Origin of the sequence: Algoriphagus jejuensis, from assembly GCF_039523455.1 — a bacterium.
GTDB classification, from domain to species: Bacteria; Bacteroidota; Bacteroidia; order Cytophagales; family Cyclobacteriaceae; genus Algoriphagus; species Algoriphagus jejuensis.
In genome coordinates this window covers 173,014-217,053 of record NZ_BAAAFI010000006.1, presented here as the reverse complement: position 1 = coordinate 217,053, position 44,040 = coordinate 173,014, and the positions used below count along the sequence as shown (strand labels likewise).

Genomic DNA, 44,040 nt, shown 5'->3' with positions numbered 1-44,040 from the left:
GAAGTCAGGGGTATGGTGAGATGGGGTTTTGGTTGGATCACCACCTTTTTTCATACCTCCCAAAGAGATAAAGAGTCCCGGCTTTTCCCGCTGGAAAAAGCTGAAATCTTCCGCTCCGGTGATAGGAGGGTTGGTGATTACATTGCCTTCGCCCGCGGCTGCGAGAACCGTTGCAGCCATCTGTGCAGTCAGGGCTGGGTCGTTGATTGTCGAGGGATAGAGTTTTTTGATGTTTACATCTGCTTTTGCGCCCGCGCTCTCTGCTATGTTAGTCGCAATTTCGGTGATTCGGCGGTGAACAAGTTCCTGTTGCTCGTCGCCAAAGGTTCGGATGGTGCCGATCATTTCGACTTTTTCAGGGATGATGTTGTGACGAATGCCGCCGTGAATGGCTCCCACAGTAACTACAGCTGGATTTTCTGTGATGTTGACATTTCTGGAAAGGATCGTTTGCAATCCGGTGATGATCTGCGAGGATGTCACGATTGGATCTACTCCAGACCAAGGTGATGCGCCATGAGCTTGTGTTCCGTGAACGGTTATCTCCAGGTTATCCACCGCAGCCATGGCAGGGCCGGAGCGATAGCCGATCTTGCCTACTTCCATCTGAGAGCCAATGTGCAGTCCGAAGACCGCGTCCACGTCTTTCATGACGCCCTCTTCTACCATCTGCTTTGCGCCCCAAGAGTTGACTCCTTCTTGATAGATGCCTTCCTCAGCGGGTTGGAAAAGGAATTTGACTGTGCCTTGCAAATCATTTTTCATGCCGGCTAGCACCTCGGCCACACCCATCAGGATCGCGACGTGCGTATCGTGTCCGCAGGCATGCATCACTCCGGTTTCCTGACCATTGTACGTGGTAGTTACCGTCGATTTGAATGGTAAATCCACGCGCTCGGTCACGGGCAGGGCATCCATGTCGGCTCTTAATGCGACGGTTGGGCCAGGCTTGCCTCCTTTGAGGATTCCGACGACGCCGGTCACGGCCACTCCTTCTTGCACTTCAATACCCAAGGCACGAAGGTGGTCGGCGATTTTCTTTGCTGTTCTGGTTTCTGCGTTGCCCAATTCTGGGTTTTGGTGAATGTCGCGTCTCCACTCGATGACCTTGGTCTCGATGGCCGCCGCTTTTTTGTCAATTTCTGGACGCAGCTTGGTTTGTCCCATGGCTACGCCGCTGAGGAGTAGGAGGGGGAGGATAAGTTTATTCATAGAAAAGGGATTGATGGTTCGGTTAGCGGTTATTCGTAGCTTGAAAGTAATCATCCGAGCCAATAATTCTTTTCTCCTCGTGTAAAATCCCAAAAAGAAGAACTTTTCCTATTGATATGGCTTTGTATTAGAAATGAAATTTTATGGAACTGAAAAATAAGATTGCCGTCGTCACTGGTGTCAGCAAAGGAATAGGGCTGGAAGTCGTCAAATTTTTACTTGAAAAAGGAACTACCGTAGCAGGCTGGGGGAGGACCAAGCCGGACTTGTCCCACGATAATTTTCACTTTTTCGCCTGCGATGTATCTGTGGAGGAACAAGTGGAAAAAGCCCACACGGAGACAGTGGGGAAGTTGGGGTCCGACATCCGTATACTAGTCAATAACGCAGGTTTTGGAGTGGCGGGCCCGATGGAGTCCATGTCGTCAGAAGACTGGAAAGCGATGTTTGATACCAATGTCCACGGGATATTCTACGTGAGCAAGCGCCTGATCCCATCTATGAAAGCTGCCGACGAAGGTCACATCGTCAATGTGGCCTCGATTGCCGGCTTGAATGGCGTGGCGAACTTTGCAGGGTATGTCGGCACCAAGCATGCGGTGAAAGGAATTTCGCACTCGATGTACATGGAGTTGCGCGACTTTGGGATCAAGGTGTCCACGATCTATCCGGGTTCGACTCAGACGAATTTCTTTGATGCGATCGAGGGAACTCAGGCGAATGAGAACATGATGCGCCCTCAGGATGTCGCCTTGACTATCGTCCAAACACTGGAGACGCATCCCAACTATTTCGTGGCGGATGTGGAATGCCGGCCGCTGAGACCGAAGGGGAAGAAGTAGGCGGACTCAGTATTCAGTTGCAGTGTGTCAATGCCTGATCACTGCGACTAAATACCGACCACTGAAAACTACATATTTTCCTTACTTTTGGTTGACTAAAAATCATCCATGTCACTCCAGGTCTCCCAACTTTCCAAACTTTACGGATCACAAAAAGCGCTCGATGACGTCAGTTTTTCGGCTGCGCCGGGGAGGATTTTGGGGTTCCTCGGACCAAATGGTGCCGGGAAATCCACCACCATGAAGATCATCACCGGGTACTTGGCGGCAGATGGTGGAGCGGTGACGATCTTGGGCGAAGATGCTCTGGCAAACCCCAAGAAAGTCAGCGCTCAAATCGGCTATCTCCCCGAGCACAATCCGCTTTACCTGGATCTGTATGTGCGGGAGTTTCTAGAATTTTCGGGAGGACTCTATGGCATGAACGCTTCGATCCTTCAGCAGCGTGTGAATGAACTGATCCGAAAGACCGGACTTTCCACCGAGCAGCACAAGAAGATTGGACAGCTTTCTAAAGGCTATCGTCAACGAGTCGGACTGGCAAGATCCTTGATTCATGACCCTCAAGTCGTAATCTTGGATGAGCCTACGACTGGACTAGATCCCAATCAGCTAGTTGAGATCCGAAACCTGATTCGGGAGATAGCCGCCGACAAAACACTGATTTTTTCTACCCACATCATGCAGGAAGTGGAGGCGATCTGCCAGGATGTGGTGATCATCAACCGGGGAAAAATCTTAGCGGCCAGCTCTCTTTCTGAACTTAAAGCAGGTTCGGGTCAAATTGAATTGATCCTGGAAACCGAAGAAGAACTAGAGCTGGGCTGGTTTGAGAAGCTTGGAAAAGTCCGGTTCGGAGCGAAAGATAAAAAGGAATTGATCATCGAAACGTCTGATCCTGCGGAGACCAGAAAGTTTCTGATGCAAGTCATCGCGGAGCGCTCGCTAAACCTCAACAGCCTCAATCAAAGCAAGAAAAATCTGGAGACGCTCTTCAGAGAAATTACCGAAGCGCCATGAAACCAACCACGACTCCGGCGTCACACGCAGGCTTGATTAAAAAACAGGCGAGATTCGTCCCGTCGGTTATTGTGATGGCCACTGATATACAACTTGCGATTAGATGAAAAGTCTCTTTTTCAAAGAAATCAACGCGTTTTTTGGGAGCCTTACCGGCTACCTGATCTTGGCTTTGTTTCTGGTGGCCTTGGGGCTGATCGTCTGGGTTTTTCCCGAGAGTTCTGTGTTGGACTATGGCTTTGCGGATCTCGAATCGCTGTTTGCTTATACTCCCTATGTGTTTACCTTTTTGGTTCCGGCGATCTCCATGCGGTCGATTTCCGAGGAGCGCAAGAGCGGCACCTGGGAGCTGCTGCGGACATCGCCGGTTTCTTTGTTTCAGATCATTTTGGCAAAATATCTGGCCTTACTAGCCTTGGTTATCCTAGCGGTGTTGCCGACCTTATTATATGCCTACAGCATCATGCAGCTTGGAGATCCTGTCGGGAATCTTGATTTGGCAGGTTTCTTTGGCAGCTGGATCGGGCTGCTCATGATCGGGGCGACCTTTGCTGCAGTGGGCCTTTTTGCTAGCTCATTGACTTCGCAGCAGGTGGTGGCTTTTGTGCTGGGCGTGTTCTTTTGCTTTGTCCTATACTTCGGGTTGACAGCTTTGGCCGAGATGCTGACTGGAGAGTTTGCCTACTGGGTGGAGGAGCTGAGCTTGAGCCAGCATTACACGAGCCTCAGTCGTGGGGTGGTGGATAGTCGGGATGTGTTCTTTCTATTCGGAATGGTTTGGGTGTTTTTGGGGGCTTCTGTTTTGGTTTTGAAAGGCAAATGAAGAAATCAGTAAACCGTACCGCAAGACCTTATTTGATTCTATTGGGAGGAGTATTGCTTCTGCTTGCGCTGGGGAATTTTCTCCGGTTTCGTTTGGATTTGACGGAGGAAAAGCGGTTTACCCTCAGTCCTGCCACGGAGGAACTGCTTGTGAATCTTGATCGGCCAATACATGTGGACATACTATTGACCGGGGAAAGCCTACCCGGCGGAATGCGACGCCTCCAAAAGTCCATTGAGGAAACGGTCCGTACTTTCAATGCCTTTTCTTCAGAGACGATAACTGTTTCCTATTTTGATCCGCTAACAGTCACCGATTCGCTGCAGGAAAACTTCATCTACACCCTGGCGGATTATGGAATCAATCCCACTAACCTCTATGTCACACAAAATACAGGTCAACAAGCCCAGCTGATCTTTCCCGGGATTTTGGTTAGTGACGACGAATACGAAACCGGCGCGCTGATCCTCAAAGGTGAGCGCGGCATGTCTCCGGATCAGATATTGAATACCTCCATCGAAAATTTGGAATACGAGATCAGCAATGCTATTCGTAAGTTGATCACTCCGGAAAAGTCTGCCATCGCCATGCTTATCGGTCACGGAGAGCTTTCGGAAGACGACGGATTTGGCATGGTTGAGGCGTTGGACGGAGCATATGAGGTGTTCAAAGTGCCTCTAGATCAAGCGAAGTCACCACAGGACTTGAGCTCTTTTGGAGTGATTTTTATCCTTGGTCCAAGGCAAACTTACACCGAGCGCGAGCTATATCTGCTGGATCAGTACGTGATGCAGGGAGGGAATCTCGTAGTAGCTGCGGAAGGAGTCGATGTGAATTTGGCCGAAGCAGGTGGGGCTGGCACCTTTTCTTTTCCTCTCGAAAATGACTTGGATCGGCTGCTCTTCCGCTATGGTATTCGCATCAACAAGGATCTGATTCAGGACCTTAACTTCAACTACATTCCGGTGATGGGAGGCAATTTTGGCAATCAACAACAGCTGGTGCCGATGCCTTGGCCCTTCTATTTTAATGCTGGAAGAGTGCAGGCGCATCCGATTACCAAGGCGTTGGATCAAGTGAATTTCCGGTTTGCGAGCAGCTTAGACACTGTCAAGGCAGATGGAGTGAGGAAGACTCCTTTGATTTTCGGATCTGAAAATGAAAAAATACTGGAGGCGCCTGCACGAGTTGCCTTTTCGGACATGGAAGGAGAGCCGGATGTCTCCGCCTTTTCTGTCAAAAATTTGCCGTTGGGCTACCTGTTAGAGGGAGAGTTTACCTCACTTTTCAAGAACCGATTTGTACCGGAAGGGTTCGCTAAAGCTGATTTCAAAGAAAGTGGATTTGGTCGTGTCGTGGTCTTCGGCGATGGTTCTATTTTTCAGAGTCAGTTGAGTTTGCAGGGAGATCAGCCCCTAGCCTTGGGAGAAGATCCCTTTGCGCAGACGACCTATGCCAACCGGCAACTCCTACAAAATCTCGTGCAATATCTCAGCGATCCCGATGGAATTATCACGTCAAGAAATCGCTCACTACAGATCAGACCGCTCAATAAAGTAAAGGTTTCGCAGCAGAAAGCGTTCTGGCAAGGCATAAATGTAGTGCTTCCGGTGCTCGTTTTGGGACTACTGGGAGGGCTGATTCTCTATTTGAGAAAGCTGCGGTACGCCAAAAAGACGAGCGGGTAAGTCTCCGGAAATTAGATCAGAAAATTTTGGCGAAAGACAATTCTGACCCGCCGAATTAGCATTTTATTTATAAATTTACCCCGCTGGAATAAAAGTTAGTACTGAGCTCCGCGATTTGAAATAGAGCAAGACGAAGAACCTCACTTGGAGAGATAATTTTCGTCGCTGCGAGATTCCACCCGTCTGACGATAGTCGGGCCTGACCTTTTGAAAATAAAATCACATTTATATGAAATTTATTGTTTCCTCTTCTGCTTTGCTGAAGCAGCTTTCGGCCATCAACGGCGTCGTGACAACAAACCCGGTGGTTCCGATCTTGGAGAACTTCCTGTTTGAGATCAAAGATTCTGTGTTGACCATTACGGCTTCTGATTTGCAGACCTCTATGATGACTCAGCTGCATGTGGAGGCAAAAGAGGACGGAAATATCGCGGTGCCGGCGCGTATTCTGATTGAGACGCTGAAAAATCTCCCGGAACAGCCAGTGACCTTCAGTATCGATCATGACACCTATGCGGTAGAGATCAGTTCTGACAATGGTCGCTACAGACTTGCCGGTGAGAATGCCACCGACTTTCCAAAGATCCCGACAGTATCAAACGCAACAACGGTGGATATGTCCACTGAGGTGCTGTCTGCCGCGATTTCCAATACCATTTTTGCGGCCAGCTCTGACGAACTCCGACCTGCTATGACTGGTGTCTACATCAATCTCAGTGAAACCAACACCACCTTTGTGGCAACAGATGGTCACCGATTGATCCGATATCGCAGAGTGGATGTAGCTTCTCCAAACGGAGCTAGTCTCATCATTCCAAGAAAAGCGCTAAATCTGCTGAAGTCTACCCTACCAAGTGATAATGTGCCGGTAACGGTAGAATTCAATCAGTCCAACGCTTATTTCAAATTCAACAGCATCAAGATGATTTGTCGTCTGATTGATGAGCGTTATCCTGACTACGAAAATGTAATCCCGGTTGACAATCCTAACCGAATGAACATCGACCGTCTGGAATTGCTCGGATCACTCCGTCGTATCGCCATCTATGCCAACAAAACTACCCATCAGGTACGCTTGAAGTTGACAGGCAGCGAGCTGATGATATCGGCAGAAGATCTGGACTTCTCCAACGAAGCAAACGAAAGACTCTCCTGCGAGCATGACGGAGAGGACATTGAGATCGGATTCAACGCGAAGTTCCTTGTTGAGATGCTAAACAACTTGGGTTGCAGAGAAGTGAGCATGCGATTCAGCGCTCCAAACCGTGCCGGATTGATCCTGCCGGCTGAGCAGAATGCAAACGAAGATATCCTCATGCTGGTGATGCCGGTGATGTTGAACAACTACGTGTAATCAATTAACCACAGACCATAGTGTGAAAGGCCTCCAAAGTGATTTGGGGGCTTTTTGTTTTTCAGACTCAGTCGTAGAGCTGATTCCATCAACGTAGAATCTCGAAGGATTGCTACAGTCAAATTCCCGAGATCGGACAGAACTAGCTCTTTTTTAGACGGTATACCCAGTAGCCAAGTCCCAAGGTGCTGAGGAAAAAAACGACCAAAGCCCATTCGATCGTTCGACGGTCCGAGAGGTTGGATTCGATCTGCTTGTCCCGCTCAGCGACTGCCCGCTTGAGCGCCTGCACGTCTTGTTCCAGCGTTAGTGTGATGGATTTGTAGTCGTCTTTGTCTTGGGTGATCGTGGTAGTTTCGATCGATCCGATCATTCTAAGCTCGTCCATGATCTGATTGTCTTTGGATATGATCCGCTCTAGCCATTCATTGGTTTCGATCATGTCCTTTTTGGTCCGGTTGCCAAAGATCCCTGATTTCTTGCTTTCGGCGTTTTTCCATTCCTCATGAAGCTGATCCCGCTCCTGGACCATTCGTTCGAGCTTTGCGCCGTCGAGTTGAGGTGCTTGAAAAAGTGAGAACAGCAGTGCGGCGATAAGGTTGAGCATGGTATTCTTTTTTTGATTTTAGCTGTAAAGACAAAATATAGGCCAGATTCAGCGAGCTGTCAAGGAGGTTGGTAGCAGTCACCTCGACGATAGGAGAGGTCTTATGTTCATTACACTTGCTATTATAAGATTTCTCCCTGCGTTCGAAGTGACAATTCACCGATAGTTTATGTCTGCGTCGAAGTAGACTGGCGCAGTCCTGTAAACTGACCTCTGATCACTGCTTAGCAGCCTTCCAGCCTCGCGTGATCTCCTTCTTTCCCGGAGGGCCCGGCACGGTTTCAACAGTTAAGCCGAGGGCGTCCAGGTCGCGCTTCAATTGCCCGGTAGCGCAATAGGTCATAAATACCCCGCTTGGACGTATCATTTCGACGACCTTTTGCAGCGAGTCTTTGCTCCACAGTTCAGGCTGTTTTTTTGGTGCAAACGCATCGAAGAACACGACATCGGAGGGGTACAGCTGTGCTTCTTCCAGGGTGGCTTTATCTTTTTTGAAATTGAAATACTCCGAAACAGGGCCTCCCTCATTCCAAGGAGCATTGTGAAGGGCTTCGAAATACTTATGAAAATGCCAGATGCCGTTATCGTGCTCGATGTAGTTGAGCTGGCTGTAGATTTCTTTTTCCAGCGGAAAGGGTTCAATGGTATGATACAGCACCGGGATCTGGTTTTGTTCGGCCCAGACCAAGGTTAGCCAAGCATTAAGTCCAGTGCCAAAACCAACTTCAAATATCCGGATAGGGTATTTGCGGGGATTTCTCGCCAGCCAAGAGTCCAGCCCATAGATCATATAGATGTGGATAGCCTCCCGGTAGGCGCCCTGAGAGTTGTGGTAGGTTTCCTGAAGCGCTTCGTGATAGAGTGAGTGGGACCCGTCTCCAGTGGTGATGATCTTTACTTTATTCATACCTTATAGATCAATGCTGTACAGTAGGCCGATATGCCCTCTTCCCTGCCGACAAATCCCAGCCATTCGGAGGTTGTTGCTTTGATGGAAATCGCGTCCTCGCCAACATTCATCACTTCAGACAGACAGGTTTTCATTTCAGGAATCAGCGGATTCAGCTTGGGCACTTGGAGGCAAACCGTCGTGTCCATATTTCCGACTTCATACCCTGCTTCCCGGATCATTTTCATGACTTCCTTCAGCAGGATTTTGCTGTCGATACCTTTGAATTTGGGATCTTTGTCAGAAAAATGATAACCTATATTCCGCATGTTGGCCGCACCGAGCAAGGCATCGCAGATGACGTGAATCAGTACGTCGGCGTCAGAATGCCCCACGGCACCTTTATCGTGATGGACTTTGATCCCACCCAGCCAAAAGTCGTAACCGGGCTGGAGCTGGTGGACATCGTATCCAAAGCCTATCCTAAATGGAGTCATTAGTTTATCGATTGATAGTAAAGCACCGAAGCCTGATCTTCACGAAGAAGTTCGTGTGTCCAGGTTTTGATCTGCGGCGCTTCGATTTTTGATTTTTCTATAAATTCCTCCCAATATAGTTCAGGATTACCCAAATGGGCAAAGTAGGCGAGGTTCATTGCTCGATTGAGCAGCTGAATGGACTCATAGGTCTTCATTGCTTCCCCTTGGTTTTTGATTTTTTGGAGGTTTCTATCTGAAATCTCTTCCGTCAAAAACTCAACCAATACTTCGTCAAGTGCTTTTTCAGCTTCTTGGGCTGAGATACCAGATTCCATTTTTCCGGAGAAAACCAGCAAGCCGGGATCCACTGAGCCGGTGATGTAGCCACCGGCGGAGGCGAATTTTTTACCCTTTTTGACGAGCCGTTGCTCAAGCAGGGAAGACTTGCCAGAGCCGAGTAGGTCGCTGATCAGATCCGCTTCGAGATACCCGGGCTCCCCTTTGGCTGGCATCTTATAGGCTTTGTATAGTGCATCGGTTGGGACTTTGGCCTGATGAACGATCGATCGTTTTGCGCTTTGGGGCGGTTCTGCGATGATGGTGGTTGTGGACATTCGACCGCTTGGAATTGCACCGAACCATTTTTCAGCTAGCCGCTCAATTTGAGGAACGGTCACATTCCCGGCGACGACCAGGATCGCGTTGGCGGGGTGATAGTGAGTTTGGTAAAAATCCCAGACATCCTCTCGCGTGTAGCCCTCGATGTCAGCTAGATTTTGGCCGATGGTCGGCCAGCGATACGGGTGCTTTTCATACGCCATATTTCTCATGTGATGCCAGACATCGCCATAAGGCTGGTTTAGGTAGCGCTGCTTGAATTCTTCCATGACCACTTTCCGCTGCGTCTCAATTGTCTTTTCGCTCAGAGTGAGCTGGAGCATCCGATCGGATTCCAGCCAAAAGGCGGTTTCGATATTTGCCGCAGGGAGGGTCATGTAATAATTGGTGATGTCGGGGCTCGTGAACGCATTGCAGGATCCGCCTACGCGCTCAAGCTCGCGGTCAAAGACTGGCACATTTGCAGAGCTTCCAAACATTAAATGCTCAAAGAAGTGCGCCAAACCGGTTTTTCCGGGCGTTTCAAACCGCGATCCTACCTTATATAATAGATTGAATACGGCAATCTTGCTGCTGTGATCTTCGTGGACGATCACTTGCAGCCCGTTGTTAAGGAAAAATCTTCGGTACGGAAACATTCAGGGTGAATAATTATTAGCTCGTAGGATTGTGGAAGTTGTTTCAAAAGGACATCATAATCCGTGGATTTTTCCATTTTTGAGGCCAAGCTCCGCCATTGATGTAAGTTGTCCTGTTTTTTACAAAAAAAACCGAACTTTGGTTCGGATCGCTAAGTTAGAGTTCCCAAACATACTTCACCCTTTCCGATGAAAAAACACTGCGTAGATCTGAATAAGACGGGACAGTTTTCGAGATTTTTTTTGGACTATATAGAAAATAAAGGGCAGTTGAGGCCATTCTACACTCACCTGCCCAAGTTGGAGAGTTTCCGGGAGGCGATAGCGACTAAAAAATTTTCGCTTGAAAACCGGGACATTCTTCATCAGACCTTGCAGCATCAATACGACGGTGTGGAGATTTCTGATAGCGTGGTGGAGAATATTGGATCTCTGCTCAGCGAAAAGACCTTCACAGTCACCACTGGGCATCAGTTAAACCTCTTCACGGGGCCGCTATACTTTATCTACAAGCTGGTTTCCACCATCAATTTGGCCAAGAAGCTGGCAGCCGCCTATCCTGAGTATCATTTTGTGCCAGTGTATTGGATGGCGACTGAAGATCATGACTTTGACGAGATCAACTATTTCAAGCTGGATGGGAAAAAACACCAATGGGCCAGCGATCAAAAAGGGGCAGTCGGGGATTTTAAGCTGGACGGAGCTTTTCAAGCACTTTTAAAAGAAGTGAATTTTGCGCCGGAGGTATTTCGGGAAGCTTACGGAAGCAGCAAAACTCTGGGAGAGGCAGTCCGAAAATATGTCAATGGCCTCTTTGGTGAGCAGGGGCTGGTCGTCGTGGACGGAAACGATAGGGCACTTAAGACGATCTTCAAGCAGGTCATCGACTCAGATTTGTTTGATCATGCACCTTTTGAGCAAGCTCAAAAAGCAAGTCAAGAATTGGAACAATTGGGATACAAGAGCCAGATTTTTCCCAGAGAGATCAACTTTTTCTATTTGGAAAATGGCCTTAGGGAACGGATAGAGCGAAGTGGCGAGGAATTTCAAGTCTTGAATTCGGACATCCGGTTTTCGGCAGAAGAGATGAAAGCGCTGATCGATTCCAATCCAGAGCGCTTCAGTCCAAATGTGGTGCTACGTCCCTTGTACCAGGAGATGATCTTACCCAACTTAGCTTACTTGGGAGGTCCGGCCGAAGTGGTATATTGGCTACAATTGAAGGGCGTGTTCGATAATTTTAGGGTTCCTTTTCCGATTGTTTTGCCCAGGAATTTTGCGCTGATTTTGGACGAGCCGGTTTTGAGAAAAATTGAAAAGCTGGAATGGAATACCGAAAACGTTTTTGGTGACTTCGAAATATGGAAAAAATCCTTCGTAGAGCAGCAGGCCACGACGGACTTTACGCTGAGCGAGGAGAAGGAGGCTATTTCTGAGCTTTTGGATAAAAGAGGAAGGGAGGCCGCGGGCTTGGAACAAAGTCTGGGGTCGGCATTTCAAGCTGGCAAAGTTCGAAGTCTGAAGATCATCGATCAGTTGGCTTCAAAATTGAGAAAGGCGGAGGAAAGAAAGCTACAGGTCGAGTTGGATCGGGCAAGGGCGGTGTTGGAGTTTGCTGCGCCCGGAGGAACACCGCAGGAGCGGGTTGTTAATATGATGCAATTTTACCTTGCTCGTCCGAGCTTGATCGATGACCTGCTGGCCTGCTTTGATCCACTGGATTTTAATATGATGGTGTTGGAATATCGATGAAAACAAAAAAAGATCTCCGCTCTGCTTACCGACAATTGCGAAAAGGCCTTCAGCCTGCTGTAATCGAAGCAAATTCTCAGGCAATCAACTTGCAATTTCTGACTTGGCTTGCAGACAAAAGTCACCTCCAGCATTTCCACCTGTTCTTTCCTATCGATCGTTTCAATGAGGTGAACACTTTTTACATCTTGGAGTCTTTGGAGCAAATGGAAAAGACGCTCTACACTTCGCAGGTGAATAAGGGTGAGACAGAACTAGAGACACTAAAACTTCCCAAAGAGGCGGCTTTTTTTCTCGATGAGTGGGGAATTCCGGTGCCCCAGGAATCTCTTAAAGTATCACCGGCCAAAATCGAAGTCGTATTTGTTCCTCTCCTGGCCTATGACCTGGCGGGAAACCGGGTTGGTTTTGGGAAGGGGTTCTATGATTCATTTTTGAGCAAATTGAATCCGGGCGTGATCAAAATCGGACTTAGCTTTTACGGACCCGAGGAGAGAATTCAACCAGATGCGCACGATGTACCCTTGGATTTTTGTTTTACTCCCGAAAAAGTTTTTACTTTTTGACAGTATCTAACCTGTCACCGTTTGAAAAAATCATTTTTATGCACCTTGGCCATTATTTGCATGGCCTTGATTCTTTATAGCTCCCCGGCTAAGGCCCAGCAAGGGTACTACAATACGATGGTTGGTGTCCGGGTCGGAACTTCCCTAGGCGGATCACTCAAGCGATTTGTCACAGATAATTCAGCAGTGGAGCTGATGGTTTTCAATCGATGGAAAGGATGGAACGTCGCACTGCTCTATGAATATCACATGGACATCCGGGAATTTCGTGGAATGGAATGGTATCTAGGAGGGGGAGCACACTACGGGAAGTGGACCAAAGACAAGGGGGAGCCGCCTTGGGTTAGCAAACCTACGCAGGATTACGGGGCCTTCGGGGTGGATTTTATAACGGGCTTGGAGCATAACTTTCACAATACGAATATCTATTTGAGTTTTGACTGGAAGCCCGCATATAATTTTGTGGATTTCACAGGTCTTTGGTGGGACGAGGCAGCCTTCACTCTTAAATATTCCTTTTAGAAATGAAAATCACGCAATAAATGGAACCAATTATTTCTATTTCTGCAAAAAATGTTGAAAAATGTTGATGAATTTGAACAGGATATTTGGGAAAAGACAAAAAGACAATTTTTCAAATTTGAAAATTCATTAGAAATGAAATTTTATTAATTTTTTAGGGCCAAAAAGCGAATATTATTCTTAAAAATTGAGAATTTAGGTGTTTTGAGACCCAAAAAATTTTTTTTTACAATTTTAAATTATTTTTCAATTTTGCTTTTTTGGGCATAGCGCGGAATATTATTCTGTCAATATTAACTTGCCGATACTTTTTGGTTAAAAATTGTTAACAAAGCGGGTTGCTACCAAATAATTCGACTTTCTCGCCGTTTGGACAAATTTTTTACCGCTTTTGAAATTATCAGATAATAAATTTTATTTACTGATATCAACTAAACTAAACACCTTATGAGAAAAGCTTTACTCTTGGTTGTTGCGCTTTTCACCATGATCCTCAGTAATGAGGTATCAGCGCAGCAACGGGTAATTACCGGAACGGTAATTTCCGAGGAAGACGGACTTGGGTTGCCAGGGGCAACAGTTCTCGTGAAAGGTACGACAGTGGGTACTACCACCGATCTGGATGGTAACTACTCCATCACCGTACCAGCGGGATCTGATGTCTTGATTTACTCTTTCGTGGGTCTCAAGACCCAGGAAGAGGCGATCGGCAATCGATCCGTAGTCAACATCACCCTGACGACTGACGCGTCGCAACTATCCGAAGTGGTAGTCACTGCGATCGGTATCGAAAGGGAAAAGAAGGCACTGGGTTACGCCGTAACATCAGTGGGCAACGAGCAGCTGGAGAATCGTCCGGAGGCTGACGTAGCACGAGTACTACAAGGAAAAGTACCAGGGGTTAACATCACCTCAACCAATGGTATGTCCGGATCCGGTACTAACATGGTAATCCGCGGCTACTCTTCAGCTACTGGATCTAACCAGCCGCTGTTTGTAGTGGATGGCGTGCCGTTCAACACGGGCACCAACTCACAAAACGGTTTCTCCACCGGCGGTGCAGCGACTTCTTCCCGATTTTTGGATATTGATCCAAACAACATCGAGAGCATGTCTGTACTGAAAGGTCTCTCTGCGACCGTACTTTATGGTGATCAAGGCCGCAACGGGGTTATCCTGATCACTACCAAGTCTGGTGCATCCAAGAGAAAAGCAGGCGAAGTGACGGTCAATCAGTCTTTCTTTACCAATGAGGCGGCATCATTGCCAACTTATGGTCAGATCTACGGTAATGGTTTCCAGCAGGGAAATGGATTCTTCTTCTCAAACTTTGGAGGTAGAATGGATCTGGGGACGACTGTACTACATCCGTATGCTACATCTTCTGTAGCCGCGGTTCGCGATGCGTTTCCTGAATTTAGAGACGATGCGCTTGTTTCTCCAACTAATCCAAGAGGCGCTATTCCTTACGAATACAAAGCGTACGCGGATCCTTCTGAGATTTTCTTCCGCACTGGATTGGTATCCAATACTTCGGTGCAAGTTGCTGGCGGATCTGACAGAACGGGCTTCAGCGCAAGTTTTGGTTACACCAAAGATGAAGGGTATGTTCCTGGAAACGAGCTGGATAAATTCAATTTTGGGTTGGGCATAAATTCTGCGATATCAGATAAGTTGTCGGTGAACTCGTCCTTTACCTTTGCAATTACCGATTTGCAGTCCCCTCCGGTCAATGCATCCTCAGGTTCTGGTAGTGCTATTCCATCTGTATTCGGACACGTGTTGTTTACACCACGGTCGGTAGATTTGGCAGGTCTTCCTTATGAAAACCCAATCGACAAAAGCTCGGTCTATTATAGAGGTGGCAATGATATCACCAATCCAAACTGGTTGGTGAAGTACTACACCAATACCTCCGATGTAAAACGATTCTTCAATTCCACGTCGGTTAACTATGATATCAACGATGACTTTTCGGTAACCTATCGGCTAGGTCTGGATACGTATTCAGAATTGCAGGAAGTGAGATACAACAAAGGTGGCGCGACTTCGGACTTGACCACTAGAAATGGCTACTACCGATCTATTAACATCAACAATACGATCTGGAATCAGGATCTGATCTTGAACTGGAAGAAGGAAATCAGCGACAAGTTTGGTATGAGTGCGTTACTGGGAGGAAACTCTCGCTATGATACCTATGATCAAAACGGTATAGCATCACAGGGACAGCTGGCCTTCGGTTTGTTTAGGCATTCCAATTTCCAGACCTCAGCGAACACCGATGCGTATTCTGGAAACGCATTGAACTATACGCAAGAAGAGAGAAGATATGGTATCTATGCCAACGTGACTTTGGATTACGATGACTACCTCTTCTTTAACCTTTCTGCCAGAAATGATTGGACTTCTACGGTAGAGAAAGAGAACCGCAGCATCATGTATCCAGGTGTATCGGTGTCCTTCATTCCTACCACGGCATTTGATTGGAGTTCTTCCACTTTGAATGATTTGAAACTGAGACTGGGTTATGGTACCTCAGCAGGTTACCCTTCACCTTATAGCACGCGTAATGTATTGGCTCAGTCTGCCAGAGCATTCGATGTAAACGGACAGGTAACTACAACGCATGCGGTATCCAACACACTGGGTAATCCAAACCTGAAGCCAGAACTTCATGGGGAGTTGGAGTTTGGTGTAGAAGGTGTCATGTTCAATAATAAATTGAGATTTGACATCTCTTTATACGAAAAGAATACCAAGGATTTGATCACCAGATCTCCTATTGACCCGGCTACTGGATTTACGACTACCGCGATTAACATCGGCAAGATCAGAACTAGAGGTGCAGAGTTACAGGCTACAGTAACACCAATCTCTACTGCATCAGGTTTTGAGTGGAATTCTACCATCAACTGGTCCAAGTATGAAAGTGAAGTGATAGAACTTGGTGGTGGTTTGGAAGAGGTAGTTGTAGCAGGCTATACTACACTTGGTAACTTCGCGATTCCAGGTCAGCCTTTCAACGTGATCAAAGGTATCGGTTTCGACCGTGATCCTGCGACAGGACAGCCGATTATCCTTTCCAATGGTATTCAAAAGCAAACTTCGGAGCTTGTCGTGTTAGGTGATCCTAACCCAGCTTGGAATGGCTCGTGGATTAACTCCTTCTCATACAAAGGTCTCACTTTCAACTTTATGTTGGAATACAGACATAAGGGTGCGGTGTACTCTAACACAGTTACTGCAACTCTCGCCCGTGGGGTGACAAAGGATCCAGATGCGGATAGAGAGATGACTTTCATCATGCCAGGTGTGAGACAGGATGGAAACAATGCCGATGGAACTCCTAAGTACATTCCAAACGACTACCAAGTTTCTGCATCTGACTACTTCTTCTCCGGCTACCAGAGTGGAAATGACGAGCCAAACGTATTCGACGGGTCTATGGTCCGCTTGAGAGAAATCTCTCTTGCCTATCAATTGCCAAATACGCTCATGGCAAAGACTCCATTCAAGAGAGCTTCTATTGCCCTAAGCGGTACAAACCTTTGGTTTCTAGCACTTAACTTCCCTCCAAACATGAACTTTGATGTGGATGTATTGGGTACTGGTGTAGGCAACGGTCTTGGATTTGACTTCGTGACTGGACCTAGCTCAAAGCGAATGGGTGGAACGTTAACCCTTACTTTCTAACCCTAAATGGATATGAAAATGAAAAGATTTATATATGGCTTGACAGCTGCGACTACTTTGTTATTTGCGACGTCTTGCGATGAGAAATTGGATGAACTGCTGGATAGCCCAAATGCAGTTACTGCAGAGACAGCATCTCCGGATTTCCTGCTCAATAGAATCCAATTGGATTACAAGGATCTGTGGTATGGAGTGTCAGATGATGGGGCTAGACTTACTCGTCAGATCAACCAAGGTTCTGCCCTCTATAGTAATGCTTATACCGCTATTGAAACTAATGGGTATTGGACAGATGGTTATTCAAATATCTTGGCAGATGTCAAGTTCCTGGAGCCATTGGCTGAAGAAGCGAACTTTCAACGTCACTTAGGTATCGCTAAAACGATCAAGGCAATGGTCTTGTTTGACTTGGTAGATTCGTATGGCGATGTCCCGTACACAGAGGCTATTGATGCCAGTAATTTTAGTCCTAAAACAGACTCGGGTAAGTCAGTTTATGACGCTGCCTTTGCCCTGTTGAACGAAGCTGCAGGTCATTTTACTGCGCCTACTGCAGGTGCGCCAAATGATTACTTCTACAGCAGGAATTATACACGTTGGATCAAATTGATCAACACCTTGAAGCTTCGTTATTTCTTGAATACTAAACTTGTGGACGCTGCTGGCGCTAAATCGGGTATCAATGCATTGATTGCAGAAAATAACATGATAGGCACAGGCGATGACTTCGTTTTCCGTTTTGGTACGACTGCGGCAGATCCAGATTCCAGACATCCAAAGTTTGCAGGACAGTATACTTCAGGGGGCGGGGACTACCAATCAACCCATTTTATGCACCATTTGACGGTCGAAAAAGGGTTTGATGATCCACGAGTGAAATATTACATGTATCGTCAGGTGCTGACCAATACCACCAATGTAGATGAGCAGGAATGTGTGTCTCAAATCGCGCCTCCGCACTATTTGGTAGGCAGTTTCCCGTATTGTAATCCTGCTGGGAACAAAGGATACTGGGGTAGAGATCACTTGGATCCGGATGGAATTCCACCAGATGGGTTGAAAAGAACCGCTTATGGAGTCTATCCAGCTGGAGGTCGTTTTGACAACAACAGTGGAGTTCCGGTAAACAATCCAGCTTTGGGAGCTAAGGGACAAGGTATTCATCCGATCATGCTCGCATCTTATGTTGACTTTATGTTAGCAGAGGCTGCACTTACATTGGGTACTACCGGCGATGCTAAAACCTACTTGACTTCTGCTTTGACCAAAAACATCAATTATGTAAGATCGTTTGCATTGGCATCTGCAGAAAGTGCTGTTGTTCTTAGCTCGATTACAAATGATCAGCATGCGACTCAAAGAGATAGCTATATAGCCTATGTTGGAGGACAATTTGATGCAGCAGCAACAGCTGACGCAAAGATGAATGTGATTGGTCTTGAGTATTGGTTAGGTCTCTACGGTAACGGTAAAGAAGCTTATAATCTTTACAGAAGAACAGGTAAGCCAGCAAAGTTGCAGCCTGGCTTGGAAGCTGATCCAGGGGTGTTTGTGAGATCATTCCTGTATCCTAACAATTACATGGTGACGAACACAAATGCTGTCCAAAAGGCGAATGTGGGAGTGCAGGTTTTCTGGGATACGAACCCAGGATCACCATGGATTTATTAACTGATAAAGAAAGAGACAATGAAAAAGTTAAGATATAGTTTTGGGCTGCTTGCATTAGCGCTCATCTTTCTGAGTTCTTGTAGAGATACTGTGGAACCTAACATTCCATATAGTACGTTTGATACTGGTGCTTATTTGAGAACTATTGCACGTACCAGTGTTGATTTTCAGCTCGCCGACCTAGGTAAATCGACCTTTGCGTTGACCTTGGAGGCTGTGGATATCGAAGACGGGGCGACGGTTGAGACGGTTGAGATTATGGTGAGACATCGTCGTCTAATCACAGGGGTAGGCCTTGAGTATACTCCTAAAGGAGGCGATGCCAAAGTGAAGACTTTGAGCGCATCGGATTTCGCGGCGAATGCAGATTCGAGATTCCTTCGTACGTCTTTTGTTATCACTGCTGCGGAAGCGCTTGCTGCTGTAGGTTTGGATGCGGCCTACCTTAAAAAAGGAGATGTTTTCGAATTCCGGTTGATTCTTAATGACAAAAAAGGAAGAAGTTTCAATTCGAGTAATGTAACAACTAACGTTGCTGGTGCTGTTTTCTACGATTCTCCTTTCCAATATTTTGTTGATGTAGAATAAGGATCGCAAACAATTCGTATTTGTACTTAAAAGCAGTGCCATTTGGCACTGCTTTTTTTTTGGGCAGTTTTTTGTTTTTTATATTTGTAAAGGCAAATAGGCAATTTTTTATTCCGGATCACAGGGCTTAGCTTTGTCCAGTTCTCAAATAATGAATGATGGATAAATTCTCCTTTATCGCAAATGCGCACGTCTCATATATCGATGAGCTTTACGCATCTTACAAAAATGAACCTGCTGCAATAGACCCAAGCTGGAAGGAATTTTTTGACGGGTTTGATTTCGCTTTGACCAACTATGGTGCCGAGGAAAACGGAAGCGGAAAACCCGAGCTGGCAACCAAGCCGGTACCTAAGAACGGTGCGTTGGCTACTCCCGGGACCATCATGGACATGGAACAACTTCCGAAGGAAATCAAAGTTCGTGCTTTGATCCACGCTTATCGCTCCAGAGCCCATTTGAAATCCAAAACCAATCCCGTCAGAGAGCGTCGAGACAGGAAGCCAATGGTCGATCCGGAGTATTTCGGGTTGGGTCAGGAAGATATGGCAACGGTGTTCCAGGCTGGCAATGAGATCGGAATCGGAACCGCTACCCTGACGGAAATCCTAGCTGCACTCAAGACGATCTACGAAGGCCCGATGGGTTTTGAGTATCTATATATACGCGATGCAGAAATGCTTGACTGGTTCAAAACCAAAGTCGAAAAGGAAGCGCTTGCCTTCAATCCTTCTCATGATGAGAAAAAGCGTATTCTTTTTAAATTGAACCAGGCGGTAGTTTTTGAAAATTTTCTTCACACCAAATATATCGGACAAAAGCGTTTCTCGCTTGAAGGTGGCGAAAGCACTATTCCTTTCCTTGACGCGGTGATCAACACTGCCGCGCAGTTTGGAGTGGAAGAGGTGATGATTGGTATGGCGCACCGTGGCCGGTTGAATGTCTTGGCCAACATTATGGGTAAGACCTATGAGCAGATCTTCTCAGAGTTTGAAGGTACAGCCAAGCCGGACTTGACCATGGGCGATGGGGATGTGAAGTATCACATGGGCTATTCGTCTGACATTGTCACTCCTGAAAACAACAAAGTTCACTTGAAGCTTGCTCCAAACCCTTCCCACCTGGAAGCGGTAAATCCGGTAGTCGAAGGCTTCATGCGTGCCAAGATTGATCATGCCTACAAGCATGACGCGACCAAAGCCCTACCAATCCTGATCCATGGAGACGCTGCAGTCGCTGGTCAAGGCATCGTGTATGAAGTCACACAGATGGCAGGCTTGAAAGGTTACAATACAGGTGGAACCATCCACTTTGTGATCAACAATCAGGTAGGCTTTACCACGGATTTTGACGATGCCAGAACGTCCATTTATTGTACGGACGTTGCCAAGATCATCGATGCACCAGTGATCCACGTGAATGGTGACAATGCTGAAGCCGTAATATTTGCTTCCAGACTAGCCGCAGAATTCCGCCAAAAATTCAGTAAGGATATTTTTGTGGATATGGTCTGCTACAGACGTCATGGTCACAATGAGTCCGATGAACCTAAATTCACTCAGCCCGAGCTTTACAATATCATCTCTAAGCACCCAAACCCAAGAGAGATCTACGTCAAGAAATTGACTGATCGTGGGGATTTTGATGCGAAGATCGCCGCGCAAATGGACGAGGAGTTTCGTCAGCTGCTCCAAGATCGTCTGAACATGGTCAAAGAAAATCCGCTTCCTTACCAAGCGACCAAGTTTGAAAGAGAGTGGGCAAACCTGAGAAGATCTACGTCGGCAGATTTTGAAAAGTCTCCCGATACAAGCATCTCAGCCGATGCCATCCAAAAGGTGGCCGATGCCTTGACTTTTATCCCGAAAGGCTTCAAGCCGATCAAGCAGATCGAAGCGCAGATGAAACAGCGGAAGGACATGTTCTTTGAAACCAAAGAACTGAACTGGGCTTCTGCCGAATTGCTGGCCTATGGATCCTTGCTCTTGGAAGGAAAGACCGTGAGACTTACCGGCCAGGACGTGCAGCGAGGAACTTTTTCTCATAGACATGCGGTGATACACGATGCAAACACCAATCAGCCTTACAACTCTCTTCGTGAGATGAAGGACAGAAAGGGGCCTTTCTACATCTACAATTCCCTGCTTTCGGAGTATGCTGTATTGGGGTTTGAATACGGATACGCCATGGCCAATCCTCATTCTTTGACCATCTGGGAAGGACAATTCGGCGACTTTGCCAATGGAGCACAGACGATGATCGACCAGTTCATTTCATCCGGAGAATCCAAATGGCAGAAAATGAACGGCTTGGTGATGCTGCTTCCACATGGCTACGAAGGCCAGGGGCCGGAGCACTCCAATGCCCGTCCTGAGCGCTTTCTCCAGCTTTCGGCCGAATACAACATGGTCGTAGCGAACATCACCGAACCTTCTAACTTTTTCCACATGCTCAGAAGGCAGCTGGCTTGGGAGTTTAGAAAGCCATGCATCGTTATGTCTCCAAAGTCACTTTTGAGACATCCAAAAGTAGTATCTCCTATTTCCGAATTTACCTCTGGTGGATTCAGAGAAGTGCTTCCTGATACGACCGTTCTAGCCAGCGACGTGAAGCGCGTGGTACTTTGCTCTGGAAAAATCTATTACGATCTAGAAGAAGCGCGTGAAAAAGAAAAGATCAAAAATGTCGCGATCGTTAGAATAGAGCAGCTTCACCCACTTCCTAAAACACAGATCCTTGACCTTTTGAAGTCATACCAGGGAGCTGAAGTCGTTTGGGTACAAGAAGAGCCGGAAAACATGGGCTATTGGAATTACCTCTTGAGATTGCTTTACAAGGAGCTTCCGATGAATCTCATTGCCCGTAAGCCGAGTGCTTCTCCAGCCACGGGATATAACAAAGTCCACGTGGAAGAGCAGAAAAACATTGTTTCTCAGGCGCTGAAAATCTAATCTTGAACACTGCCCCGGCTTTGTCCGGGGTGGTTTTTTTTATAAAAAATCATTCTTAACCTCCTTCCAAAATAACCCGAAGGGAAAAACATAAGACCATGAGCAAAGAAATGAAAGTGCCCACCGTGGGAGAATCCATCTCTGAAGTCACCGTTGGGCAATGGTTTAAAAAGGACGGAGACTCCGTGCAGCTGGACGAGATCATCTGCGAACTGGAATCCGACAAAGCAACTTTTGAATTTCCATCCGAAGCGGCTGGTATCCTGAAAATAGTAGCCCAAGAGGGTGACACCGTCGAGATCGGCGGCTTGATCTGTGTGATCGAAGAGTCTGAAGGCGCTTCGGCATCTGCCCCGGCTCCCGCTGCTGAAGCCCCTGCTGCGGCGGCAAAAGCTGCTCCAAGCGGTGAGGTAAAGGAGATGATCGTCCCTACTGTGGGCGAGTCCATCACCGAAGTGACCTTGGCAAATTGGATCAAGAAAGACGGCGATTTTGTGACCTTGGACGAGATCATCGCCGAGGTGGATTCTGACAAAGCAACTTTTGAACTTCCTGCCGAAGCAACCGGAATTCTGAGACAAGTGGCCAAAGAAGGCGATGTCCTCGAGATCGGCGGACTGATCTGCAAGATCGAAGTAACTGACGCCGCTCCGGCAGCAGCTTCTGCACCGGCATCCAGCCCTTCTGCAGCACCCGCGGCAGCCTCGCCTTCAGCTTCAACTTATGCGTCTGGACATGCGTCTCCGGCCGCTTCCAAGATTTTGGCAGAAAAAGGCATCCAATCCTCAGCAGTGTCAGGCTCAGGCAAGGACGGAAGAATCACCAAAGAGGACGCATTGGGTGCTCAAAAACCAGCTCCTGCGACACAGCCGGCCGCCGCTCCAGCAGCAAAAGCTGCCGAGGCTGCTCCAGCCGCTCCTGGCGCCAGAAACATGCGAAGAGAGAAGATGTCTTCTTTGAGAAAGACCGTTTCCCGTCGCCTGGTAGCTGTGAAAAATGAAACTGCCATGCTCACCACCTTCAACGAGGTGAACATGAAGCCAATCATGGATCTCCGATCCAAGTTCAAAGACCAATTCAAAGAGAAGCACGGTGTAGGCTTGGGCTTTATGTCCTTCTTCACCAAGGCCGTTTGCGTGGCTTTGAAAGAGTGGCCAAGTGTGAATGCTCAGATTGACGGCACCGAAATAGTGTTCAATGATTTTTGTGACATTTCCATCGCGGTATCCGCGCCGAAAGGCTTGGTGGTGCCGGTGATCAGAAATGCCGAAGCCATGTCATTTGACCAGATCGAAAAGGAAATCGTCAGACTTGCTGGCAAAGCCAGAGACAACAAGCTCTCCATCGAAGAGATGACTGGCGGCACCTTCACTTTGACAAATGGCGGGATCTTCGGGTCTATGATGTCTACACCGATCATCAATGCTCCACAGTCCGCTATCCTTGGAATGCACAACATTGTCGAGCGCCCGATGGCTGTCAACGGCGAGGTGAAAATCCTTCCGATGATGTACTTGGCGCTTTCTTACGATCACCGCATCATCGACGGCCGTGAGTCTGTCAGCTTCCTCGTTCGCGTGAAGCAGCTGCTCGAAGATCCGACGAGGTTGATGTTTGGAGTGTAAATAGTAGCTAGTATCTAGTACAAAGTATCAAGAAGGGGACGTATTCAATTGAGCTCATTGTTTACGTTCCCAATCTTGAAACAATAATATTTCAATTTAAAGTAAGAGCGAGTCTTGATACTTGCTACTCACTACTAAAATCTAAAATAATGTACGACGTCATAGTAATTGGTTCTGGGCCGGGTGGATATGTTGCAGCGATTCGCTGTGCGCAGCTTGGCATGAAGACCGCAATTGTTGAGAAATACTCAAGCCTCGGAGGAACTTGCCTGAATGTAGGCTGCATCCCTTCCAAGGCGCTTTTAGATTCCTCCGAGCATTACCACAATGCTGCCCATACCTTCAAAACCCACGGCATCAACTTGTCCAATCTGAGTGCGGATATCTCCCAGATGATCACGCGTAAGAATGATGTGGTGAAGCAAAATACGGATGGCATCCAGTATTTGATGAAGAAAAACAAGATCGACGTGCATCAGGGCTTGGGTTCATTCGCGAATGCAACCACTGTGAAAGTCACCAAAGATGATGGCACTTCCTCGGAAATCCAAGGCAAAAACATCATCATTGCCACTGGTTCCAAGCCTTCTTCATTGCCTTTTATCAAGCTGGACAAAGACCGGGTCATCACCTCCACAGAGGCCTTGAATCTGAAAGAAGTTCCAAAACACCTGGTCGTTATTGGCGGTGGTGTGATCGGATTGGAGCTCGGATCAGTATATGCAAGATTGGGAGCAAAAGTTTCCGTCGTTGAATTCATGGATTCCCTGATCCCGACCATGGATCGCACCATGGGCAAGGAGCTTCAGAAGTCTTTGAAAAAGATCGGTTTCGAATTCTATTTGAAGCACAAAGTGACTGCTGTCGAGAGCAAAGGCAACGAAGTCACGGTAAAAGCAGATAACGGTAAAGGCGAAACTGTGGAGATCAAAGGCGATTATGTCTTGGTATCCATCGGTAGAAAACCCTACACCGAGGGCTTGAATGCTGAGGCTGCCGGAGTAAAAATCACCGACCGAGGACAGATCGAAGTAAACGATCACCTACAAACCAACGTGCCAAACATCTACGCGATTGGCGACGTGGTGAAAGGCGCTATGCTCGCTCACAAGGCGGAAGAAGAAGGTGTTTTCGTAGCAGAAACCTTGGTTGGACAAAAGCCGCATATCAATTACAACCTGATCCCCGGTGTCGTCTATACTTGGCCGGAGGTTGCTGCGGTGGGATACACTGAAGAGCAGCTGAAGGAAAAAGGTGTCAAATATAAAACCGGCAAATTTCCTTTCATGGCTTCTGGCCGTGCAAGAGCTTCGATGGACACCGACGGTTTGGTCAAAGTACTGGCTGATGCCGAGACTGACGAAATCCTAGGCGTGCACATGATCGGCCCGCGAACTGCCGACATGATTGCCGAGGCAGTAGTGGCGATGGAATTCCGCGCTTCTGCAGAGGATATTTCCAGAATGTCCCACGCGCACCCGACCTATACCGAGGCTTTCAAAGAAGCTTGCTTGGCAGCAACTGACAATAGAGCACTGCACGTGTAAGACGAAACGATACCTATACGAAAAGGCCATCCCGAATCATTTGGGATGGCTTTTTCTTTTGTGCAAAATTGGCTTAATTCCGCCATGAAGTTCAAAATAGCCATCTTGGGTGCTGGAAATGTCGCCTGGCATTTGGCTCCAGCCTTGGAGGATGCGGGTCATGAGGTCACGGAAGTGTATGCCAGAGATTTGGGAAAAGCGACCCAAATTACCGAGCGGGTGTATTCCGCTGAACCTAAGGATAACCTTGATTTTTCGGAAAGCAAGGCTGAATTCTTTATCCTCGCGGTCAAGGACGACGCAATCTCAGAAGTTGCCGATGAGGTGATTTTGCCGGAGGGAAGCATCTTGGTTCATACTTCCGGTGCCATATCGTTGGACGTGTTGGGATATAGCTCGGCGAGCTATATGGGGATTCTGTATCCGCTTCAGTCTTTTACCAGGGGAAAAAAGATCGACATGGATGAGGTCCCCTTTTTGGTGGAATCGGATGACGAAGGAGCGCTTCAGAAATTGAAAAAGCTGGCAAAGAGCCTTTCTCCGCTGACTTACCTAGTTCGCTCCAGAGACCGAAAGGCGGTGCATGTGGCCGCGGTTTTTGCCAGCAATTTTACCAATCACATGATCCGGATCTCAGAGGAGATCATGAGGCGCCAAGGGCTGGACTTCGAGATGCTTAAGCCGCTGATCATCGAGACAATCTCAAAAAGCCTGCAAATCGGCGCGAAAAACGCCCAGACAGGCCCGGCCATTCGGGAGGACTACGAGACGATGGAGGAACATCATCGATTTCTGAACTTCAATGAGCAGATAGCCGAGATTTACCGCACGATTTCTCAGGACATTATCGACAGCTGATCAGTGATCCCAGCTGCCAAACTTTCCGTCTCGGTAATCTTGGTAAGCTTCTTGGATCTGCTCTTGGGTGTTCATCACAAATGGCCCTTGGGCGACCATAGGTTCATTAAACGGGGCGGCATGGCCAAAGATCAAGACCGAAACTTCGAGCGCTTCGATTTCGATTTTTTCATCGTCATTCGCGAACTCGACCAAGTTGCGAAACATCACCTCGGTTCCGTTTACTTTGAGCACTCCCCGTACCAGATAGCAAAACACGTTTTGATCCGCCGGAATCTTTCTTTCAAACGTTCCGCCTTGCTTCAGATATACCGTGCTCAGGGTAATCGGGAAATTTCCCTCAAAAGCACCTTTCACCCCATCCCATTCCCCAAACAGTTGCTGGATTTTCACCTTTCCCTTGTCTAGTTCAAAAGTCGGGATGCCATCTTTTTGAAGCCCGACGTAGCTAGGCTCTGTCATTTTTTTTGCTGCTGGCAGATTTAGCCAAAGCTGCAAAATCTCCAAGTCGCCGCCGTCTCGTTTGAATTCATCGCTTGAAACCTCTGCGTGGATCAGTCCACTTCCGGCAGTCATGTACTGTACTCCACCCGGTCCGATAACCGATTCATGGCCAGAAGAGTCTTTGTGCATGATGTCGCCTTTTAGGATAAAAGTCACCGTCTCCATGCCCCGATGCGGATGCGGACCAAAAGGCAAGCCTTGGTTTGGTGCTGGATAGGTCTGGAATCCGTGGTGATTCAGGAAGATAAACGGGTCGATTTGCTGCAGGCTTTGGGTCGGCATCGGACAGTAAGTCACCAGATCTGCTATGGGTCGATATTCTGCTTTATGAATTCTCTTGATGGTTTTCATGATCTTTCAAATTAAAATTTTTGGCACTAGAATGAATCCTATTCGAAAAGAAGCACTTCTCCCAGGATTCACTTGCCTCCAATTTGACGCAGTTCGAATAGATCCTTGCGTCGATCCTTCAGATTTTGAACGCTGCCAAATTCATTCAGTTCTTTGAGCAAGGATAAATCCACATCTGCAATCAAAGTCATTTCATTGTTCGGCGTAGCTTCTGCTTTGATCCCATTGCTGGGAAACGGAAAATCACAGGGCGTAATCACCATGGACTGGGCGTATTGCATGTCCATGTTATGGACTTTGGGAAGGTTTCCCACGCTACCAGCCATGGCGACATAGCATTCGTTTTCGATAGCCCGCGCCATCGCGCAGTTCCGAACTCTTGAGTAGCCATTTTGGGTATCAGTGAGGAAGGGGATAAAAAGAATGTTCACGCCCTGATCTGCCAGGATTCGACTGAGCTCAGGAAATTCGCAATCGTAGCAGATCAAGACACCGATTTTACCGCAATCCGTGTCAAATGCCTTCAGGCTGTTTCCTCCCCGCATTCCCCAAACTCTGGACTCCAGTGGCGTGATGTGGAGTTTTTCGTAGAAATCAATTGATCCGTCGCGTCGGCAGAGATAGCCCACATTATAGAGTTTGTCATCCTTTATCTTAGGCATAGAGCCGGTGATGATATTGATGTTGTACTCCACGGAAAGTCGCGAAAATCGTCTGACGATTTCGTCGGTGTATTTAGCCAATCCCCGTACCGCTTGGGCTTCGCTCAGGTGGTTGAACTCCGCCATCAGCGGGGCATTGAAGAGCTCAGGGAAAAGGGCAAAGTCAGAGCGATAGGCGGATACCGCATCCACAAAATATTCGGCCTGCTGCATCAGTTCGTCCAGATTCTCGTAGAGGCGCATTTGCCATTGGATCAATCCAAGTCTGACAATGGTCTTTTTTCGGGAAGCTCTTTTGTCAGGCTTTTGATAGTACACATTGTCCCATTCGAGTAGCACGGCAAAGTCACTAGAGGCGGTGTCACCTTCGAGGTAGTTATGGAGTATCCGCGCTGGATGGAAGTCGTTGGCCAACTGGAAATTCAAAACGGGATCGTGAATCTCCTTGAGCTTGACTCTTTCGAGGTACTCTTTTGGAGACATGGTAGCGGCATATTTGTGATAATTTGGAATCCGTCCGCCAAAGACGATGCCTTTCAGGTTCAGTTTTTCACAAAGTTCTTTCCGGTAGTCATACAGTCGCCTGCCCAATCTCAGTCCTCGAAATTCAGGTTTGATGAAAACATCGATCCCATAGAGCAAGTCGCCCTTGGTGTTGTGTTTGTCGAAGGTGAAATTGGACGTGATCCCTTTGTAGGTGTGCTCCCCTTCGAGCTGATCTTCATCCACGACGATGGACAGCGCGCATCCTGCGAGCTGATTGTTGATCCGAATGACGACTTGGCCTTCCGGAAATTTGTTCAAAAGAATTTGAATTTGATCTTCTCGCCAATAGGCTTCTGCCATAGTTGCATAGCTATCGACCATGGTGTCCTTCAGTTCTTGGTAGTCTGAAAGTTGGAGGTAGGAAAGTGAGATATTTTCGATTTGAGTATTATTCATGTTCTGTATTTCTGTGTGAGAAAATTTTGATTTAAGTCTGCTTGAACCTAATCGCGCAGAGTACAAAGTATTAAATTTTTGAAAAATCAACTTGTTTGCGAAGTTGATGTAGTAAAGTCAAGATGCTTTAATTTTTTGAGTTCAGTTTTTGATCCAAAGCGAGAATCGTCTGCAGTAAAACGTTGGCGCCGTTGGCGATGTCCTCTTTGGATGAAAACTCTGCGGGAGCATGGCTGATTCCGTCTTTGCTGGGAATGAAAATCATGCCCATGGATGCAATGCGAGCCATTTCCTGCGCATCGTGACCTGCGCCACTGGGGAGACTTTTTGTAGAAAGTCCCAGTTTCTCTGCTTGAGTTTTGATGATCTCGCGGATCATCGGATCTGCCAAAGCGGGTTTGCTGGCTACTTCGATATGACGGATGTCGAGTTGGGTTTCACTCGTCGAGGCCAGTTCGGTAGCTTTCGCTTCAAGCTCGGCGTAGATGTTCCATATCTTTTCGGAGGAAAGATCCCGAAGCTCCACGTTTACTTTGACCTCACCAGGGATGACATTTCCTGTACCGGGAAAAGCCTGTATTTTTCCGACAGTTCCTACTTGCCTTCCTTCGTGGCTATTGACAATTTCATTTACGGCCAATACAAAGCGCGCGGCGGGCAGCATAGGATCATTTCGCTTATTCATAGGCGTAGTGCCGGCATGGTTGGCTTTTCCCACAAAGGTGAACTCCCACCACTCGATCGCGACAATGCCTTCTACAATTCCGATGTCCAGCTTTTCAGCATCCAAGATCCCGCCTTGCTCAATGTGAAGCTCCAAAAATGCAGCCAGATCTCCCCGCGTTCTTTTCATCTCAGGAATCCGCTCAGGGTAACCTCCGAGCAATTTGATGCCTTCATACTGTGTCAGGCCGCTGTTGCTGACGACCTGTAAGGCTTCATTAGATAACGACCCAACCAAGGCGCGGCTTCCGATGACTCCGCCTTCCTCGTTGGTGAAGATGATCACTTCCAAAGGATGCTGCGTGGTAATGTTGTTTTCCGAAAAGATTTTGAGGACTTCTATCGCCCCCATCGAACCCACCGGACCGTCGTAGTCCCCACCGTTCGGTACTTCGTCGATGTGCGATCCAAGGGCGATTGGTTTGAGATTTGGATTTTTCCCGGCTTTCCTGCCGATGATATTTCCTGCAAAATCAATCGAGACATCCAAACCCCCTTCTTTCATCAATCCCTGAACAAATACTCTGGCTTCCAGGTCATACTTACTAAAAGCCACTCTATCGGTACCTCCTGCTGCATTTTTCCCGAAGGAAGAGAGCTGCATCAGACTTTGGTGAAGCCTATCGGCGTTTACTTTTGGAGTTTGGGGGAAAGCTGAAACGGATAGAAAAACCGAAAGGAATAAAAGAAGGGATGGTGTTTTTTCATGGTGACGCGTTTCGCAGTACTCCAAGATAGCACAAAAAAAGTCCCTCGAAGTGAGGGACTTGAATGCTTATTTGAGCCAGGCAAGTTTCACTTCATCCGGGGCTTTCATCCGATCAGCCAATCTCATGTAGCGATCGCCCAGCCTTACCAGGTAGTCTTGCGCTTTTGAGGCAGCAGCATCAAGGCCGGTCAGGGCTTCGATCTTCCAAAGGCTCACCAAGTGCTCGATGATCCTGGCATAATCCCAACTGGTATAGATGCCTACTTTTTGGGTGATCTCAGAAAACTGCGTAAACAAAGAAGGGTTTGAGCCGCCTTCGCCCATCAGAACTGCAGGCATCACGATTTGCTTTCTCATCAGTTTTTCGAAAGCGATGATCGCACCGCTTGGATCAATCTCGAAGATTCTCGACATGAAGGATTTGTAGGCCTTTTCGTGTCTGGCTTCATCTCCTGCGATCTGCTTGCAGATTCTGCCTAAGATAGAATCCCCAGCAATATCTGCCAATTTTCCGGTGTTGACATGGGAGATTTTTGTGGCTCTTTCCTGAAAGGAAGTATAGACAATTGCTTGATACGGATCTCCACCAGAATTGGGGTCAAATCCGTTCATCAGCAGTCTGTGAATCGTCCGCTCCACCGCCTTCATGTCCACTCTCCCAGTCATGTAGAGGTATTTGTTGAGCAAGTCTCCATGCCTGTTTTCCTCAGCAGTCCAGGTTTTGGACCATCTCACCCAACCACTCGGAGAGAGTAGATTCCGCTCAGGGTTGATGCCTTCCAACATGTTGAAATAGGTCTGGTAGCTCGGGAGTGCTTCTTCGGTGATCATGTTGCCGATCAGAGAGGTTAATACGGTGTCGGGTATTCCCTCGGCTCTTTTTTGAAGGAGTTTAATCTCTTCGTGGATATTTGGATCACCAAAATCCGGAAGAAAGTCTGATGGCTGCCAACATTTGTCTGGATCTACCAGGATGTTATCAACAGCATCACCAACCAAGTCATCCAATTGTGAGATGACCTCTATATTCTTTTCTAGTTCGTAATTGATTTCGGTTGATTTCATTGGGAACCTGATTTATCCGGGTGGGTTAGCCCCGGAGAGTTTATGAATTATGTATGGAAATATACGGACAAATCCGCTGATTTGTGATAGAAATGCGCTGTTTCAGATTTCCGATTCTGCGGACGGAGTCGCTTTGGTAGGGAAACCTGCTCCCTTACTATACGGGAAAAGCCTCCGTTGGGGAGGCTTTTCGAGTCAGTAGATTGCTGTAAATCAATAGTCCAGCTTGTAAGCTGCTACTTTGTTTTTAAAGAAAGTCGGTACGTAAATGATTTTCTCAGCTGCGTTGTAGCCTATGTCAGCCGTGTTGGATTCAGCCGCTTGGGTGTCCAGCATCAGTGTTTCAGAGGAGTCATTGGCAAAATAAACCTCGCCTTTCCATCTCGAAGCAATGTAATTGCCGTCGCCCAAGATAACCAGACCATCGCCGCCGGTCACGGTTGAATTGATGACAGTGGTCGAGCCATCGGCATCCCACATCTTCAGACCGCTTGCATCCAGACCGTAGATCGTTCCGTCGTTTCCAATGGCTAGGCCGTTAATTGATTCGTTTCCTTCGGAGATTGTTGCAATCTCTCCATTGGTAAACGAGTGGACTTTGCCTGCTCTCATGTCAGTGAAATAAACGGTGCCATTGTGTGCTGCAGCGTCATTGAGAAACTGAGCGCCTTCTACTTTCCATTTGTTGGAAATTCTTGAGGTGGCGATGTCAATTTCAACGAGCTCGTCAATGTCGGTCACATAGAGCTTACCGTCGGAAATTGCCATTCCTTTTGGCGCGTTCAAACCCGAGATCCAAGCTGGGTCGACGATTTTTCCATCTTTGGAAATGATCGCAATGGATCCTTTCCCGTCCTTTTCTGAAGGATCCTGTCCTTCAATGTTGGCCACGTAGATTTTTCCGGTGGCGTCATCATAAAGAACTGATTCATTGGTCATCAGCGAATCCGGAGTTTCCCAGAGGAGCGTCATAGTTGGAGTTTTGACTTCAACGATTTCATCGACTATTGTTTCGGTCTTTTGAGGGCCGCAGCTGATTAGTAGGGCAGAAGCCGACAGTGCGAGCGCCGGGTACTTGAAGATTGCTTTCATATGATTTTGAGTTGATGAGTTGTACTTTCAAATTTCAATAATTATACCTACAAAAGAAAATCCTGATTTTGGTGATTTCGTCACTGATTTTCGGATTGTTAGTCAAAAAATCGACATCCTTCTCCGCTTTTATTTCGAAAGCTGGGGAAGACAAGCATTTTTTTGAATGCCATCTGTGGATTTTTTCCTCGAAGAATTTTAAAAAGATCATAACTTCCCCCCTGATCGTAACCCCCCTCCAATCATGAAGAAACTACATTATTTCGCTGTGCTGCTTGCCTTGGCTTTTTCCTGTGCTACCAAAGAAGAGGTGCCGAACTATACTCAAATGACGGATGAAGAGCGGCTTAAAGCGGCGACTGAAATTGCCAAATCCACCATCATGGTTGACGGACACGTGGATTTGCCCTATCGGATGAAAGTTGGAGGCTTTACGCTTCAGCGGGAAGTTTTGGACGTATCTGTCCGCACTCCGGATGGGAATTTTGACTATCCGCGAGCAAAAGAAGGGGGATTGGATGCGCCATTTATGTCGATCTATATTCCCGCAGGAAATCAAAAAACTCCCGGTGCTTCCAAGTCTCTTGCGGATTCGCTGATTGCCATGACAGAGCGCTTGGCGACCACTTTTCCCGATAAGTTTGCCATGGCCTATAGTCCGGCGGATATCGAAGCTAATTTCGCCAAAGGCCTCATCTCTCTTCCAATGGGAATGGAAAATGGCGCCGGCATCGAGGATGACCTGGCAAACGTCGAATACTTTTACAAAAGAGGAATCCGCTACATCACGTTGACTCACGGGACAGATAACCTAATTGGCGATGCGAGCTATGATACTACCGGTACTTATGGGGGACTGAGTGAATTCGGGGAAAAAGTGGTTGCTGAGATGAATCGAGTTGGAATCATGGTTGACCTGAGTCACGTGTCAGACAATACCTTCCGAGATGCCTTGGCGATCACGAAGGTGCCGATTATCGCTTCCCATTCGTCAGTGCGCAAGTTTACTCCGAGATTTGAGCGTAATATGAGTGATGAACTGATTCAGGCGATGGCCAAAAACGGAGGAGTCATGATGATCAACTTTGGAGGTAGCTTCATAGATTCTGCTTATGCTGCCGGATCTTCGCAGGTCAGAGAACATTTAGTGAACTATATGGCTGAGAATAACCTGTCTCGCAGCGATTCGTCATTTCGTGCATATGCTGCCGAATACTCCGCTTCCAATAATCCATTTCCAACCGTGCAGCGAGTGGCAGACCACATTGATCATGTTGTAGCACTGGTGGGGATTGACTACGTCGGCTTGGGGTCTGACTTTGATGGAGTTGGAGATTCCTTGCCCACGGGATTGAAGGATGTATCAATGTTTCCAAACCTTATTGCGGAATTGCTTAAACGAGGATATAGCAGAGAAGATATCGAAAAGATATGTTACAAAAATGTTTTTAGGGTGTGGAACGCGGTGGAAGATTATGCAAAAGCTAAAAGCTAGAAGGTGTGGGCCTGCGTCGAAATTCGTAAGCCCTGAAATAGGTTTTGGTCAAGCAACGTAAGTCTTGAACCGCACCGAAAGTGTATTTAATTTTCACCAACTGACTTTTCTCCTGAAATTGGGGCCATTTTGGTAATATTCTTGTGTTTAAATTTTAGGGATTCGTCACCGACATTATTCAACTGTCTATCATACTTTATGAAAATTAAACTTAGTATCGTGTTTTTTCTGGGCGTTCTGACCCAGGCTTTTTCTCAAGATGGCTTGAGCCGACACCTCAAAGGGATTGAAGGATGTTACCTTGACTATTATAGTGAGTTTGCAGATAGAGGAGCCAGCAGTGTGACTGATGGGGAGCATGAAGTGGTTGTTTCTGTCATTTATCAGAACAGTAGCGAATGCTATATGGGGAAGACCACCGTGAAAGGCGGGAAATTGGTTGTTCCTGTATTGGTGCAGAAGGAGGATATGGCTTATGTTCCCTTGAGCAAACTGTTCAATGATATGGACATGGAATGGCTGATGAAGCAAGACAAAACCACACTCTATGATATTCATGATGGAATGAGCAAACTGTTCCTCTCTCAGCAAGGGTATCAAGTTTAAGTTTTTTTTCCAGCCTTTATCAATCCTAATTCGGGAGTGAATCGTAAAGCTCCTCCTGCTGAGGAACTGCTAAAAAAAGATAATTAACATAATCCCTACCAGCGATGGTGGGGATTTTTTTATCGACCTGTAGTCGTACTTCTCTAAGTGCGATTTATTTGAGGCATTTTTACCTCACACGCTTGCACCAATAGACTTTATTGCCGCTTGCGGTTCTGGTTCCAATCAAATAGTCGGTTCCTCCGTCTTTCAGGCTCAGCTTCTTTTTCAATTCCTCTGCTCCCATGACATAGTTTCGGCAGATGACATTGACTTTACTTGAAGGAAAAAGAGATTTGATTTCCTGCTTTTTCGGAGAAATCTCCCGGATTATTTCGAAGACCCTTCCGAGAACTTCATCAGAAATAGCGGATGCAGTGTACAAATGGCTGTTTTTTTCGAGCTTTTTCAAGCCAAAGCGTGCCCCAAACAGCTTGAAGGCACCCGCCTTCAAGATACCATTGAGCGGTTCGATAAGGTATTTTTCTGCCTCGCCCAGAGTCGAAGAAGCGTTTTCTTCTCCGAGGGGTGAAAAGTCAAATCTTGGCAAGCCACCTCCCAAATCTATGACGGTGATGTTTTTTTCTTTGACTTCCTTTCTCAATTCCCAATAAAGCAAAACCTCCTTGACTTCGTTCTTCACCGACAGGACGATCACCTTTTGGATTTCGGTTAGTTCTGACCAAGCTTGAGAAATATCCAGCATCGGGGAGACTTTGAGTAAGATTCGGTCGGATTTGCTTTTCATCAATTCCCAGGCGCTAACCACGTCTGGCTGACAATCTTGGAGTCTGTATAGCTTCTGATTGCTGGATCCACGACGAGCTGGATCGGCGTAGATCAGATCAAAACGGGATTCGGTTTTTTGCAAAAAATCTAGACCGTCTCCGCTGATGACATCGAATACCCCGGGTGCAAGGATGCTGAGATTATGCTTGGCGATTGTTGCCAATTCTGCATTTTGCTCACAATAGACTGCTTTCTGAAAGTGTTGACTCAGGTAGAAGCTATCGACTCCAAAGCCACCTGTGAGATCTAATAGAACTTCTCCGGAATGTTCTACAGCTTTGAATCGTGCGGTATCTTCGGATGAACTTTGCTCCAGCGAGATCGAAGCAGGAAAAATCAGATCTCGATTTGCAACCCATTCGGGAAGTTTTTTAGCTGCCTTTTGCCGGGCAGAGATCTGCTGGACAGCAGCTTTGAGGTCAATACCTACTTTGCCCTGATACTTTAAAAGCAAAAATGCAGGATCTTCGTTGAGATGATCCTGCACAAATTGTCTGAATTCAGCGCTATGAAACTCGCTGAAGTCCATTAAACCAGTTTATTTTCCAATAGGTATTCAGCGATCTGAACGGCATTGGTAGCTGCGCCTTTTCTTAGGTTGTCCGCAACAATCCACATGTTCAGCGTGTTTGCCTGCGATTCGTCTCTTCTCAGCCGTCCCACGAATACCTCATCTTTCTTATGTGCTGTAATCGGCATTGGATAGACGAAGTTGGCCGGGTCGTCCTGAACGATCACACCGGGAGCTGCTTCCAACAGGGAGCGAACTTCGGTAAGATCGAAATCTTCCTTGAACTCGACGTTTACCGCCTCAGAGTGACCGCCCATTGTCGGGATTCTGACCGTAGTCGCAGTGACTTTGATGGTGTCGTCACTGAAGATTTTCTTGGTTTCGTTGATCATCTTCATCTCTTCCTTCGTGTAGCCGTTTGGCTGGAAGACGTCGATGTGAGGAAGGACGTTCATGTCGATCTTGTGCGGATAGACCATCTCAGGGGTAGTTCCTGCACGCTCAGCCATCATCTGATCGACAGCGGCTTTGCCAGTTCCGGTCACAGACTGATAGGTGGAAACAACTACCCGCTTGATGCCGTAGCGCTGACGCAAAGGTTCCAATGCCAATACCATCTGAATGGTGGAGCAGTTCGGGTTTGCGATGATTTTATCTTCGCTGCCGATTTCCTTGGCGTTGATTTCTGGGACTACCAATTTTTTGGTCGCGTCCATTCTCCAGGCAGAAGAGTTGTCAATGACAAAAGTGCCTGCAGCGGCAAATTTTGGAGCCCATTCCAAAGAAGTGCTGCCACCGGCCGAAAATATGGCGATTTCAGGTTTGGCTGCCACAGCATCGGCAAGTCCGATTACCGTGTGTTTCTTACCCTTATATTCGATCTGTTTACCTACTGATCGCTCGGAAGCGACCAAGAGAAGTTCGTCATAAGGGAAATTGTGCTCTGCGAGCACTTCGAGGATTTCGGTACCAACCAGTCCGGTCGCACCTACTACAGCCAGTTTCATTTGGAGATAGGTTTAAATTGATTTCGGATTGCAAAAGTAAGGACTGGCTGTTCAATTTCAGAAATGTGTCCAAAAATTTTCAATTGTTTTTAGCGCAAGTGAAAAAAGAAACTCTTTAGTTTTTATATCTTAGGTAATATTTTTTAGCTGATTTTTTCATGACACTACGTTTTTTCAAAAGTTTTCTTTTGATTCTCCCGTTGTTGATTTGGTTGGGAGAAAAGCATGGGTTTGCTCAGCGTCAAAATTTTGAGTCGGATTTTGAACCTACGGGTTTTCCCCAGGAGTTTCTTCCCAATTGGTATGGAAATGAGGTAAGGGGGAGTTCTGCTCGGATTTTTCAGGCTTCAGGCCAGGGTTTGGACGGGAGCAAGGCCTTGGCAGTGCAGCCTATTAGTTCATTTGACGGCCGGATTTGGGTTCGCTTAACTCCCGATCAGTTCGATAATCCCGAAGTGGAGTTTTACGCAAAGGCTCTAAAAAACGGGACAGGTACTCGTGCCGCGTTAGTTTTTTATTCTTGGGGAGAAAGCATATATGACGAGTTTTCAGTACCGACTCAGATCGGCGCTGATTTGGAATTTGCAAATGAGAATCAAGAGTGGAGGAAGTTTACTCTGCAAATTCCAGCGGAACTAAAAGCCGAATCGGAGCTTGTTTTGTGCTTCGAGATTCGATACGGTTTCGGCACTGGAACAGCCGCGCGATGGTTGATGGATGATTTTGAATTTGGGGATTTCCTCAGAGACAAAACACCGCCCCAAGTAACCGCGACGAAAGGATACAGTGAAAATTCGATTTTAGTCCAGTTCTCCGAAAAGGTTGATCCCGTATTCTCTATCTTCCCGATCTCGTATGAGTTGGAGGGGAAGAGCCCCGAGAAAGCTGAATTGAAGAATGACTCGCTGGCCGTATTAACTTTCTTTGAAACGCTTGAGCAAAGTAAAAACTATCCCCTCGCGATCCGGCAGATTCCGGATATTGCTGGAAACTTCCTCCAAGACACATCAGTTTATTTCGCTTTTTCCGATCCTACCAATATTCCGAAGAAAGCATTGGTGATCAATGAGCTGATGCCAGCGCCAAAGGCTGATCAGGATCTACCCAATGTGGAATATATTGAGATTTTCCACGCTGGGGAAAATCAGTTTAGACTTGAGGGAGTCCGGCTTTCCAATTCCCGTACTGAAGTCGATCTTAGCGAATATTGGATCCAGCCGGGAGAATTTTTGATTTTGGCGCCCGAAAGCCAAGCCTTTCAATTGGAAGAATACGGAAACGTCATGGGCGTCAAAAATTGGCCGACGTTGCTTAACTCCGGCGATCAGATCAGGTTAATAGCGAGTTCTGGGCAGAAGATAGATTGGATTTCGTATGCAACCTCAACATGGGGTGGGAGTGAGTTTGCAAGTGGAGGATACAGCTTGGAAGTACCGAATTTTGGGTTTTTGTGTAGCAATTCCGATCTGTTAAAACCTTCAAAAGAGCCGATGAGGGGGACGCCGGGGGTTCAGAATTCAATCTATGATCCCATTCCGCAACATACGTCTCCTATTCTTCAATCCGTTTATTTTCTGGACTCTCTTAGGGTTCGAGTGGTGTTCTCGGGCTCTATTTTGCCGGAAATTGGGGCCGATGGTTTGGACTTTTCTTCCAATCTGAGCATAGATAGTGTGGGCTTTTTCAAAGAAAATGAACTCCACGTTTTGTTAAAATCTCCGGCGCAGGCCAGCCAAGTTTATGAAGTGCGGATTGTGGGATTGAGAGACTGCTTCGGAGACCCGATTTCCGGGCAACTCAAAAGTTTCGTACTCCCCGAACTTCCCCAAGCTGGAGAGCTAATCATTAATGAACTGCTTTTCAACCCTCGGACGGGAGAACCGAAATTTGTGGAGATCAGAAATTTAAGCCAGAGATATCTAAATCTGGAAAATTGGGCATTGGCTAACTTGTCGAGTTCCGGTGTTGCTGATCAGATCAAAGTGTTTGGAGGTCTCGGTTCCATGTTGGCACCCGGAGAATACCTCGCGATCACGACCGACGCCAATGGACTGCATCTGGCTTACCCGAAATCTTCAATCGACCACTTTCTTCAAATTCCAACTTTGCCCAGCTACCCTATAGCGGGCGGTACGGTGGTTTTGCTCTCTGCAAAAGCTGAAATAGCTGAACGATTTCCCTACAGTGAGGAGCTACATCACCCTCTGCTAAGAGAACCCAAGGGTGTTTCCTTAGAGCGGATTTCTCCCGACACTCCAGCGTCTTATCAGATGAACTGGCAATCAGCCTCCGGAAATGAGGATTTCGCTACCCCCGGCCGTAGAAACTCACAGACAATTTCCGGTGAGTTCGAAGGTGAATCGATTCACATTGAGCCAGAGGTTTTTGATCCGCAGGGCAGTTCGGGACTACAGTTTACCAGCATCACTTACGAGCTGGATCAGCCGGGTTGGATGGGGACATTTCAGATATATTCGGCATCTGGGCAGTTGGTTCGGGTTTTAGCGCAAAATCAGCTTTTGGGAGCGAGTGGCTTATTGACTTGGACCGGAACCGACTCATCCGGGAAGATCGTTAGAGCGGGGTATTATGTGCTGGTGGCGGAGCTCTATGACCCCAATGGTAGGACTAGTGTGATCAAAAAAACGATTGTAGTGGCGACCGGACTATAATCTTCCGAATTTGTGGTTTTTAATTCAATTTTTTATTATTTTAGGTATCATAAGACCTAACTCATGAATAGCGATTTGATTTTAGAAACCCTACAGGAGGTTGTGCTTCGGGATGGTAAAGACCTAAAAGAAGTACAGCAATATTTGAGAATGAGGTACCGTATAGAGGCCGATGAATTGGTCTTGAAAAGGCGGTTGGAAAAAATGCTTCAAGCCGAAAAAGCCGTCGCATGACGGCTTTTATTATTTTGATCCGATCCTCTTAAATTTATTTACGATTAAATTCTGTGTCATTCATTTGTTGGATCAGGCAGGACAAATGATAAGCAACTGATTATGAACGGGTAGTGTGTAAACTTTTTTTTCGGCTGTTTTTTAGACTCCTGACATTTCCAAACCAGAGGTTTATAATTTTTGCAATTATCAAAGTCGGGCGTATTTTAGAGAACCAAACCACCGATAATCCGTCAAAGTTTTAATAATGTAATCCGTCATAATCATGAGCCAGGAAGGAAAGACCGCATATTCTCAGGAAGAGCTGGGAGAGTTTGAAATGATCATACTTCAAAAGCTCGCCAGTGCAAAAGAAGAACTGCACTCCCTAAAGGAGAGCCTGAGCAAGAAGAATGACAGTGGGACGGACTATACTGCCTCGACTTCGAAGCTTCTCGAAGATGGTGCTGATACTTTGGAAAGAGAGAGCTTGAGTCAGCTTGCTGCGCGACAGCAGAAATTTGTAATCAATCTTGAAAATGCGCTAATTCGTATCAAAAATGGCACGTACGGTGTCTGTGTAGATACTGGAAAGTTGATTTCAAAGGAAAGGCTAAAAGCAGTGCCGCACACGATGCATTCGATCGAAGCCAAGCTTGCCAAAAAGTAAGGGTGGATTTCCTTCATCGACATATTGAGGCCCTTATTTTTTGTGCCCCGGAGCCGCTTGCGGTTGCTGAGATTTCGAAGTGCTTAGATGAAATGTTTGCTTCCGAAGTGCCACAGGATCACATCGAGTCGGCGATCCTTGCGTTACGGGAGAAGTACAACGAGGAGGGCTTTGCGTTTTCGCTGGAGCATCTGGGCGGGGGATATCAATTTTTGACAAAGCCAGCCTATCAGACGAGTATCAGCATTCTTTTGCGGCAGCAATCTCAGAAGCGACTGTCAAACGCACAATTAGAAACGCTTTCAATTATTGCTTACAAGCAGCCGATCACCAAGGGCGAGATGGAGCAGATACGCGGAGTGAATAGCGACTATTCGGTTCAGAAGCTTTTGGAAAAAGAGCTTATCGAGATAAAAGGAAAGTCGGAGAGCGTAGGTAAGCCCTTGATTTATGGGACTTCGGACAAATTCATGGATTATTTTGGGATCAATTCGATCAAAGATTTACCACTTCCCAAGGATTTTTCCCAATCCGAAAATCAAATCGGAGAAGAGCGGGAGTAGCTACTTAGACGGGTTTTACTTTCGCCAAATTAGAGACGAGAAATTTTTTACCTGATTCTACCTCCTCGCACATCACTCTCGTTCTTCTGGTTTCGCCTTTTCTGAATTTCCTGCCGGAAAGGACAAACTGTTTGCCGGTCATGAGGTCGGAAAGAAAAATTTCATCCCCGTCAGTATCCGATGGGTAATCATATTTACTCATTTCTTTCCGTAGGAAAAGATCCCGTGAAGAACTGGCGGAGGGGTTCGCCATATGATGCCTCAGAGGGATAAGTATATCCTTCGGAAAGACCGAGTCGGTCAGTATCGGAACCATCAAGGACTGAAATTCCCGCTTCCATTCGATGCCATGAGGTGCGTGGGCCAATCCAAACTTTTCAAAAGCATGGAGATGTGCAACCTCATGGATGTAGGTTAGCAGAAATTGGTACGGGTTCAGGTCTGAGTTAATGGTGATTGTTTGGATTTTTCGGTCTTTGCGATAGCGAAAATCGCCCAGTTTGGATGTTCTGGGTTTTTGAACTTTAAATGAAAACGGGATTTTTTCCCAAAGTTGCAAGCAATAAGGAATAGCTGCGTGTGGCAGATGTTTTTCAAAAATTTTCCTGAGCTGATCTGTTGGATTCATTTGCCCTAAAATAAAAAAAGAGCCCCAATTTGGGGCTCTTAATTTTTTTCCTTTTCGGAATGGCTTACAGTGCTGGAGCAGCAGCAGTAGTGTCAGCAAGAACTGCAGTAGTGTCTACAGCAGGAGCTTCTTCAACAACTGGAGTTTCTTCAACAACTACAGTTTCTTCAACTGTAACTTCTTCAGTTGCCTTGTTACCGCAAGATGCAGTAGCGATCAAGCCAGCGATTGCGAAAATTGCAAATACCTTTTTCATTTGTTATGGTTTTCTTAATTACAGGGCAAAGGTACTAGTATTATTTTCAATTGTGCAAGTGCCGCTCAAATATTTTTTATTTGTTTTTGTAAACAATTTTTACCGGAACTCCTTCGAAATCAAAGTTTTCACGGACGCGATTTTCGAGGTATCTCGTGTAGGGTTCTTTTATGTATTGGGGCAGGTTGCAGAAGAATGCGAAAACGGGGTTTTTGGTTGGTAACTGGGTGACGTACTTGATCTTGATGTATTTTCCCTTCCAAGCAGGAGGGGGATATTTTTCGATTTCGTGCAGCATGACGTCGTTGAGTTTGGACGTCGTGACTCTTCTGGTTTTGTTTTCAAAGACCTTTACCGCAAGCTCGATGGCTTGCATGATTCGCTGCTTTTCGGTCACGGAAGTGAAGATGATCGGGATCCATTTGTGCTCGCCAAGTCTTTCGATCATTTGCACTTTTATCTTGTCCATGGTTTTGTGGTCCTTTTCGATCAAATCCCATTTGTTCACCATGATCATGACGCCCTTATTGTTCTTGATCGCAAGTGCAATCAGGTTGATGTCCTGAGCTTCGAGTCCTCGAGTGGCGTCAACCATCACGATCACGACGTCGGATTCCTCAAGTGTGCGCAGGGAGCGCATGACAGAATAGAACTCGATGTCCTCTTTTACTTTGGCTTTCTTTCTGATTCCCGCTGTGTCTGTGATAATGAAATCCTGTCCGAAAAGCTTGTATCGAGTGTGAATTGCGTCGCGCGTAGTGCCTGCTTCGTCTGTGACGATTGATCTTTCTTGGCCTAGGAGCGCGTTCAAAAAGGAGGATTTCCCGACGTTGGGTCGACCAAGAATGGAGATTTTTGGGGTGTCTGCATCTGGGTCTTCTATTCCCTCGTGTTCAAAGTGCTTGATAACTTCGTCGAGAAGTTCGCCTGTACCGCTACCGCTGGCAGAAGCAATTGGGTAAACGTCAAAGTCGCTGATTCCCAGCGAATAAAATTCATGAGCCATCATGGCCTTTTCGCGGTTGTCAGCTTTGTTGGCGACGATGTATAGTGGCTTGGTTGTGCTTCGGAGCTCATTTGCAAATTCCATATCCAGATCGGTCAAGCCGTCCAGGCAATCTACCACAAACAAGATCACATCCGCTTCTTCTACTGCCAGTTTGACCTGCTTACGAATCTCGGCCTCAAAAACATCATCGGATCCGGTGACATACCCACCTGTGTCGATTACGGAGAAAAACTTGCCAGACCATTGGGCATGCCCATAGTGTCGGTCACGGGTGACACCGCTCATGTTGTCTTCGATAGCTTTGCGCTCCTCAACCAGTCGGTTGAAAAGCGTGGATTTACCTACATTAGGTCTACCTACGATTGCTACTATGTTTGCCATGATCAGGATGGGTCGTACCCAAATTTTTTAAGTTTCAATTTATTTTTTCTCCAGTCTTGCTCCACCTTCACGAAGGTTTCGAGGAAGACTTGTTTCCCGAAAAACTTCTCCAATTCCGTCCGGGATTCGATTCCCACTCTTTTTAGCATCTTGCCCTTTTCACCGATGATGATGCCTTTCTGGCTGTCGCGTTCACAATAGATGGTGGCGCGGATCTTAATAATGGACTCCTCTTCGTAGAAGTCCTCGATGGCCACTTCGGTGCTGTAGGGTATTTCCTTTTTGTAATTGTTGAAGATCTTCTCGCGGATGATCTCGGAGGCAAAGAACCGCTCAGGTCGGTCAGTTAGTTCCTCCTTGTCGTAAAAGGGCGGATGAACCGGGAGTCTGTCGACTATTTCCTGGAGGATTCGCTCGGTATTGAATTTCTCCAAAGCGGAGATCGGGATCACGGTTTCGGATTTTATTCGAGACGTCCAATAGGCCGTGACTTCCTCCAGTTGGCCTTCTTTGGCTAGATCAATCTTGTTGATGACCAACAGAACGGGAACTCCAGAAGCATTGATTTTTGTAATTACATCTTCAATTTCCTCTTCGTTTTCGAAAAGATCAGTCACGAAGACGATGACATCTGCATCTTCCAAAGAAAGGTTGACAAAACCCATCATATTCTTATGCAGCTCATATTTTGGTTTGAGCATCCCCGGGGTATCAGAAAAAACAATCTGATATTCTTCGGTATTGATGAGGCCAAGGATACGGTGTCGAGTGGTTTGCGCTTTGGAAGAAACGATCGAAAGTCGCTCACCCACAAGGATATTCATGAGCGTGGATTTGCCCACGTTGGGTTTTCCGACGATGTTGACAAATCCGGCTTTGTGGGTGGATGCAGACATTTTTCTGTAATTTTTCACAAAGGTACTTGATTTTTAGACAAAAAGGCAGCTTGAAGCCTTAGTGCAGAATAAAATTTGGCAGCGAGAAGACGTTTTCCTTACCGGGCAGTGCCACAGTCAAAAAGTCTGTTTCAAGTGATGTTGAACATTTTTTTTGAAGTTGGTTTTGCTTTTGAAAATTAAAAGCCTACTTTTGTATCACCATTCGCCGCAAGGGCGAATTTGAAAAAGAAAAAAGAGGCGTAGCCTAAGATATATCGCGGGATGGAGCAGTTGGTAGCTCGTCGGGCTCATAACCCGAAGGTCACAGG

Annotated in this window: 37 protein-coding genes and 1 tRNA gene (1 of these 38 only partly in view); 22 read left to right on the top strand and 16 right to left on the bottom strand. The window is 46.8% G+C overall.

Features of this window, described 5'->3' with window-relative positions; all coding sequences use genetic code 11:
• Window positions 1-1,212 (bottom strand): amidohydrolase (locus ABD031_RS07890; RefSeq protein WP_343850099.1); only part of this gene is annotated, 1,212 nt, incomplete at its 3' end.
• A gap of 143 nt (window positions 1,213-1,355) precedes the next feature.
• Here ABD031_RS07890 and ABD031_RS07885 point away from each other — a divergent pair.
• The 5 genes from ABD031_RS07885 to dnaN all read left to right on the top strand — a co-directional run bounded on the left by ABD031_RS07885 (window position 1,356) and on the right by dnaN (window position 6,939).
• Window positions 1,356-2,054 (top strand): SDR family oxidoreductase, encoded by a 699-nt coding sequence (locus ABD031_RS07885; protein ID WP_343850097.1) that lies wholly within the window; start codon window positions 1,356-1,358, stop codon window positions 2,052-2,054.
• A gap of 108 nt (window positions 2,055-2,162) precedes the next feature.
• Window positions 2,163-3,074, top strand: a complete 912-nt coding sequence (gene gldA, locus ABD031_RS07880; RefSeq protein ID WP_343850095.1) for a gliding motility-associated ABC transporter ATP-binding subunit GldA — start codon at window positions 2,163-2,165, stop codon at window positions 3,072-3,074.
• Window positions 3,075-3,177: 103 nt separating this feature from the next.
• Complete coding sequence (gene gldF / locus ABD031_RS07875) at window positions 3,178-3,897, top strand: gliding motility-associated ABC transporter permease subunit GldF (RefSeq protein ID WP_343850093.1); 720 nt, start codon at window positions 3,178-3,180, stop codon at window positions 3,895-3,897.
• Window positions 3,894-5,585 carry a gliding motility-associated ABC transporter substrate-binding protein GldG gene (gene gldG, locus ABD031_RS07870; RefSeq protein ID WP_343850091.1) on the top strand — a complete coding sequence of 564 codons (1,692 nt, stop codon included), beginning with the start codon at window positions 3,894-3,896 and terminating at the stop codon, window positions 5,583-5,585. The genes gldF and gldG overlap by 4 nt, the downstream gene beginning before the upstream one ends.
• Before the next feature lie 229 nt (window positions 5,586-5,814).
• Window positions 5,815-6,939: a DNA polymerase III subunit beta gene (dnaN, locus tag ABD031_RS07865; protein ID WP_343850089.1), complete on the top strand. Its 1,125-nt coding sequence runs from the start codon at window positions 5,815-5,817 to the stop codon at window positions 6,937-6,939.
• Between the two features lie 142 nt (window positions 6,940-7,081).
• On the opposite strand, the gene ABD031_RS07860 is transcribed toward dnaN, so the two are convergent.
• The 4 genes from ABD031_RS07860 to ABD031_RS07845 form a co-directional block, all read right to left on the bottom strand.
• Window positions 7,082-7,546: a Clp protease ClpB gene (locus ABD031_RS07860; protein ID WP_343850087.1), complete on the bottom strand. Its 465-nt coding sequence runs from the start codon at window positions 7,544-7,546 to the stop codon at window positions 7,082-7,084.
• Between the two features lie 217 nt (window positions 7,547-7,763).
• Window positions 7,764-8,453: a tRNA (5-methylaminomethyl-2-thiouridine)(34)-methyltransferase MnmC2 gene (mnmC2, locus tag ABD031_RS07855; RefSeq protein WP_343850085.1), complete on the bottom strand. Its 690-nt coding sequence runs from the start codon at window positions 8,451-8,453 to the stop codon at window positions 7,764-7,766.
• Window positions 8,450-8,932: a 2-C-methyl-D-erythritol 2,4-cyclodiphosphate synthase gene (ispF, locus tag ABD031_RS07850; protein WP_343850083.1), complete on the bottom strand. Its 483-nt coding sequence runs from the start codon at window positions 8,930-8,932 to the stop codon at window positions 8,450-8,452. Before ispF ends, mnmC2 begins: the two co-directional genes overlap by 4 nt.
• A complete protein-coding gene (locus tag ABD031_RS07845; protein ID WP_343850081.1) occupies window positions 8,932-10,170 on the bottom strand; it encodes a M16 family metallopeptidase in 1,239 nt (412 codons plus the stop codon). The genes ispF and ABD031_RS07845 overlap by 1 nt, the downstream gene beginning before the upstream one ends.
• A 189-nt stretch (window positions 10,171-10,359) precedes the next feature.
• On the opposite strand from ABD031_RS07845, the gene bshC reads away from it, so the two are divergent.
• The 10 genes from bshC to ABD031_RS07795 all read left to right on the top strand — a co-directional run bounded on the left by bshC (window position 10,360) and on the right by ABD031_RS07795 (window position 25,946).
• Window positions 10,360-11,922 (top strand): bacillithiol biosynthesis cysteine-adding enzyme BshC, encoded by a 1,563-nt coding sequence (gene bshC, locus ABD031_RS07840; RefSeq protein WP_343850080.1) that lies wholly within the window; start codon window positions 10,360-10,362, stop codon window positions 11,920-11,922.
• Complete coding sequence (locus tag ABD031_RS07835) at window positions 11,919-12,488, top strand: 5-formyltetrahydrofolate cyclo-ligase (protein WP_343850078.1); 570 nt, start codon at window positions 11,919-11,921, stop codon at window positions 12,486-12,488. Before bshC ends, ABD031_RS07835 begins: the two co-directional genes overlap by 4 nt.
• A gap of 21 nt (window positions 12,489-12,509) precedes the next feature.
• Window positions 12,510-13,010 carry a hypothetical protein gene (locus ABD031_RS07830; protein ID WP_343850076.1) on the top strand — a complete coding sequence of 167 codons (501 nt, stop codon included), beginning with the start codon at window positions 12,510-12,512 and terminating at the stop codon, window positions 13,008-13,010.
• A 447-nt stretch (window positions 13,011-13,457) separates the two neighbouring features.
• The gene (locus ABD031_RS07825) at window positions 13,458-16,706 is read left to right on the top strand and encodes a SusC/RagA family TonB-linked outer membrane protein (RefSeq protein ID WP_343850074.1); all 3,249 of its coding nucleotides are present in this window, start codon (window positions 13,458-13,460) and stop codon (window positions 16,704-16,706) included.
• A 12-nt stretch (window positions 16,707-16,718) separates the two neighbouring features.
• On the top strand, window positions 16,719-18,377 hold the full coding sequence (locus ABD031_RS07820; RefSeq protein WP_343850072.1) for a SusD/RagB family nutrient-binding outer membrane lipoprotein: 1,659 nt from the start codon (window positions 16,719-16,721) through the stop codon (window positions 18,375-18,377).
• Window positions 18,378-18,395: 18 nt separating this feature from the next.
• Window positions 18,396-18,965, top strand: coding sequence for a hypothetical protein (locus ABD031_RS07815; RefSeq protein WP_343850070.1), 570 nt, complete (start codon window positions 18,396-18,398; stop codon window positions 18,963-18,965).
• Window positions 18,966-19,123: 158 nt separating this feature from the next.
• Complete coding sequence (locus ABD031_RS07810; RefSeq protein WP_343850068.1) at window positions 19,124-21,916, top strand: 2-oxoglutarate dehydrogenase E1 component; 2,793 nt, start codon at window positions 19,124-19,126, stop codon at window positions 21,914-21,916.
• A gap of 98 nt (window positions 21,917-22,014) precedes the next feature.
• Window positions 22,015-23,541, top strand: a complete 1,527-nt coding sequence (gene odhB / locus ABD031_RS07805) for a 2-oxoglutarate dehydrogenase complex dihydrolipoyllysine-residue succinyltransferase (RefSeq protein WP_343850066.1) — start codon at window positions 22,015-22,017, stop codon at window positions 23,539-23,541.
• Between the two features lie 149 nt (window positions 23,542-23,690).
• On the top strand, window positions 23,691-25,088 hold the full coding sequence (gene lpdA, locus ABD031_RS07800) for a dihydrolipoyl dehydrogenase (protein ID WP_343850064.1): 1,398 nt from the start codon (window positions 23,691-23,693) through the stop codon (window positions 25,086-25,088).
• An 84-nt stretch (window positions 25,089-25,172) separates the two neighbouring features.
• On the top strand, window positions 25,173-25,946 hold the full coding sequence (locus tag ABD031_RS07795; protein WP_343850062.1) for a Rossmann-like and DUF2520 domain-containing protein: 774 nt from the start codon (window positions 25,173-25,175) through the stop codon (window positions 25,944-25,946).
• Here ABD031_RS07795 and ABD031_RS07790 read toward each other — a convergent pair whose 3' ends face one another.
• The 5 genes from ABD031_RS07790 to ABD031_RS07770 form a co-directional block, all read right to left on the bottom strand.
• Window positions 25,947-26,801, bottom strand: a complete 855-nt coding sequence (locus ABD031_RS07790) for a pirin family protein (RefSeq protein ID WP_343850061.1) — start codon at window positions 26,799-26,801, stop codon at window positions 25,947-25,949. It abuts the gene before it with no gap.
• A 68-nt stretch (window positions 26,802-26,869) separates the two neighbouring features.
• Entirely contained in the window at window positions 26,870-28,405 is a 1,536-nt protein-coding gene (locus ABD031_RS07785; RefSeq protein ID WP_343850059.1) for a carbon-nitrogen hydrolase family protein, read from the bottom strand.
• Window positions 28,406-28,532: 127 nt separating this feature from the next.
• Complete coding sequence (locus ABD031_RS07780; RefSeq protein WP_343850057.1) at window positions 28,533-29,861, bottom strand: Zn-dependent hydrolase; 1,329 nt, start codon at window positions 29,859-29,861, stop codon at window positions 28,533-28,535.
• 42 nt (window positions 29,862-29,903) lie between these two features.
• Entirely contained in the window at window positions 29,904-30,902 is a 999-nt protein-coding gene (locus tag ABD031_RS07775) for an acyl-ACP desaturase (protein WP_343850055.1), read from the bottom strand.
• Window positions 30,903-31,115: 213 nt separating this feature from the next.
• A complete protein-coding gene (locus ABD031_RS07770; RefSeq protein ID WP_343850053.1) occupies window positions 31,116-31,994 on the bottom strand; it encodes an SMP-30/gluconolactonase/LRE family protein in 879 nt (292 codons plus the stop codon).
• A 244-nt stretch (window positions 31,995-32,238) separates the two neighbouring features.
• On the opposite strand from ABD031_RS07770, the gene ABD031_RS07765 reads away from it, so the two are divergent.
• Together ABD031_RS07765 and ABD031_RS07760 are read left to right on the top strand one after the other, a co-directional pair.
• A complete protein-coding gene (locus ABD031_RS07765; protein WP_343850051.1) occupies window positions 32,239-33,489 on the top strand; it encodes a dipeptidase in 1,251 nt (416 codons plus the stop codon).
• A gap of 198 nt (window positions 33,490-33,687) precedes the next feature.
• Window positions 33,688-34,095: a hypothetical protein gene (locus ABD031_RS07760; RefSeq protein WP_343850050.1), complete on the top strand. Its 408-nt coding sequence runs from the start codon at window positions 33,688-33,690 to the stop codon at window positions 34,093-34,095.
• A gap of 169 nt (window positions 34,096-34,264) precedes the next feature.
• Here ABD031_RS07760 and ABD031_RS07755 read toward each other — a convergent pair whose 3' ends face one another.
• Window positions 34,265-35,452, bottom strand: coding sequence for a THUMP-like domain-containing protein (locus ABD031_RS07755; protein ID WP_343850048.1), 1,188 nt, complete (start codon window positions 35,450-35,452; stop codon window positions 34,265-34,267).
• On the bottom strand, window positions 35,452-36,441 hold the full coding sequence (locus ABD031_RS07750; RefSeq protein WP_343850046.1) for an aspartate-semialdehyde dehydrogenase: 990 nt from the start codon (window positions 36,439-36,441) through the stop codon (window positions 35,452-35,454). The genes ABD031_RS07755 and ABD031_RS07750 overlap by 1 nt, the downstream gene beginning before the upstream one ends.
• 158 nt (window positions 36,442-36,599) lie before the next feature.
• On the opposite strand from ABD031_RS07750, the gene ABD031_RS07745 reads away from it, so the two are divergent.
• From ABD031_RS07745 to scpB, 4 genes are all read left to right on the top strand, one after another.
• Window positions 36,600-39,113 carry a lamin tail domain-containing protein gene (locus ABD031_RS07745; protein ID WP_343850044.1) on the top strand — a complete coding sequence of 838 codons (2,514 nt, stop codon included), beginning with the start codon at window positions 36,600-36,602 and terminating at the stop codon, window positions 39,111-39,113.
• A gap of 63 nt (window positions 39,114-39,176) precedes the next feature.
• A complete protein-coding gene (locus ABD031_RS07740; RefSeq protein ID WP_343850042.1) occupies window positions 39,177-39,347 on the top strand; it encodes a hypothetical protein in 171 nt (56 codons plus the stop codon).
• Window positions 39,348-39,612: 265 nt separating this feature from the next.
• Window positions 39,613-39,996, top strand: coding sequence for a TraR/DksA family transcriptional regulator (locus ABD031_RS07735; RefSeq protein ID WP_343850040.1), 384 nt, complete (start codon window positions 39,613-39,615; stop codon window positions 39,994-39,996).
• A gap of 2 nt (window positions 39,997-39,998) precedes the next feature.
• The gene (gene scpB / locus ABD031_RS07730) at window positions 39,999-40,559 is read left to right on the top strand and encodes an SMC-Scp complex subunit ScpB (protein WP_343850038.1); all 561 of its coding nucleotides are present in this window, start codon (window positions 39,999-40,001) and stop codon (window positions 40,557-40,559) included.
• A 4-nt stretch (window positions 40,560-40,563) separates the two neighbouring features.
• Here the strand turns inward: scpB and ABD031_RS07725 are convergent, their stop codons facing one another.
• The 4 genes from ABD031_RS07725 to era all read right to left on the bottom strand — a co-directional run bounded on the left by ABD031_RS07725 (window position 40,564) and on the right by era (window position 43,729).
• Window positions 40,564-41,187, bottom strand: coding sequence for a SprT-like domain-containing protein (locus tag ABD031_RS07725; protein ID WP_343850036.1), 624 nt, complete (start codon window positions 41,185-41,187; stop codon window positions 40,564-40,566).
• A gap of 64 nt (window positions 41,188-41,251) precedes the next feature.
• Window positions 41,252-41,443: a hypothetical protein gene (locus ABD031_RS07720; protein ID WP_343850034.1), complete on the bottom strand. Its 192-nt coding sequence runs from the start codon at window positions 41,441-41,443 to the stop codon at window positions 41,252-41,254.
• 76 nt (window positions 41,444-41,519) lie between these two features.
• The gene (gene der / locus ABD031_RS07715; RefSeq protein ID WP_343850032.1) at window positions 41,520-42,833 is read right to left on the bottom strand and encodes a ribosome biogenesis GTPase Der; all 1,314 of its coding nucleotides are present in this window, start codon (window positions 42,831-42,833) and stop codon (window positions 41,520-41,522) included.
• Window positions 42,834-42,835: 2 nt separating this feature from the next.
• Window positions 42,836-43,729 carry a GTPase Era gene (gene era / locus ABD031_RS07710; RefSeq protein ID WP_343850030.1) on the bottom strand — a complete coding sequence of 298 codons (894 nt, stop codon included), beginning with the start codon at window positions 43,727-43,729 and terminating at the stop codon, window positions 42,836-42,838.
• 258 nt (window positions 43,730-43,987) lie between these two features.
• Here era and ABD031_RS07705 point away from each other — a divergent pair.
• A tRNA-Met gene (locus ABD031_RS07705) sits at window positions 43,988-44,040 on the top strand; it runs 20 nt beyond the window's last position.

Excerpts from the sequence above, each read along its gene's own strand:
- ABD031_RS07745 (WP_343850044.1), top strand. The coding sequence starts at position 36,600 with ATGACACTACGTTTTTTCAAAAGTTTTCTTTTGATTCTCCCGTTGTTG.
- ABD031_RS07760 (WP_343850050.1), top strand. The coding sequence starts at position 33,688 with ATGAAAATTAAACTTAGTATCGTGTTTTTTCTGGGCGTTCTGACCCAG.
- ABD031_RS07770 (WP_343850053.1), bottom strand. The coding sequence starts at position 31,994 with ATGAAAGCAATCTTCAAGTACCCGGCGCTCGCACTGTCGGCTTCTGCC.
- odhB (WP_343850066.1), top strand. The coding sequence starts at position 22,015 with ATGAGCAAAGAAATGAAAGTGCCCACCGTGGGAGAATCCATCTCTGAA.
- ABD031_RS07750 (WP_343850046.1), bottom strand. The coding sequence starts at position 36,441 with ATGAAACTGGCTGTAGTAGGTGCGACCGGACTGGTTGGTACCGAAATC.
- gldF (WP_343850093.1), top strand. The coding sequence starts at position 3,178 with ATGAAAAGTCTCTTTTTCAAAGAAATCAACGCGTTTTTTGGGAGCCTT.
- ispF (WP_343850083.1), bottom strand. The coding sequence starts at position 8,932 with ATGACTCCATTTAGGATAGGCTTTGGATACGATGTCCACCAGCTCCAG.
- era (WP_343850030.1), bottom strand. The coding sequence starts at position 43,729 with ATGTCTGCATCCACCCACAAAGCCGGATTTGTCAACATCGTCGGAAAA.
- ABD031_RS07815 (WP_343850070.1), top strand. The coding sequence starts at position 18,396 with ATGAAAAAGTTAAGATATAGTTTTGGGCTGCTTGCATTAGCGCTCATC.
- ABD031_RS07735 (WP_343850040.1), top strand. The coding sequence starts at position 39,613 with ATGAGCCAGGAAGGAAAGACCGCATATTCTCAGGAAGAGCTGGGAGAG.
- ABD031_RS07885 (WP_343850097.1), top strand. The coding sequence starts at position 1,356 with ATGGAACTGAAAAATAAGATTGCCGTCGTCACTGGTGTCAGCAAAGGA.
- dnaN (WP_343850089.1), top strand. The coding sequence starts at position 5,815 with ATGAAATTTATTGTTTCCTCTTCTGCTTTGCTGAAGCAGCTTTCGGCC.
- ABD031_RS07720 (WP_343850034.1), bottom strand. The coding sequence starts at position 41,443 with ATGAAAAAGGTATTTGCAATTTTCGCAATCGCTGGCTTGATCGCTACT.
- gldG (WP_343850091.1), top strand. The coding sequence starts at position 3,894 with ATGAAGAAATCAGTAAACCGTACCGCAAGACCTTATTTGATTCTATTG.
- ABD031_RS07790 (WP_343850061.1), bottom strand. The coding sequence starts at position 26,801 with ATGAAAACCATCAAGAGAATTCATAAAGCAGAATATCGACCCATAGCA.
- ABD031_RS07845 (WP_343850081.1), bottom strand. The coding sequence starts at position 10,170 with ATGTTTCCGTACCGAAGATTTTTCCTTAACAACGGGCTGCAAGTGATC.
- bshC (WP_343850080.1), top strand. The coding sequence starts at position 10,360 with ATGAAAAAACACTGCGTAGATCTGAATAAGACGGGACAGTTTTCGAGA.
- ABD031_RS07835 (WP_343850078.1), top strand. The coding sequence starts at position 11,919 with ATGAAAACAAAAAAAGATCTCCGCTCTGCTTACCGACAATTGCGAAAA.
- ABD031_RS07755 (WP_343850048.1), bottom strand. The coding sequence starts at position 35,452 with ATGGACTTCAGCGAGTTTCATAGCGCTGAATTCAGACAATTTGTGCAG.
- mnmC2 (WP_343850085.1), bottom strand. The coding sequence starts at position 8,453 with ATGAATAAAGTAAAGATCATCACCACTGGAGACGGGTCCCACTCACTC.
- lpdA (WP_343850064.1), top strand. The coding sequence starts at position 23,691 with ATGTACGACGTCATAGTAATTGGTTCTGGGCCGGGTGGATATGTTGCA.
- ABD031_RS07825 (WP_343850074.1), top strand. The coding sequence starts at position 13,458 with ATGAGAAAAGCTTTACTCTTGGTTGTTGCGCTTTTCACCATGATCCTC.
- ABD031_RS07810 (WP_343850068.1), top strand. The coding sequence starts at position 19,124 with ATGGATAAATTCTCCTTTATCGCAAATGCGCACGTCTCATATATCGAT.
- ABD031_RS07795 (WP_343850062.1), top strand. The coding sequence starts at position 25,173 with ATGAAGTTCAAAATAGCCATCTTGGGTGCTGGAAATGTCGCCTGGCAT.
- ABD031_RS07820 (WP_343850072.1), top strand. The coding sequence starts at position 16,719 with ATGAAAATGAAAAGATTTATATATGGCTTGACAGCTGCGACTACTTTG.
- ABD031_RS07860 (WP_343850087.1), bottom strand. The coding sequence starts at position 7,546 with ATGCTCAACCTTATCGCCGCACTGCTGTTCTCACTTTTTCAAGCACCT.
- ABD031_RS07785 (WP_343850059.1), bottom strand. The coding sequence starts at position 28,405 with ATGAATAATACTCAAATCGAAAATATCTCACTTTCCTACCTCCAACTT.
- der (WP_343850032.1), bottom strand. The coding sequence starts at position 42,833 with ATGGCAAACATAGTAGCAATCGTAGGTAGACCTAATGTAGGTAAATCC.
- ABD031_RS07725 (WP_343850036.1), bottom strand. The coding sequence starts at position 41,187 with ATGAATCCAACAGATCAGCTCAGGAAAATTTTTGAAAAACATCTGCCA.
- ABD031_RS07740 (WP_343850042.1), top strand. The coding sequence starts at position 39,177 with ATGAATAGCGATTTGATTTTAGAAACCCTACAGGAGGTTGTGCTTCGG.
- gldA (WP_343850095.1), top strand. The coding sequence starts at position 2,163 with ATGTCACTCCAGGTCTCCCAACTTTCCAAACTTTACGGATCACAAAAA.
- ABD031_RS07775 (WP_343850055.1), bottom strand. The coding sequence starts at position 30,902 with ATGAAATCAACCGAAATCAATTACGAACTAGAAAAGAATATAGAGGTC.
- ABD031_RS07765 (WP_343850051.1), top strand. The coding sequence starts at position 32,239 with ATGAAGAAACTACATTATTTCGCTGTGCTGCTTGCCTTGGCTTTTTCC.